Source organism: Calditrichia bacterium, from assembly GCA_020634975.1.
In the GTDB taxonomy this organism is placed as follows: domain Bacteria; phylum Calditrichota; class Calditrichia; order RBG-13-44-9; family J075; genus JACKAQ01.
In genome coordinates this window covers 3,367,202-3,424,872 of sequence record JACKAQ010000001.1, presented here as the reverse complement: position 1 = coordinate 3,424,872, position 57,671 = coordinate 3,367,202, and the positions used below count along the sequence as shown (strand labels likewise).

The following is a 57,671-nucleotide window of genomic DNA, read 5'->3' as shown; positions in this document are numbered from 1 at the left end:
TGACGCTGGTGATCATTTTTATGGTGTCCTATCCGCTGGTGATGCAATCAGGAATCAACGTTGCCACGCCGTCGCTGGGCAAAGCGCAAACACAAATTGAGGAAACGCCGTTGAAAGCGCAGATCAGCATCCGGGAAAATGACATCGTGGAATTGAACGGCACCGCTATCGATCCGGCAACGTTGCCCGATTCGCTAAAATCAATTCTCGATGCCAGCGCGGAAAAAATGGTGCTCATCAGCGCGGACAGCAGCGTGCTGCACGATCGCGTGGTTGCAGTGCTCGATATCGCCAAACAAAGCGGCGCGGTGCAACTATCCATTATCAAACAAAAATAACTCCCCGGGAGATGCCATGGAAGAGCCAATCAGCAAAGTAGATATAACCCCGTTGGTGGGCGTAGCCCTCATTTTGGTGATCGTTTTTATGGTCACATCGCCGTTGATGATGACGCCTGTCGATATGGAAATCAACCTTCCGCGCGCCAAAACCGTGGAAGCAAAATCCGAATCGAACATCACAATTTCGTATTCGAATGACGGAAAACTGGCGTTGAACGAAGACGCCATTGCCTCGTTTCCGGCGCTCGCCGCTCAACTGAAAAAGCGAGTGGCGGAACATCCGGACCGGTTGGTGGTCATCCGTGCAGACAAAAATGTGACCCATAACATCGTGCTGGAATTGCTCGGCACCGCAAAAAAAGCCGGCGCAACCCGGATTGCCATCGCAACGCTGCAACGCAACCGGGATCAGGTTTGAGGGGGAATTTATGAAAAACAACAACCTTAAAACCATCATTTACAGACAGTTGGTGACCCGGTTTTCCGCGATTTTTTTTCGGAATGACACCTTCCGCTCTGCCGGTGCGATGGGTTTTTCTGTGACGATTCACATCATCATGTTCGCGCTGTATTTCGGTTTGGCAGATATGAACGTGGCTGAAACGCCGCCGATCCGGGAAATCACATTTATCGATATGACCGAAGAATTGCCGGCAGAAACCCCGGAAATCCAACCGAAACCGGTAAAGAAAATCGTGCAGGCTGCAGCCGTTTTGCCGGAAACCAACGAGCTGCCGCAGCCGGAAACCGGCGCATCTATTGCGGCTGCCGGTTCGGATAAAATTTTTCTTGACCGGAAGCGGAAGCAGGCGCCAATCAATATCGAAAAAGTGCAAGCGGTGGCAAACAACATCGTAAAACCGGCGGATCTGATCAAGATTTCCCCGGCAAAAGGCATCCGCGATGACGAAAAAATTGCCCGTCCCACGCCGATCAGTCTGGGAGACAGCCAGAACTTGCTCGCCTCAACTGCTCCGGTAACAGCGGGCATCGCGGTTGACGGGCCCAAAACTCCGCAAATTCAACTTGGCGCGGGCACCGGAAAATCGAACGCCACAAACAGCGGAAGCATTAAAATCGATAGTAAGCCGAAACAAAAAGATTTGAATCCCGATGCGTTGAAACCGGATCAGCCGGGCACGGTTATCACGGGTGCGCTGGCCAACCGGAAAATCATCCGTAAAATTATCCCGCCGTTCCCGGAATGGGCAAAACGTCAGGGCGTTAGCGCAACTGTCGCGCTCCGCTTTACGGTGATGGAAAATGGTGTCGTGCGGGAAAATGTGGTGGTGGTTCGCACCAGCGGATCGGGTGAGTGGGATCGTCTGGTGATCGAAGCGCTAAAACAGTGGCAATTTGCCGCGCTCGAAAACAGCGGCATTCGCCTCGATCAATCCGGTGTAATAACGTTCCAATTCGTCATTTGACGATAAAAGAAAAGGAAAACCAATGAAATTATTAATGATTGTTTCCGTCATCTTGTTCGCAACATCGGGCGTGTTCGGACAGAATTCTGAAGAAAAATCCGGTTCGCTAGACGAAGTTGTGGTAAAAGCCACTTATTCCGCAGAAATGAAAGAAGAAAAATTGCCGGTTATGATGCCAATGGATTTTTCAGATCTCATCCAGATTCCCGAAAAAATTTCCTGGGCGGCGGTGGGTGTGTCCGGGCAATCGGTCGGTGAAAATAAATGGGATTCGTTCACTTTCAAACTGATTTCGCCCGCTTTCGCGAACATCCAACCGCAGCCGGTAAAGGTGTTTCATGCCAATTTCAGCGATCTGAAGTATTGGGAAATGCACATTTTCCGGAGCAACGGCGATGTATTTTATACCGTTAGCGGCGATGGCAATCCACCTGCTGATATACCGTGGGATGGCATTGGCAACAGCGGCGAGATGCTGGTTCCGGGACACAACTATTCATTCAGCTTTACGGCGGTAGATCGCGCCGGAAATAAAAAAACATTTCCAGGGCAAACCTTCACCATTGTTGCAGCGTTTTTTGCGGACAGCAGCGGCACACAAATTCGCATTGCCAACAGCGAGCTGTTCGATAGCCGGGGCAGCAGCTTATCGCGCAACGTCGAAAAATATATCCAGGAAATTGCACTATTGCGTAATTTGTATTCGACATCCGGTCGAGTTTCGATGCAATCACAGCATCCGTTGGCAGCAAATTTTTTTGATCGACTACGGGCACTGTTTTCCGAAAAAGATGTATCACCTGTGTCATTGCCGGCAGCAGCCGGAAATGAGGGTTGCGTGGCAATTTTCATCGAATAATCTGGAAATCAGAGCCGGGAAATCATTGATATAAAACAACCTGAGATCGATGTCCACTTCAAGAAAATCGCGGGGAATCCGATAATAAATGGGAACCATTGAACTTGAATGAACAGAAATCAGGTTAACAAAAAATGAGCATTTCCCCCGGCGATCAGATCATCAATTTTTACAACCTCATTGGCAAAAGTCCCCAAATGAAAAAGTTGTATGAGGACATCAAAAGAGTTGTGCACAGCTCCACCGTTACCGTGCTGATCTTGGGTGAAAGCGGAACCGGCAAGGAGCTGATCGCCAGGGCAATCCACAATGCCAGCCAGCAGGCTACAAAGCCTTTTGTGGAAATTAACTGCACGGCGCTGCCGGAATCGCTGCTGGAAACAGAATTGTTCGGCTACGAAGCCGGCGCATTTACTGATGCACGAAAAACTAAAAAAGGGTTGCTGGAACTGGCAGACGGCGGAACGTTTTTTCTCGATGAAATTGGGGATATGAATATCGGGTTGCAATCGAAATTGCTCAAAGTGTTGGATGAAAAAGCCTTCCGGCGGGTGGGCGGCATCCGCAATATTGACCTCAAAATGCGGATAATTGCCGCAACCAACCGCGATCTGGTAAATTTGGTTCAGAAAGGCAAATTTCGGGAGGACTTGTATTATCGGTTAAACGTGATTTCCATCCGGGTGCCGCCTTTGCGGGAACGCAGTCAGGATATTTTGTTGCTGGCAGAATATTATTTATTCCAGTTTGCGGCAGAGCATCACCGGAAAATTCGCGGATTTTCAAACGCAGCAAAAGATTTGCTGCTCAGTTACCCATGGCCGGGCAATGTTCGCGAATTGAAAAACACTATTGAGCGCGTTGTGTTACTCAGTTCATCTGAGCTTATTTCTTATGATGATTTAAAACTGGGTGAGGGGCACATCGTTAAAAATTATCCGGTCAATATTCGCGGTAGCCAAAAAATCGAGATCAACTTTCCGCCACAGGGCATTCCCCTGGACGAATTGGAAAAAGCAGTGCTCGAAAAAGCACTGGAAACAGCCGAAGGCAACAAAGCAAAAGCAGCAAAATTACTCCACATCACCAGAGAAAAATTTCGGTATAAGCTAAAAAAACATGGCATAGACAGTTAATTTTTAGAAACTATCAGCATTTGTTTTATCACTTCTCATTCCCAAAAAACAACATTTGCAATCAATAAAAAAGGCTGTTTGAATTTTAAATTTCAAACAGCCTGCATTTTGTACCCCCGGTAAGAATCGAACTTACGCACCTGGCTCCGGAGGCCAGTGCTCTATCCACTGAGCTACGGGGGCGTGGTTATTTTTAGCTTATAAATTTAGTTTTCGCTGAACTGTAAATCAAATGTTTATTTAATATTTCTTTCCGCAGGTGATTTATTATCGACAATCTGCCTAATCCGTTAAATATTGCGTTTAGAACAGAAGTGTGAAATTTTTTTACACACTGCCGATTTTTTCTTTGACAAGTGCAAATACGTGTATTATATTTCTTCCCACCGCTTGATCTATGATATTGCTTTTTCTAAGTTTAACCCAAAACGTGGAGAGGCCTTGCATGAGTCTGGAGCTACGTGGCATTCGTTCCAACCCCCGTTTTTCCCTGGAAAAATATTTAGATGAGATCAGTCAGATACCACTGCTCGTCCCCGCTGAAGAGATCGAACTCACTCAGCGTATTAAACAAGGCGATCAGGAAGCACTGCATCATCTCATCCGCGCAAACCTCCGGTTTGTCGTGAAAGTTGCTAAAGAGTATCAAAACCAGGGTTTACCGCTAACTGATCTGATCAATGAGGGCAACCTCGGATTGATCAAAGCTGCAAAACGGTTTGATGAAACACGCGGATTCAAATTTATTTCGTACGCAGTCTGGTGGATTCGACAATCCATTTTGAAAGCGTTAGCTGAGCATTCCAGAGTCGTTCGACTCCCCCTTAACCGGGTTGGTTTGATCAGCAAAGTGAATCAACTGGTTCGAACCCTTGAACAGGAGTTCAACCGGGATCCCTCCTACGAAGAAATCTCCCAGGAATTAGACATATCAGTCCCCGATATCTCCGAAGCGATGACCAGCAGCGCGTTTCACGTATCGCTGGATCAGCCGATCAATCGTTCAGAGGAAGGAACGATGAAGGAGATTATCCGGAACCCGGATAGCAAAACGCCGGATGGCGATTTGATTACCGATTCGCTGCGACAGGAAATTCGCAGAGTGCTGAAGTCACTCACATCCAGGGAAGAGAAAATCATCAAAATGTATTTTGGTGTCGATTATGAGCGTCCGTACACGCTCGAAGAAATTGGCGAACGCCTCAAATTAACCCGTGAACGGGTTCGCCAAATTAAGGAACGTGCATTGATTCGGTTGCGGCATCAGTCCCGCTCCCAAAATTTGCGGCTGTTCCTCTAATACGGAAATTTGATAACCGCTTTCTCAAAAGGGGACGCAAACGCGTTCCCTTTTTTTATCCACTCCCCTGCCCTCGCCAATCGTTTACAACCGTAAAATCCGAATTTGTGAATTAAGTCCATGCTTTGTTGCCGATAATATGCATATTATATTTTTATGATAATAAAATGATAACCCTTTTAGCCCCGGAGGTATTTTAGGTTGAAAAGTTTGATGACCAGTGTTTCCGGCGTTCGTGGCATTGTGGGAGACAGCCTGACGCCAGAAATTATTACCAAATATGTGCATGCGTTCGCCCAAATGTTGAGCGATAAAAAAGTAGTCGTGGGTGGAGACCCGCGCGTTAGCCAGGCATTTGTTCGCCCGATCGTAAAATCTGTTTTGATGGCCAGCGGTTGCCAGGTGATCGATATCGGTATTACACCAACGCCCACCGTACAAATTGCAGTTGAGCACCTCAAAGCTGCCGGCGGCATTGCCATCACCGCAAGCCACAACCCTATTCAATGGAACGGGTTGAAATTCATCGGTGAAGACGGGCTGTTTCTCCCCGAAAACCAGATCAAGGAATTGTTCGAACGGGCAGACAGGGGCGTAACAGAATACGTTAGCTGGAACGTGCTGGGTCACGAAGAAAGCTATCCCGATGCCATCAACGACCACCTGCGTAAAATTTACAACCTGCCATATATTGACATCGATTTGATCCGCAGTCGCAAATTCAAAGTGGCGCTGGATTGCGTCAACGGTGCGGGCGGTGCGATTATTCCAAAATTGCTGGAAGATCTCGGTTGCGAAATCGTTGGGCTAAATCTGGAACCAACCGGCGTTTTTGCCCACACACCGGAACCCGTTCCCCAAAATTTGGGCGATTTATGCCAGGCCGTAAAAGACAGCGGCGCAGATTTGGGTGTTGCCGTCGATCCGGATGTGGATCGTTGCGCACTCATCGGCAACGACGGTCACCCGATGGGCGAAGAATACACCCTGGCGATGGCAGTGAAATTTATTTTGAGCAAAAAACTCGGACATGTGGTCATCAACCTTTCCACCTCCCGCGCAGTGGATGACATTGCCCAATATTACAATTGCCAGCTCACCAAAACCAAAGTTGGCGAAATTAACGTTGCCGATAAAATGCGCGATGTGGACGCCGTCATCGGCGGCGAAGGTAACGGCGGCATCATTTTGCCGGATATCCATTTGGGCAGAGACGCACCGGTTGCCGTTGCACTAACCCTGCAGCACCTTGCCGAATGGGGGAAATCCGTCACGGATCTGAAGCAAACGCTGCCCCAATATTACATTCTGAAAGACAAAACACCGCTGGGTGATGTCAATCCCGATCATGTGATCGAACATTTCAGCAGCAAATACAGTTCGGACACGCTCAATTTTATGGACGGATTGCGCATCGACCGCCCGGATTGCTGGATTCACCTGCGGAAATCGAACACCGAACCGATTATGCGCGCTATTGTTGAAGCCCGCACACCGGACATCGCATGGAGCATTTTGCAGGAAATAAAGGAAGAAATCAGCGCACTGAAACCGCACTGATCAACATTTCAAAATCAGATGTTCGCAAAAGGGAACGGTCAACGTTCCCTTTTTTATTTCTACCAAAATTTTTGAAAGATTACAGAAAATACCGTGTCTAATATTCGAAGCACCTGAAAAGAGGACAGCTTGTGGATGATTCAATTTGTAAAACAACCCATTTTTCGGAGAAAAAATTATGCGGTATTTTTTAGTTATGGTGGCAGCAATTCTGCTGCTTACGGTATCACAAATTTCAGCGCAATCGCCATCGGGCAGAATCGAAATGTTGAAAAAACAGCTCAATTTGAGTGAGACGCAGACCGAATCCATTCAAAAAATTTTGGAAAACAGCCGGCAGCAAATGAATCAATTACGGGAAGAAAATAAAAATAATCCAGATGCGCTGCAAAAAGCCGAGGCAGATTTGCGGGTTCAGGAACAGCAGCAAATCCAAAATATTCTTTCGGACGAGCAAAAAAAAATATTCGCAGAAGTGATGGAAAAACAGCAACTTGGGCGAAGTGCACCGCGCGGCGGATTTGGCGAACAACGGCTGGAGATGCTCAAAAAAGAGCTGGCATTGACCGAGGAGCAAGTCGCCAAAATTCAACCGGTTATGGCAGAATATGGTGAGAAAATACGCTCGATGCGTCAGCCGGGACAACGCCCGAGCCGGGATGACCGGGAAAAAATGAGAGCACTGATGATCGAGCAAGATGCCGCCATCGCCAAACATCTCACAGCTGACCAGCAGGCAACATTCAAAAAGCTGAATGAGGCGCAACGAAACGAACGTCGCGCCCAACGCCCGTTTCGTGATCAAAAGTGATTATTTTGTAGCCAGCCAATCGCAAATCAGGTCCACAGCGGTAACAACATTCGGGCAATATTCCCGCAAAAATTCTACATCGATAACTTTGGCAGGTGGCAATGTCGCAACACCTGCCAAGGCTTTTTCGCCATCAAAATCCACATAAGCCAACCGGGCGGTCAACGTTTCCGGCTGGCTGCCAAATACGCTGCCCGGCAAAATGGCAACGCCGGTATCGTTGAGCAATTGATGGCAAAGTTCATCGCTGGTATAAATTCCCCGGCGATTCAGTGCTTCGCGAAATGAGTTAAAATTGGCGTATAAATAAAATCCGCCTTTTGGCTCCGGTAACGCAACGCCGGCTTTTTGAAGCCGCCGGGCGAGATAGCGTCCTAACGCACTGAGCAATTTCCGGGATCGCGCCAGATACTTCTCAATTTTTTCGCTGCCATTGAACGCCTGCACGGCGGCATATTGAATCGGCGCAGATGTTGCCGTAAAGGTTTCGCTGGCGACCACAGACATGGCATCGCGCAACCAATTCAAGGATTCCGGGAACGTAAAAGTGCCCAATCGCCAGCCGCCGGCACCACACCATTTGCTCAATCCACTGCTGATAATTGTGCCTTCCGGATAAAATCGCGCGATGGAAACATGCTGCCCTTTGTGGTGCATCTCGCCATAAATCTCATCGGAAATTAAAATGATACGATATTTGCGGGCAACTTTGGCAATTGCTTTCAGTTCATCCGTCGTGTAAGTGCTGCCACTGGGATTATTGGGGTAATTGAGGATAACAATTCTCGGGCGATCGGGATCGGGTTCGCACAATTTTTCCAAATCTTCCGGCATGAGGTTCAGGCTATTGGTCAACCGGGTGGGCACCCAACGAATGTGCCGCCCGATAATCTGCGCCTGCGGTGCGTACGATACCCAACTGGGCGTCGGTATCACCAAATCACCGTAATACACGAGCTGAACAATAAACATCAATTCTTTGGAACCCGGGCCAATCAGTACATTTTCAGCTTTAAAATTGATACCTTCTTTGCGGCGATGGAACCCGGCAACTGCGGCCCGGAGCTCCGGCAATCCCTTCACCGGCAAATAATCTTTTTCGTGAGCGTGCGTTTGCAGCGCAGCAACGACTTCCTCCGGTACCGGAAAAGGCGATTGTCCCAATCCCAATTTATATACTTTTTTACCGTTTTTGATCAGCGAAGCGCTCAATTCATTGATGGTCAGCGTGGCGGATTGCGGCAATCCCCGAACATTCAGGTTCAGGTAAATTTGCGGAGATTGATTGCGTTTCCCGTTACTTTTATCCGATGAATAGCTTGGCGCTTTATTAACCTGGGGCTGATCCTTATTTTTATCTGTCATTATTCCAACTCCTTTTAAAAAAATCACAACTTGCTGTTTTGTTTGGGTTTATACCCCCTTGCTTTCGTTCGGCGGCTCATGCAGTTGGCCTTCGGTTGCGGCAACAATTACCGATGCAGTTGCATCGCTGGTGATGTTCACAACTGTCCGGAGCATATCGAGTAATCGATCAACCGCCAAAATCAGCGCAATGCCTTCCAGCGGAACACCAACTTGCTGCAACACTATCACCAGCATCAAAATGCCGACTCCCGGCGCAGCAGCAGTGCCGATGGATGCCAGCGTAGCGGTGAGCACCACCATCAATTGTGCGCCTAAATCCAGCGGAATGCCATAAACCTGTGCAATAAAAATGGTTGCCACACCCTGGTACAACGCCGTTCCGTCCATGTTTACAGTTGCGCCGAGCGGCAAAATAAAGCTGGCAACCTCTTTGGAAACACCAAGATTATCTTCCGAACATTCCATCGTAACGGGCAGCGTTGCGCCGCTGGAACTGGTGCTGAATGCCACCAGCTGCGCCGGACGAATACCGCGCATAAACATCCTGGGGCTCATTCCGGAGAACAGTTTGACAACAAACGGATAAATCATCAGCACTGCAAACAATGCGACTGCGGTAACCAGCGTATATTTTAACAGCGATGCCAGAATTTCCAGCCCGAAGCTACCGACAGCATCCGCGATGAGCGCGAACACGCCGTACGGCGCAATTTCAATCACGATCACCACAATTTTGATCATCGCTTCGAACAAACCGTCAAAAAAATTGATCACCGGCTGAGCTTTGTCTTTCGGCAAAATGGTCAGTGCGATACCGGTCATTATCGAAAAAAAGATCACCTGCAACATGCTGGCAGAAGCTAACGCTTCCACCGGATTTTTGGGTATCATATTCAAAAATGTATCGACAATCGATACGCTGCCCTGTGCCGCAGCCACTTTTTCGCCGGCGGCACCGCCGTAACTTTCCAGCAATTTTGCCTGCACATCAGGAGACATGCCACTGCCCGGCTGAAAAATATTGGCGAATATCAACCCGATCGAGATCGCCACTGCCGTTGAGCAGAGGTAATACACCAGCGTTTTGCTGCCGATGCGCTTCATTTTTTTGATATCGCCGAGACTGGCGGTTCCGCTGATCAGCGATGCCAGCACCAACGGCACAACAATCATTTGGATCAACCGAATAAACGCCGTTCCAACCGGCTTTACTTCCACAATTTCGTTACCGTAAATAAATCCCGCAAATCCACCGAGAATCATCCCCAAAATTATTTTTGTGTGTAGCTCCATCTCAAATAATTTTTGGAACATCAGATACAATGCAAACATCAACAGTGCAGAGCGCACAAACTGCACAACGCCGGGCCAATCCGCCATCACATTTGTCGCAGGCTGGCTGAACAGATACAAGCTGATTACAGTTGAGAGTAAAAAATACACCCAATGCAGCACATTGAATGGCTTAAGTTTGATCATACGATTCTCCGTTCGGATGCGGTTAGTTGAAGCAGTTGCACATTTTTTTTCGATAAGTCGCTAAAAAATATAGCAAAAATCCCTTTTTCTACAAAGGATTACTTCGGGAAAAGCCCTATGCAATTGCTGCGAAAGGTTTGAGCGGAGTGTTTCAACAGAATAAAAATGGTGCAACTTCAGCCAAGTTTCGGATAATCCACGGGAGGTGAGCCATTTTTGTTACATTTTTCCGATTACAAATCGGTGCTTTTCAGGCGATGTCGAATAACAAAAAATGCGATCCAGCAACAAATTCCAACAGCAAAATATCCCAGCGCCAAAAGCGGCGAATTTTCAAACACCCAATGAAAACCTGTAGCCTCGGTTGAATAACATGAAAGCGGGGCAACTGAAAAGAATATTGCAAAACCCATCCAAATGCCTTTCCAGCGCAACAGCGATCGGGTTTGCGTTAGTGCGGTCATTTCGTTCTCCTTTATAAATTGATGTTTTTGGGCAATTTCTTCAACCGGAATTTCCGGCAAAGCTTTTGCGATTTTTTTGGCAAAATCCGGATGTTCGGCTAAATATGTTTCCACCAATTTCACGGTGTCTTCGCTGGCGTCGCCGGATTGATAAACCGGCAGTAAATCCAGAATCACCTGTTCCGTTATGTTCATTTTTTTATCTCCAAATTATTGAAAACATTGTCTTTATCCTCACTCACTATTTAGCGCTAATTCCAGCAATTTACGGCGGGAGCGAAAAATTTTCACCTTCACAGCCGACAGGCTGAGGTTTAAAATTGTCGCGATTTCCTGTTGCGGCAATCCTTCCATCGCATGCAAAATGAGCACAGCACGATCGATTTCCGGCAGTTGCCGGAGGTGTCGCAATGTGCGCAGAAGCGATTCGGTTTGGGCAAATTGTTCATCCGCAATCAGCGCGGCATCCAGCAATGCTTCCGGTATTTCGCTGCGCCGTTTGTTGCTGCGCAGGCTTTTCAAAAATTCATTCCGTGCGATGGTAAACAAAAAAGCTTTCACAGTTTGCAATTGCACATCTTTTTTCGATAGCCAAACTTTCACAAATGTTTCCGAAACAATGTCGTTTGCCACATCGCCATCGCCGCTCAGCCAAAATGCGAACCGGTACACATCCGCCGCATATCGGCGATATAATTCCGAAAAGCCAACCATTCGATCGTTCATACACAGATAATATCCCTCAAATTTAGAATAGTTACAATTTTTTTGGCTGGACAATGAGTTCGCACCAATTTGAGGATTATTTTCACAAAGTCGTTGATAGCGGCTGCGGCAGCCATTAATTTGTTGCGTATCAGGATACATATCGCTGAAAATTGTAATTTCAACCGCTTTTTTCAGCGGATTTCCGGGTAATTTTGAAGCGCTTAATTTCCCAAAGTTAAACATCATTTCACGGATACATAAAATGGATGTAGAAATATTAGCCAGAATCCAGTTTGCATTTACTGTGGCATTTCATTATATCTACCCGCCGTTGAGCATCGGTTTGGGGTTGCTCATGGTTATTTTCGAAAGCCAGTACGTCCGGACGAAAGATAAAAAATACGAAATTCTCGCCCGTTTCTGGACGAAAATTTTCGCGTTAACTTTCGGCATTGGTGTAGTTACCGGAATTGTAATGGAATTTGAATTCGGCACCAACTGGGCAACCTATTCCAGATATGTGGGCGATGTGTTCGGCAGCGCGTTGGCGGCCGAAGGCATTTTTGCGTTCGCGCTGGAAAGCGGATTTCTCGGGGTGCTGCTGTTCGGCTGGAACCGCGTTTCACCGAAAGTTCACCTCATTTCGACCATCGGCGTATTTCTCGGCTCCATGTTTTCCGCCGTCTGGATTGTCGTGGCAAATAGCTGGCAGCAAACGCCGGCGGGATTTCACATCGTTGGTGAAGGCATTCGCGCCCGCGCGGAAATCACCGATTTTTGGGCAATGGTGTTCAACCCGTCCAGCGTGGACAGGCTGCTGCACGTTTGGTTGGGTGCATTTCTTGCCGGCGCATTTTTGGTGCTGAGCGTTCATGCCTACTATTTGCTGAAAGGGCGATATGTCGAAATTTCCAAAAAAGCGTTCAGCATTGCGCTGGTTGTTGCCACGATTTTTTCGCTGGGACAACTGTTCACCGGACACAAATCGGCGGAAGGCGTTGCGGTAAACCAACCCGCAAAACTGGCGGCGCTGGAGGGACATTTCGATGCCAGCGCCCCGGCTGACCTGTATATTTTTGGCTGGGTGGATGCTGAAAATCAGGAAGTTACCGGGTTGAAAATTCCCGGCGGTTTATCGTTTTTGCTGAATTTCGATGTCACCGCACCGGTGACCGGACTAAACGCGTTTCCCGAAACAGATCGCCCGTCGCAGGTGAATGCGGTGTTCCAATTTTATCATATTATGGTGGCAATCGGGATGGCGCTGATCGGGCTAACGTTGCTGGCCAGCTTTCTGCTGTGGCGCGGTAAGTTATTCGAAAACAAATGGTTACTCAAAATATTCGTATTCGCGGTGCTACTGCCGCAGATTGCCAATCAGGTCGGTTGGTTTACCGCGGAAATGGGTCGGCAACCGTGGGTCGTTTACGGATTACTGCGCACATCGGACGCACTTTCGGCATCGGTAACCGCCAACCAGGTTCTGTTTTCACTGATCATGTTTTTCCTGATTTACGCGTTATTGTTTGCGCTATTTTTATATCTGCTCGATAAAAAAATCAAACACGGCCCGTTCGATGAATCAGAAATTGAAGACAGACCTTTAACTAAAGGAATAACAACCATTTTAACTGGAAAATAAACGATGGAAACATTATTTGGTATAGATTATCCCACATGGTGGTTTTTGGTGGTCGGGGCGCTGTTTTCCGGATACGCCATTTTGGACGGTTTTGATTTTGGCGCCGGCGCATTTCATTTGTTTTTCAAAAAAGAGGAAAGCCGGCGGATTGCGCTGAACGCGGTCGGACCGGTTTGGGACGGCAACGAAGTGTGGCTGGTTATCGGCGGCGGCGCGTTGTTTGCGGGATTTCCGGTGGTGTACGCAACATTATTTTCCGCGATGTATGTGCCGTTTATGCTGTTCCTCCTGTTCATCATTTTTCGCGCAATTTCGATTGAATTTCGCAGCAAAGAACCGATGCGCTGGTGGCGGCAAATGTGGGACGTTTCGTATTCCATTTCCAGCATTATGCTCGCGTTTTTGCTCGGCGTTGTGTTGGGGAATGTGTTGCAGGGTATCGCCATCGGCCCGGATTATGTGTATCAGGGCGCCGGTTTTTTTGAATTTTTGAATTTGTATTCGATTCTGGTCGGGCTGACATCGCTGACGCTGTTTATGTCGCATGGCGCGATTTATTTGCTGCTGAAAACGGAGGGCAAACTCTACAAACAGTTGCTCGAACTGCAAAAATACGCGATGATATTTTTTATCGTAACTTTCAGTATTACAACGCTTTATACATTGCTTTACATACCGCATTTGTCCGACGATTTCCGCTCGAACCAGATCCTTTTTTTACTGCCGGTACTGGCGTTTTTGAGCATCGCCAATTTGCCGCGACTGGCATCGCAGCGCAAATTTTTGCAGGCATTCATTTTTTCATCGCTGACCATCAGTTTTTTGCTGATCCTTTCCGCCATCGAGTTGTATCCGAATATCCTGCTGTCCACGGTCGATCCGGCGTACAATATTGATGTGTACAATGCGGCGTCTTCCCAAAAAACGCTGGAAATTATGATGACCATTGTGGCCATCGGTGCGCCGCTGGTTGCGGGCTACACCATTTTCGTTTACAAAACGTTCAGCGGAAAAGTGAAGTTGGATGAGGCGAGTTATTGAAAGCCGCCCCGTCGAAGCATAAAACTTGCGGCGTATTCTCTCCTCCGCGATGCATTAGTTGCTGAAACCCGACGGAACAGCTACCGGTGGCGCAAATGTTTTGGCTTCGCCGCCAAAACGGATACCCATTTCCTGCAACATTTTGAACGGCGGAATTCCGCCGGCAAAAATAAAAACATAATTGTTGGGGATCTCAAACATTTCCACATCTTGCTGCAAAATCACGCGATCCGGCTCTATTTCCAATACCGTTGATTCGAACAACGGCAGCACTTTTTTCTCTTTTATCAATCGCATAATGCGATCTTCGTTTTTCTTTTTGATGCGGAAAAATTTATTTTTGCGATAGGAAATGGAAACGATATTTCCTTTTTGGCGAGCCAGGGCAATGGCAGCTTCGACAGCGCTATCGCCGCCGCCAACCACCAAAATATGGGCATTTTGATACGATTGCGCATCGATCAACTGATAGGCGACTTTGGACATTTTCTCACCGGGCACGCCCAATTTTCGCGGTGTGCCGCGCCTGCCCAACGCCAACACTACTTTTCGGGCATAAAAAGAGTTGTTTTGGGTGACCAATTCAAATTCATCACCAACCGGATTTATCCCGGTCAGCCGCTCACCGGTTTGGATATTCAATTGATGTTTGTTGATAATTCGCTGCCAGATTTCCAGCAAATCTTCTTTGGTGTATTCTGTTTTGTCGAGCCGCCCGTGAAGCGGTATATTGATCGGCTGGGTCATCACCAATTTGCGTCGGGGATATTGCAAAATGGTGCCGCCCGGTTCCTGCTGATCAATCAACAGATAATTCAACCCCTGCTCTTTGGCGGTGAGTGCTGCGGTCAATCCTGCCGGGCCTGCACCTACAATCAGCAAATCCCGAATGGTACGATCACGATTGGCCGGCAACGTTTTGGCCAATTCCCGAACGGCATTTTGCCCCTGGGCAATGGCGTTCCGGATGAGCGATAACCCACCCAATTCTCCAACAACATATAATCCGGGTACATTGCTTTGGTGACCGCTGTCCAGAACCGGAATATCATCGCGGGTGGTGATGTCGCCAAGCCCGACTTTGATGGCACCAACAGGACAAGCTGTTTCGCAATGCCCGTGACCAACACAGCGTAAACCGTTGATAATCATGGCTTTGCCGTGCACTACACCCAAAACATCACCTTCCGGACAGGCCAGTACACAGGAACCGCAACCGATGCACAGTGACTGGTCAATTAGTGGAAATTGCGACTGCGGTCGAATTACACCCAGCGTTTCAGCCTCTTTCCGGCGCTCATAATTTTCATGTTGTTTTTTACGAAATTTGACAAAATAAGGTATAAAAATGATAACAGCCAAAGCCGCTGTTGCTAAATAAATAATCATAGATTCCATCGTTTGAAATTTAAACTCCTTTTATCCTCAATTGAACTATTGCCTGATGCGCTCCAGTCGCATTCGCTCGCGACCATCCGGGTGACAGGCATAACAGGCACCGCTTTCGTAAACATAACCGGTTACACCATCGTGTTCATCATCCATCTTTGATTGACGGTGTTCGTGGCAGAAAATGCACTCGAAAACCGCAAAATTATTCTGGTCCACATGGCAGTCGGCGCAAGTATTCCACTCATTTCGATGCTCCCCGGAGTAAATCGGAAAATACAACTGATCATGATTCCAGTTTGTCTGATCCCACCTTGTGGTATTGTGGCACGTTTCGCACTCTGTGGGAAATCCGGCTGCCGCATGATCCGGATCGGTTGTGCCCTGATAATCATCCAAATGGCAACCCACACAAACCGTCGGTGTGCCGGAATAACCGCCCGAATGACAGTCATTACAGGTTAGCAAATTATGTGCCCCGGTTAGCGGATAGCCTGTTTGGTCGTGATCATATGTTGCAGATTGCCACTCTGTTGTAGTGTGGCACACCTCGCATTCCAGCGGAAACCCCGCAGCAACGTGGTTTGGATTGGTTGTGTTTTGAAAATCGGTTTCATGGCAGGCGAAACATGCTGTCGGCGTACCGGTGTAACCAGCGCTGTGGCAATCGATGCAGTTCACCGAAACATGCGCACCGGTCAGCGGGAAATCTGTCGCGTTGTGATCAAACGTCGCCGGTTCCCACGCGAGATCTGTGTGGCAATCCGTGCACACAACACTGAAGTTATTTGCCACATGATCAGGTTCGTTAGCGTTTTCAAAATCAATCTGATGGCAGGCGTAACAGTCGGTTTGCAGCGCGATGAATTCGCCATTTTCGTGGCAATCCGCGCACTGGATTGTCGCATGCGCCCCGGAAAGCGGGAAATCCGTCAAATCGTGATCAAATGTGGCGGGCTGCCAGGCAACTTCCACATGGCAATTTTGGCATTCCATCGGAAAATTATTGGCAACGTGATTTGGTTCCAGCGCTTCCTGAAATTCCGTTTCGTGGCAGCCGAAACAGTCGCGCGGCAATCCTGCCAATTGGTTATCGGCGTGGCAATCGACACATTGGGCAATCGCATGTGCGCCGTTCAACTCAAATCCGCTGGCCTGAACGTGATCGAATGCGGCACCCTGCCAACCGTTTTCCGAGTGGCAAACTGCGCATTCAGTCGGGAAACCCATCGCCGCGTGGTCAGGCATTTCTACGCTGCGGAACGCTTCTGAATGGCAATCGAAACACATATCCGGCGTTCCGGCAAAGGTTTCGCTGTGGCATTCGGCGCAGTCCAGCGAGCGGTGCGCACCGTTGATAGCAAATTGCGGCGGATGTTCGTATCGCACGCTCTGCTGCCAATTGATGGCAGCGGGAAGATGGCAGGTTTCGCACTGCATCGAAAATGCGGCGCTTTGGTGATCTGGATTTTCGGTTTGGGTAAAATCGTCCATGTGGCAGGTGAAACAGCTGTTCGCGGTGCCGGAAAACTCGTTGAACAGCTCGGTTGTGTGGCAGGACTGACAATCGGAAATCGCATGTGCACCGGACAACGGAAATCCCCGTTCAGCGTGAATTTGCAACATATTTTGGGGATCGTTCCAGCTTTGCGGTGTATGGCAATTCTGGCAATACATGCCCAAATTGCCTTCGTGTGCATCTGTGTGACAATCGAGGCAAGCGCGGGTTGCATCGGCAAATTTGAGGGTGTGGCAGCTCATACAATCGGTGGTTTGATGCACTCCTTCCAGCGAAAACCGGGTGTCATCGTGATCAAAATCCATTTGCTTTTTCAACGTTGTCCACGAATCCGTTGTGTGGCAATTGATGCAATCCCATTTGATTTTCCCGTGGGGATTGTTTGAATTATTTTGCGAAAAACCATTGCTAACCCAAACGACAACAATCAGAATAACCGCTGCCCAACGCATGTTTATCTTCCCATCACGCCTTTGCACAAAATTTATGAGCCGTCATTTTGCGCGATTAGTATCAAATCTATAATAAATATCCCCTCATGCGGTTCTTCGTAGAGAAGATGCTGTTTCCATAATTTTCAGCAATTTACGTAAATTCGGGTTAAAAACGATACCCGAATTCCAGATACATTCGGAAACCTTCGATATCATCGCCCAGATCGTATTGATACAGCCCGCTGAAAAACAGCCGTGCCGGCAGCATCAAATAGGCTTGCGCGCTGTACGTATCGGTCACGCGATTGATGCCGTCCCAATCGAACGAATAGGCGTAGCGCGAATAACCGATATCGATCCGGTGACCGGCGGAGAAGCTTTTGCCGATATCGCCGCCGATATTCGTGCCGTTGGTATTCTTGTTCGAAAAACCGGAGCCGTTCAGCCGCAGCGATGTGTTGCCGGGCAATCCGCTGCGATTCAAGCCGATAGCGTACGAGGTTGTGGTAACATTATCCCGTTCAATTTTGCGCAAACCGCCGTTGGCGAAAACGTAAATCCTGCCGGGCAATTTAACGGAAAGATTGCCGCGAAATCCGGTTCGGAGCGCATCGTCGAACAGACTGTCTGCCAATGTGCGAATTTCGTAAGTCCAGTAATTTTGCCGGTTATCGAAAGTAACGCCGGCAGTAACCGCATCGGAAATACGCTGCCGCGCGGACAGATAAAGATTGGAGAGCACCGCGCTTTTGCCGGTTTTTTCTTTTCGCCAATTGCGATTCATGTCCATTTCCAGCATGTGGAAAAAGCTGAATCCGCCCGGCGAACGAAAATTGCTACGCCAGTACAAAAACTCCCGGCTGACCACGCCATCCGCATACGCGCCGGCGGCGGCAACGGTCGTTTCGAAAAAGCGACCGCGCATCTCGCCGTTTTGAAAATGAAGAAATGCACCAGCTTTTTGAACATTCGTTTGCGGTGCAGAATCGCGCCAGTTCGGCTGCGTGCCGCCCAAAATTCCCACATCAACCGATGGCGAAAGGTTGAATTGCAACTGCAATCCGTCGATGTAGCCAACGCCGCTCAGCCGGTTGGTGGTGATGCGCCCGAGCCGGAAATTTACCCGGGCATCGCGGTTTTCGTAACCGAGTGCAAACTGGTAAATCCGGTTGCGCCATTCGCTTTTGGGCACGTCTTCGCGATAGGCACGGGTGCGCTCATCGTGGCGGGTGCGGGTGTGGATGCGCAGTGTGTAATCTTTTCCCCACAACCGTTTTGCCCGCAAATTGATCCGAAATGTGGGCTGTTTAAAATCGAGATTGCGTTCGGTGAGATCGTTCAGCGTGTAATAGCGCAGCGAAATGCTGCCGCTGAGATCGGTGGATTTTTGGGATTTTTGTTTTGTCCGGACAGTGACGGTGCGCTTTTTTGTTTCGTTCGATACGTCGCCGGATTCCGTTTCACCGGGTAAACCGGGTTCGGTTTGCGGCGCTGCGCCAGTCAAAACCGCGCCCATTCCCGGACGGATTTCGCCTGTGGCGGTCAAAATCTGACAGCTCGACGATTGTTCCGCAACGTAAGTGACCAGCACCCGGGCAATCATTTTACCGCGATCGCGGATTTCCAGCGTATCGCCAATCGCCAGCCCAACCTGGCTGCCCGCCGCAAGATATACATTTTCCGCAGAAACATAGCGAACCTCGTACCGGGTGGTTTTTTCCTGCGCCGACACGCCAAACAACGTGAATGCGAGCCATAGCGCAATTGCGATTTTCAACATCTGTTTCATTTTGCAAACCTTGCTTTGGGTAAAAATTTTATTTCTGAGTAAACGTTAAAAAATTTTGCGAAACCACAGACACAGAGAAAACAGAGGGCTTTTTAAGTTATTTATTTTCAATGCTCTGTGCACTCTGTGTCTCCGTGGCGTTATTTCTTGAATATCTTTCAACTTGTTTTTTGCTTTGAAAACTAATTACGCATCCGATCCAATTGCATCAATTCCCGGCCGTCCGGGTGGCAATTGTAGCAAGCGGTGCTTTCGTAAACGTAGTTGTTCACGTCGTTGTGCTCGTCATCCATTTCCGATTGGCGGTGCTCGTGACAGAAAATGCATTCGAAAGTGGCAAAATTGGTCTGGTCGAGGTGACAATCCGCGCAGGTATCCCACTCGTTGCGGTGCTCGCCGGAGTAAATCGGGAAATACAGCTGATCGTGATTCCAGTTTGCCGGCTCCCATGCGGTGGTGCTATGGCAAACTTCGCACTGAACCGGAAAGTTTGCCGCAATGTGGTTGGGATCGGTTGTGTTGTCAAAATCGGATTGATGGCAACTGACACATGCTGTCGGCGTGCCGGTGTATCCGCTGGCGTGACAACTGTTGCAATCCACACCGGTGTGCGCACCGGTCAACGGAAAATCTGTGTTATCGTGATCAAATATTGCGGGCTCCCACGCTACCGTGCTGTGGCAAACTTCGCATTCCAGCGGAAATGCAGCAGCGATGTGGTTGGGATCCGTCGTCGCCTGAAAATCATCTTCGTGACAGGAAACGCAGGCGGTTGGGGTTCCGGCATACCCGGAACTGTGGCAGCTCAAACAATCCAGCCCGATGTGCGCACCGGTCAGCGGGAAATCGGTGGCGTTATGGTCAAACGTCGCCGGTTCCCATGCGGAAGTGCTGTGACAAAGCGTACAATCGAAACTGAAGTTATTTTGCACATGCCCCGGATCGGTTGTGCCCTCAAAATCCGGTTGATGGCAAGAATAGCACTCCGTTGGCAACGCGGTGAAATCGCCGGTTTCGTGGCAGCTTTCGCACTGAAGCGTCGCATGTGCGCCGGTAAGCGGAAACTGGGTCAAATTGTGATCGAAATCTGCCGGAACAAAGGTTAATTCGTTATGGCAAACCAAACAATCCTGCGGGAAATTTCCGAGAACGTGGTTGGGATCGGTGGTTTCCTGATAATCATCGTTGTGGCAACCGAAGCAATCACGCGGCAATCCGGTCATCTGATTGTCCACATGGCATTCGGCGCAGAAAATCGTGCTGTGCGCACCGTTCAGAGGAAATCCACTGGCGGAAATATGATCGAATGCAGCGCCTTGCCAACGCGTTTCGTTGTGGCATTCAGCGCATTCGGTTGGGAAACCGAGCGAAATGTGATCGGGCAATTGTGCTGTCTGGAAATCCGCTTCGTGACAGGCGAAACATTCGCGTGGCGTTCCGGTAAATTGTTCGGTGTGACATGCCGCGCATTCGGTGGTTTTGTGGGCGCCGCGTAATTCAAAAATCGAGTGATCAAATCGCACATTCTGATTCCAGGCGATTGCCGCGGGTTGGTGGCAATTTTCGCAGTTCAGCGAAAATCCAGCTTGCTGGTGATCTGGATCGACCGTTTCGTTAAATTCCGCGATGTGGCAGGAAAAACAGGCGCTTGCGGTACCGGCAAATTCGTTGCGCTGTTCGCTGATGTGGCAGCTTTGGCAATCCGCAACTGCATGTCCACCGGATAGCGGAAAACCGCGAGCCGCGTGCAATTGCCGAACGTCGATCCGGTTTTCCCAGGTTTGCGCAGTGTGGCAGCTCTGGCAATTGATGCCAAATTCACCCTGGTGCACATCGGTGTGGCAATCGGCGCAGGCAGCACCGACTTCGGCAAATTTCGGGCTTTCGTGGCAACTCATGCATTGGGTAATTTTGTGTGCGCCAACCAGCGCAAAACCGGTTGCTTCGTGGCGGAAAACCATCGGGTCTTTCATTTCCGTCCACGATTCGGTAGTGTGGCAATCCACACATTCCCATTTTATTTTGCCGTGCGGATTCTGCACATTGCTCTGCGGATTCTGCACATTTTCTTGCCCAAAAACCATTTGCGCCAACCCCAAAACCACAGCGATGATGTTAATCCATTTGTTCATTCGGCACTTCTGTTTTATGTGCTATTTTGTTTATTTACAGTAGTTTATTAAAACTTATGAAAAAAAATAAAATGATACCCGAAGAAATAACCGGGAGATTCCTGCATTCGCAGGAATGACAAAAAAGCTTTACTGCTGCCTCTGCGAATGCGGGTGTCCCCGGCGTCCACAACTCTCACCCGCCGTGGCAATCCGAACACTCGCTGCCGAGTGGTTTAAATTGCCGGAAAGTGACGTCCGCTTCCGCAACAGTCATGTGACATGCTTCGCAGGCAACTTTTTCGTGTGCGCCTTCGAGCGAAAATTTGGAATCGCGATTATGATCAAATTTCACCGGTTGCCAATTTTCTTCGCCGTGACACCGGGCGCAATCAGTACCTCGAATTTCTTTTCCGGCGGAAACAAATGTGGTAACAAACTGACCGTTGTGTTTGTCCGCGTGACAGTGTTGGCAATTCTGCGCCATATTCTGGAACGGAATCCTTTTGCCGCCGGATGTTTCCGCAGCCGGAACGTGGCATTGAATGCAGCCAGTGCTGTTATGTTTGCCGAGCAGTGCAAAATCGGTTTGGCTGTGATCGAATTCGATGCTCCGCCAGCTATCCACGCGATGGCAGCTTTCGCAGCCGTTGATATCCACAAAGCGTTTGGTTTCGCCGAAATGCGGGTCTTTGTGGCAATCGATGCATTTGGTGGACACAAAGGTAAACCGGTTGATCCGCAACATTGATCGCGAACTGCCACGCCCGTTTGGCGTGCCCGCGTGACAGGCGATGCAGGGAATGGCAAGGTGCGCGCCTTCCAACGGATAATCCGTTTTGGCGTGATCGTCGAACGTAAAGTTCGCGGGAGAAAACCCTTTGACAGTGTGACAATTTTCGCAGGCGATGCCGCCGGGACGTGCCGCAAATTGCCCGAGGTGAAAATCTGTGTGACAATCGGTGCATTTGGCAAATGCCAATCCGCGACGCGGAATGCCGGGTTTGTGGCAGCTTTCGCAGGCAACTGTGGCGTGTTTGCCGCGCAATGGATATCGCGTTAAATTATGATTGAAATCCGCATTGGCAAGCAGCTTTTTCCAGCCGGCAGTGCTGTGGCATTTTTGGCAATTTTGTCCGAATTGTCCCCGGTGCACATCTTCGTGGCAGTTTGTGCAATTCTGAAATGCGATGCCCGTAAACCGGGCAAATGTCGGGTCGTCCGCTGTGCGATTATCACGCTCTTCTTTGTGGCAATCGACACATTTTACATCCCGGTGCAATCCGGTCAGCCGGAATTTGGCTTTGTCGTGATCAAAACGGTTGGCAGGTTTCCAACCGCTGTAGGTGTGACATTTCAGACAATCTTCCGCCAATTGCCCGCGATGCTCATCCGCATGGCAGGTTAAACAGGCTTGCTGCAATCCCAAGAATGTGCGTTCGAGATTTTTATCCTGATTGAGCAACGGCTGCGGATCGGCGATATTGGCGGGTTTATGGCAGTCCCGGCATTTCAGTTCGGCATGTTTTTCTTCCAGCCGGTAACCGGTCAAATCATGGTCAAAATTATCCTGTCCCTCTTTCCAGAATACCATTTCGAAATCTCTGCCGTGATGGTCGTTGTGGCAGTGGACACAATCACTGTAATCCGGTCGGGCATGCAACCCTTTGTTCGAATCGATGCGCTGTTTTAGCAATTTATGACAATCGAGACATTTTCCCAGATCGATTTGTGCGCCGCTGGAATGGCATTTGGTGCAATTGCTCAACCCCTCTAATTTGGCGTGAGACTGGTGCAGATCGCCCGGCGAAAGCTGCGCAATTGCGAAGGTTGCTGCAAAAACATTCCACAAAAAAACGATTCGCCAAAACCGAAAAAATATGTGCTGCCAGATGCATGCTGATTGAATGGTCAAACTCCCTTTTTACGTAACGTTGATAAAGAAAATGAAAATTAGCATCTGCCCTTCGAGTTCGCTCCGAGTCCACTGCTGTCGGAAGTGCGTCAAAAAATCCATGTGTAACCCAACCAAACTGCCACGCCGATATGTAAAATCATGATCAGAAACATTAAAATCGCGAATGGCTTGTGAAACACATGCCAATAATGGAACAGCCGCTGAACATGATTGAGCAGTAAAATCCGGCGTTCCAGCAATTGTTTGCGATGCAAAATTTCGATTGCGGCTTTCAATTGCTGGCTGTCCAGCTGGAATTCTTTCCGCAACATCCGCTGCTGCCGGTATTTACGAAAAAAGCTGAACAGGTCGAACCGGAGCATGCCCATCAGCAAACTGAACAACCCGGCATCTTTGTTTACATTTTGCACACCGGCAATTTCCTGAAGCCGGGCAAGCTTACCGTTTTTCAGCCCCAGTTCGCGGGAAAGTTCTTCCGAAAATTCCTGATCGAGCGATTCAATTTCTTTCAGGCTGAGTTCGTCTCCGCGCCGGTTCCGGGGAATTTGCAAATACAAATATCTCCCCAAAATTCCGCTGCCGGAAACCGCGATCATCGACCAGAAGCTAACCGCAACAATGCCGTTCAACTTAAAGGTAGTATGCAAAATGACCAGTAGTGGTCCCATGATCCCGAGATAAATATGCACATCCAACCAACGGCTGATCGCGCCCCATTTGCCAAACCAGTTGGTTCGTTTCCGAACAGAATACAGGAGCATCAACGTCATCATCAGCGAACCGATAATGCCAAAACCGTGCCCGCGCAATCCGGCGGACCGCAAATTCCGGTATGCCTCGTGATGCGGACGTTCCTGAAACGGTAGTTGGTAAAATCCCAATCCGTCTATCAAATAGTATGCGTAAATTGATAACGAAATTACATAAACTATTTTCAAACCAATTTTAAACCAGTCGCGTTGGGTTTTCGTGTGCGTATTCTTCACAGGCTGCATCATTGTTGTTAATCGTTATTAAAACCGTTAATCCGGTATACAAAGTGTCACCGGATTACGTTACCATGTTTGGATTTGCAAATATTGTTCCATAAATAATCGACCGGTTTATTTCACCAGCATCATTTTTTTAATTTCGTTAAAACTGCCGGCACGAAGTTCGTAAAAATAAACCCCGGAAGGCAAGTTTTCCCCGGAAAAGGTAACCGAATGCGCGCCCGCAATCAACGGTTGATTGATCAATTCCGCCACCTGTTGACCGGCAATGTTGTAAACGGTTAATTGCACCTTTTGATAACTGGCCAAATTAAATGCAATTGTTGTCGCGGGATTGAACGGATTCGGGTAATTTTGAGCCAGTTTATTTTCGCGAACGGCGGTTTCCGGCTCATCATCAATTCCGGTGAGTGGCGCATGTTTCAAAATGACGCCGTTATCGCCAACCGCCCAACCAGCGCCGTTGGCTGCAACAAACACATCATTTAATATACCGGAAGTGCCGGTTGTTTCTGTTGCCCAGGTTACGCCGCCGTTGGTTGTGTGGAAAATTTGCCCCATTTCATTCACAACCCAGCCGTTGGATTCGTCCGTAAAATACAATCCGTTGGTTTCGCCGCTGACGCCACTGCCACGAACTGCCCAGGTTGCGCCGCCGTTATCGGTAAACAGCACTGTGCCGCTGCCGGAAACAAATCCCACGTTGGTGTTGATAAATTGAACATCTTCGAGATTGTCCGAAACCGGGCTGTTTTGGGCTGCCCAACTGTTGCCATTTGCTGTGCTGCGAATCAATCCATCGTTGCCGACTGCCCATGCGTGAGTGCTGCCGTATCCCACGATCGAGCGAATCCGGTTGGTTGTGCCGCTTTGCTGAAGGGTCCAGGTTGCTCCAAAATCTGTCGATTTTAGCAACACGCCATCACGACCTGCTGCCCAGGCAATGCCATCCGCACCCCAACCGCAGCCACGCAATTGCGAACTGGTGCCGCTATTAACAATGCTCCAGTTTGCGCCGCCATCGGTTGTGCGCAAAATTGCCCCGTCATCACCGGAAACGATGCCGGTTTGCGCATCCAAAAACGCAACTTCGTGCAGATCACTGCTGAAAACCGCAACGCGGGACCATGTTTCACCGGCGTTTACCGTGTGCAACAATGCCCCGTTATCGCCGCAAACCCAGCCTTCAGAATTGCTGACAAAGTGAACGCTTTTGAGCTGATCGGATACGCCACTGTTTTGAATTGTCCAAACCTGGGCAACCATCGGCAAAGAAATGCAGCAGAAAATACTGAACATCCGGAAAATGTTTCCTGTCAAAGATTGTTTCAAAAGAGCCTCCGAAAATTTAGCAATAGTTTTACCGTTAAAAAAATTAGTATGCTCTAATTAAAACAATTGACATGCCACAACATTCCGGCACAAAAAAGCATGCCGCTAATTGCTTTATAAATAAATGTTTATGAGAATAAAATTGATTCGAAATTTTGTTGCGGAAAATGATGTAAAAATTACCTTTTTGCGCCAAAGTGCAAAATATGCATTACATTGTTTGCTCAATTTGCTGCCGATACAGCTCGAAAGCCAGCCACCAATCCAAAGCTTTGGCATGGCGCTGATCGCCGCTGTAAAACCCATCAACAATCTGTTGCAACATCTGATAATCATAAAAATTACTCTGTCGCACCGTTGCGGAATCCAGCAAACCGCGAATTTGTGGCTCAATCGCAGTTAGCAAATGAATTGTATTTTGCTCGACATACACTTTCCCAAATTTGCGTTTTCCTTTCATCCACAGCGATGCAGAAATGGTTTTAAACGGATACGGATAAACGATGCCATCTTTCACGAGTGAAAAACGGGTCAGCGATGGATAATTTTCGCGGATAATTTTGCGGAACATTCGCCCGTTATCCCGTTCGCGAACCGGTGTCTCGAACATTTTTGGAGAAATGCCGGTTGCACAAACGGCATGAAATTCACCAGTTCACTATCTGACCGGCTTTGCTCCAGGCTGCAAAATTGGGAAATCGGGTGCGGATGGCGAACAAATCCAGCCAGTTTTCCACACCAAAATGCCGGATATCTGGCATCTGGGACCACACATTTTCCAGTTCGCCAGCAAGGCTGTTTTCCAGTTGTAACTGAACTTCGCAGTAAAATATTGGCGCGATGCACATGCAAAAACGGCAAAATTTGCGAAACATTGCCATTCAGCAGCGCTGTTTTACCCCGCAGCAGCAGCATGTTCAGATAGCGTCGCCGGGCAATTTCGCCCGAACCGCCATCGATAACGATTTTTCCGAGGTGGTGTAAATAGCTGTAAATTGAACATTAACAAACCCAGATGCCGGCGATGACAATCGAGTTTGCCCAACATAGTTTTTTAGTATTTCAAAAATCTTTTCGGTATCGGGGAAAAAGCGGGGATTACCGTTTGCGGGATGCCAATGCTGAAGCGATGTTACCGGCAATCTTTCGATCCGGGTGCTCCGGAACATTAAAGGTGTACAGCCCAATCATTTTTCGGTTGGTTGAGCAACTGTGCCAGCAGCACCCGCGAATCCAGCCCGCCGGACAACCCCAGCGACAGCGTTTTTCCCCGCCGAGCGTAAACAGTAAAATCGCGCAATAAATCCGGCATCGATTTTTCGGAAAAATTTTGCGATTTATCCGGCAACCATTCGTGGTTTGTCAGCGTGAACTTTCCCGGTTCAGCCGTTGCGATACCGCCCTGGCAAAGCCGCCGAACACCGGTTACACCGCTTTCCTGCGACAATTGATTAATCAACAGCCAGTGCGCACTGAATGTTTCCAATTCGATTTTGCAACCGCTTTTATACCTGCCAACCAGTCGATGCGACTTGCAAACCACATGACGCCATCAATTTCCCGGAAAAAATGTTGCGCAACCCCAGCGGATCAGTGAAAAAACGGATGCGTCGGTTTTGCCAGCCAATTGCGGCAAAATGCCCGTTGAGCGATGACAAATCCGTCTCAGCTCCGGCAAAAACAGTTGACCAATCTGCGCCGGTCATCAATGTTGGCAATCCATCGACAAAATGAATGCCAACACCTGCCGCAACCAGCCGGATGTTTCATCCGCAGCAACAGAAAACTGGCAAGTTTCTGCGATGCCACCGGCAATCAGGCAAAGTTGTTTGGTGCAAATTTTCAATCGGTGTTCGGGCAAAAACGCTGTTTTTTGCAAAAAGAATTCTTTGGAAATTATCCCGTTTCCGTTTGGAAATGCGCCAATAAACCAACTCATCCGGTCGGTATCCTTTTGTTGAGTTTTTGGTGAATCTGTAAATCTACAAAATTCGCATAAACTCTCAAAAACAAAAAAGGCAGGGTTTTGCCCTGCCTTTTCTGAACGTAAAAAAATTGTAACTTCTGGAATTAAACGAACGAATTCACCGGTCCGTAGAGATGGAAAAATCCGTTCATCAGAACGCTGTTCACATCATCCGCGCTGTCGGCAACGCCACAGCTTACGAGATGTTCACCAATCGATTTGGAATGTTTCAAATAATTGATCGCCAGTTTGGCACCCAGCGTCCGGCTTTCGGAAAGATCGCTAAAATAACGCTGTAATTTCCCATCGCGATCTACATCTTTGAGCAAAGTTTTCCACGGTTCGTGGCTTTCCGGCAGTTCGCCAATCTGCGAATCGATAACTTCCTGCCAGCGCCCCTCATGTATCGACAAATATTTTTGTTGAGCATTGTCGTAAACACCCACAACTTTGCCGCCTTCGTATTTCAGAAAACCATCTTTTTGGCTGCCATCGGAAAATTGCCCGCCTTTTACACCGGCTGCCACAAGCCCGTCGATCAACCGGCTGTGGAGCGTTTCTTTGGGAAAATGCGGGTTCATAATTTTCAAAATGCTCTGGAAAATATCCAGACCCACATAATCAATCAGTTGAAAAATGCCCATCGGGCGCAGCAAAAAATCCTGGCTGATGCGGTTGACGGTATAAATTGCCTGCGGGAAACTCATGCCTTCTTTCATTAGATGCTCGGCTTCATGAATGCCATGCAACCCGTCGCGCATGAAATGCCCATTCCCGATAAATCCGGCAATATCATTGGATGGCACAATGATTTTGCGCAGTTTTTTACCGATCGCTTTGGAAAGCTCCGGCAGTTTGGGATCCACTTTTTCCGGGATAATCAGCTCCACCAGCTTCTGGATTGCCGGTGGGTTGTAAAAATGGAAACCGATGATCCGCCCACCCATTCCGACAATCGCATCCAGCTCGTGAATGGGAATGGAGGAGGTGTTGCTCATGAAATACGCATCCGGATTGGATTGCTTTAACTGATTGAAAATATTGACTTTCAGATCCAGTTTTTCCAATACGGCTTCAAAAATTATTTGCTGATTGCTGATTTCCGATAAATCGGTTACCGGGCGCAGCAGCGATTGCATTTTTGCAACAAATTTTTCTGCAATTGATGTCGCATCATCACCGGGAAAGTATTCCGTCAGCAATTCGCTATTTTTCTGTGCAAATTTGTTCGTCTGTTTGGCGAGATATTGTTGCAATCCATCTAACGCATCTGCGCTGATATCCATTAATGCTAATTGAAAATTTGTGCCAACATGCTCCGATTGCAGCGATTGCAGGGTCATTTCCTGCGCCAAAAGCAACGAAATACCGCTGCCCATTTTTCCGCCAGCACCGACAACCGCTACCCGTTGCATCTGTTTTGTCAAGTCCATAATTACCTCCTGTTTAACGTATATGTCGCGTCATATGTGGCCAATATAAGATTTCGCAGGTGGTGAATCAATGGAAATGGAACAATGCAAAAACCTGAATTCTAATCTTAATTTTCAATTGAAAGACACGATTATGTATTGGTACAAATGTTTGAAAAATTTATAAAGTACCGGTTGAGTCATGATAAAATTACGAATTTCACAACTTTTACTCGCTCTTTTGCTTTGTAATCCGCTGTATAGCCAGTCCAAACTCCGGGTTTTCGGACACATGACTCAGGGATTCGCAATCAGCGATCACCACCAGATTTATGGTATTCCATCGAAAGGCACATCTGATTATCAGAATATCGCACTGCAATTTCGCTTTGATGTCAACGAATCTAACAATTTTATCGTTCAGCTCACCCACAAACGGCTCGGTTTAAACCCGCTGATGGAGATCACGAGGGATATCGAGCTGGATTGGGGATTTTTTGAACACCGCCCCACGCCTTCGAGCTACATCAAATTCGGGAAAGTATCACTGCCGCTGGGTATTTTCAACGAGGTTCGCGATGTAGGTGTACTCATCCCTTTTTACCGCGTGCCTTCCTCGGTTTATACCGAATCCCGTATTTCCAGCGAAGCCATTGAAGGGGTGGTTTTCGGAATACAATTTCCCATCGGAAAAGGCTGGAGCATTCGCAGCGACTTTTTTGCGGGGCAATTCCGGTGGGGAGAATGGGCAAATATAGAAAATCCGTTGGGAAACGGTTTTAAAACCAACGTACAACGGGTTGATATTGAATCCGTTTTGGGCACCCAATTATGGTTAAACACCCCACTTGAAGGCTTGCGAACCGGCATTAGCGGCTATTACGGCGTCACAAAAAATGGTTTTGGGCTGAATGTGCTCTCCGGGGTGGAAAATCCGACTGTGGGAAATTATCTGGCATCTTTTGAATATGATTTCGATGCTGCGGTTTTTCGTGCGGAAGGAAATATTATTGCGGTATCCGGCTCACCATTCTACCTACAAAATTATTATTTGCAAAGCAGCTTTAATCTTTGGAACAACTTTGTGTTGAATGCTCAATTTGAATCGATCGATTCAAAAAACATAATCGTACCGTTTTACCTGCGGGAAATTCTACCCAAACGACATGTGGATAGCGAACTGCACAGGGATTACAGCATCGGACTGAATTACATTTTTTCGGCTGGTTTTGTGATGAAACTGGAAGCGCACACAACCCGCGGATTGTTGTACGAAGACGTTTTCGTTAACCCGTATCTGGATAAACCGTTAAAAACTAATTTTGTGATTTTAAGCCTGGCAACCGGATTTTAACCAAATAAACCCGGTAAACCAATAATTTACACCGATACTTTTATAACAAAAAACGGTCGATTTTTTTGATCATGAAAACCATTTAAGTCTCGATAATAGATGAGAAGCGGTTTAAAATAACGGAATGGGGTTTATGCGGAATGAAATATTTGTTAACCATCTCAACGCTTTTGATTGCACTTTCGGCGAACATATCCGGTCAATCCAAGCTGCGCGTTTTTGGACATCTGACGCAAGGATTTGCCATTAGCGACGAGCACCAGATTTTCGGAATTCCGACATCCGGTTCCAGCGATTACCGCAATCTGGCTTTACAATTTCGATACGACATCGATCCAAAAAACAACCTGATCGTGCAAATCGCCCACAAACGTCTCGGTAAACACCCAGCACAATCGGAAGCAGATGATGTGGAACTGGATTGGGGATTTTTCGAACATCATTTTTCACCGGAAATTTTTCTCAAATTTGGCAAAGTTCAAATGCCGTTGGGCATTTATAACGAGTTGCGTGATGTTAGCGTTTTGCTGCCGTTTTACCGGGCGCCATCGTCGGTTTACTCAGAATCGCGTGCTTCCGGAGAATATGTAAACGGCATTGTTTTTGGCTACTCTACAAAACTTGGTAAAGGCTGGAGATTCCGCAGCGATGTATTTGCAGGGCAATGGAGTTGGCTGGAGTGGCTTTTGATTGCACCCATTTTATCGAACGAGCTTTCAGTAAAGCTCGAAACAGTTGATATTGAAAAAGCTTTCGGCTGTCAGGCGTGGCTAATGACACCCATTGATGGGTTGCGTTTTGGCTTCAGCGGCTATTTCGGCGATACGGAAAATGGGCTTAGCGAGTTGCTATCCGGCATCAAAGCGCCATCACTGACAAGTTATTTGTTTTCTGTGGAGGGTGATTTTGATCGATTTCTGGTTCGGGCGGAAGATAATATCATATCCGTCGTCAACTCCCCGTTTTACATGAACAGTTATTATGTGCAATCCGGCGTAAATATCTGGAGCAATTTTGTTCTGAATGCCCAATACGAAGTTGTTGATTTTAAAGATTTTATTGTCACTTATGATCTGGGAATTGTGCCACTTGGTAAAAAAATTAGCCGCAAAATACATGAAGATTTTGGTGTCGGGTTGAACTACACATTTTCATCGAATATTGTGATAAAGTTAGAAGTTCATTCAACCAACGGTTTTTTTGTCGAGGACCAATTTACCACGCCCTATCTGCCGGATGCCTTACGAACCAGATATGCAATTTTAAGCCTGGCAACGAGTTTTTAAAAACAGTTGAGAGCATTGTGATCGAACCGATAAAAAAACTGACCCAGTGGGTTATGAAATATTAATAAATCACGATAATAGATGAGTAACAAGTCGTGAATTTTTTAACGGGGCTATGATAGTATGAAACGCATTACAACTATTTTTATTGCATTTATAGCACTGTCTTTGAGTGTTTCCGGACAGTCTAAATTGCGGGTTTTCGGACATCTGACGCAGGGATTTGCCATCAGCGATGATCACCAGATTTTTGGTATCCCAACGGATGGCACCAGTGATTATCGCAATCTGGCACTCCAATTCCGGTTTGACGTTAACGAAACCAATAACTTTGTGGTACAACTGGCGCACAAACGGCTCGGCAAAAACCCAACCATGTTGGTTAATCAAGATCTCGAATTGGACTGGGGATTTTTCGAGCACCATTTTTCGCCAGCATTTTCCATCAAATTCGGGAAAGTGCAAATGCCATTAGGCATCATGAACGAATTGCGGGACGTAAGTGTACTGCTCCCGTTTTACCGGGCGCCAACTTCTGTTTATTCAGAATCCCGTGCTTCCAGCGAAGCGGTGAACGGGATTGTGCTAAGCTACACCCATCAACTGGGGAAAAACTGGAGCGTTCGTAGTGATGTTTTTGCCGGGCAATGGAGCTGGCTGGAATGGTATAAGTTGCAATCACTCTTAACCAACGAAGTTACGTTGGTTGTAGACGAAGCAGACATTGAACGTGCATTTGGCTATCAGGGCTGGTTATTCACACCCATCGACGGATTGCGATTCGGATTTAGCGGCTATTACGGAATTCTGACGCGGGGATTAAGTTTTGTTCAATTAGCGAACCTGCAAGAGCCGTCAATTACCAGCTATCTAGCTTCCATCGAAGGCGATTTCGAGCGATTTACCATCCGTGCGGAAGACAACATCATTTCCGTTGTCAACTCTCCGTTTTACATGAACAGCTATTACATACAGGGTGGTTTGAGTTTGGTTGGCGATTTGTCGATGAACCTGCAATACGAAACCATAAAATTTCATCAATTCTACGTACCATTCGATATGGGCAATCTGATCGGCGGCACTTATATAGATAAAAAATTCCATCAGGATTTTGGCGTTGCCCTAAATTATGCATTTTCCGCAAATTTGGTAATAAAGGTGGAAGCACATACTACCGAAGGATTTTTGGTCGAAGATCAATACATAAACCCCTATATCCAATCCCAACTTAAAACCAGATATGCAATTTTAAGCTTGGCCAGCAGTTTCTAAGCAGAGCTTAAACAGACGATGAAAAAACGGATTAACGAAATGCACTATAAAAAAATGAACATCTGGGTTGGTATTTTTGGCCTTTGCATGCTGTTTAATTTAAATGCAGGGGAACCGTCAGATTTTGTTGTAATTGTCCATAAGTCCAACCCTATCAAAGTATTAGACAAAAACAAGTTATCTGAAATATTTCTGAAGAAGGTTCAAGTCTGGGAAAATAACGAGATGATTTTGCCCATCGAACTTAAAGAAGACGCACCGGTTCGCATAACTTTTTCAACCAAAATTCATGAAAAAAAGGTTTCCAAAATTAAAGCCTACTGGCAAAAACAGATTTTTTCCGGCCGGGGGATTCCGCCACCGGAAAAAGCAAACGATTTGGAAATTTTGAAATATATCGAAGAAAACCCGAATGCTATCGGCTATGTATCGACAAAAACCAACATCGCGGATTTCCCGGTAGTCGCCATTTCGATCGAGTAAAATTTCCGATCGCGAACAACGTCATAGTTCCCTGTTAATATTATATATAAACCTGATTCGATAACCGGAAAAAGTTTTGTCTGATCAATGAAGAACCTATTGGATAATTTTCAAAGTCAAACTGTAAATATTTTAATTGTCGATGATCGCCAGGAAAATTTGACTGCGATGGAGAGCGTACTGGCTGCACCCGATCGCCAATTATTTTTGGCTGACTCCGGTTACAAAGCGCTGGAATTGCTGCTGGAAAACGACTTTGCATTGGTGTTGCTCGATGTTCAAATGCCGGAAATGGATGGATTTGAAACCGCAAAGCTGATGCGCGGAGCAGAGCGCACCCGCCATATTCCCATTATTTTTGTTACGGCAATCAGCAAAGATGAGCGCCATATTTTTGAAGGCTATACCGCCGGCGCGGTCGATTACATTTTTAAACCCGTTGATCCGCAAATCCTGATCAGCAAAGTTGATATTTTTGTTGATTTGTTTCGCCAAAAAGAGCTGCTGAAAATCAAAAACGTCCAGCTTAAAATGCAAATGGATATGCTCCAGCAGGCAAAAGACGATGCTATCCGGGCGAATCGCGCAAAAAGCGTTTTTTTGGCGAATATGAGCCACGAAATTCGCACACCGATGAACGGCATCATCGGGATGAGCAACCTGCTTCTGGAAACCCATCTTTCGAAGGAACAGCTCGAATACAGCGAAATGATCCTCCACTCCGCAGATTCGCTGCTCAAAATAATCAACGATATTCTCGATTTTTCCAAAATAGAAGCCCAAAAACTGGAGCTAACCACGTTTCCTTTCGAAATCCGCAAATTGATTCACGAAACATTGCGTGCACTCAGTTTCAGGGCTTTAGAGAAAAACATTGCGCTTTTATACCACATTTCTGATGAGATTCCTCAAGTGGTAATCGGTGATCCGGACCGGCTGCGCCAAATACTTATCAATCTGATTGGCAATTCCATCAAGTTCACGGAAAACGGTTTTGTTTATGTTAGCATTACACCGGAATGGCAAAATGACGACCAAATTTGTTTGAAATTAAACATCACCGATACGGGAATCGGCATACCGCCGGAAAAGCAGGAAAACATTTTCGATGCGTTTACCCAGGTTGACAATTCCATTTCCCGCAAATTTGGCGGAACAGGTTTGGGGCTGGCAATTTCTTCGCAACTGGTCGTGTTGATGAACGGAAAAATTTGGGTTGAGAGTCCGGCAAATCATAACACTGAAAATACATATACTATCGTTCAGGAAGGCAAATTAAGCGAAAAACCGACCGATTTTTTGAAACAGAATCCAGAGACACCCGGCAGCAGTTTCATTTTCACAATTGTGCTGAAACAAGCGATTGACGAAACAGAATCTGCGGATGATCATTTGCCAGATTTAACGACCATGGATCACCCGGAAAATACCCAATCGCTGCATATTTTGCTGGCGGAAGATAATCACGTCAATCAAAAACTCGCGTATCGTGTGCTGGAAAAAATGGGGCATTCCATAGAAATTGCCGAAAACGGCCAAATAGCACTCGATTTGTTCAAAAATGATGCCTTCGATTTGATTTTGATGGATGTGATGATGCCGGAAATGGATGGGCTGACCGCAACCCGCAACATCCGCGAAATGGAAAAAAATCAAAACAAGCATATTCCCATTATTGCCCTAACCGCAAACGCGATCAAAGGCGACAAAGAAGAATGTTTGTTGGCCGGAATGGACGGATATGTGGCGAAACCGTTGCGGATAGACGAATTGAAGCATGTGATTTCGCAAGTTGTAGCAGGAAAAACCGTTAGATAGTACCGTTTATTTCTCAAAAAGTATATCGATTTCAACATTTTCTCTACCACATAAACTATTATTTTAAATTGGTTTACCATGTTTAGTCAACTTAAAATCCGCGACAAAATATCATTAATGGTAATTATCTCCATTTTGATTTTTGTGATTATTGTAATGAGCAATTATTTTTTCCGCTATAACAATGAGCAACTGATATCGGAAATTGAAACCGGTTATGTGTCGGCGTTGGAGCTTAGCCGCGATCTGGAAGAAACGCTGCTTTCGCTGCAATATGCCATGCAAAATGCCGTTGCCGCCGCCGATGAAGATGAGTTGGTTATTGCAGATTCTCTGTATAAAGTTTTTCTACTGCAATTGAATACCGGCAGAATGAATCCCACCATTTCCGAAGAAATTTTGAACCGGATGGAAAAAGATCTGGCAATTTATTATCGATTGGCAGACAAAAACGTCCGACGCATGATTTTGGGTGAATTTAATGAGGAAACCATTGCCGCGCTGGAAGTGATGAAAGAGCAGTATAACAGCATCAAAACCACCCTGGCAGACAAAACCCGCGAAAATAAAGTTAAAATGACCGAGGCATTCCGGTCTACCAAAACCAATTATGAAGCATCGACGCTGCTCACCAATTCGGTTATTTTTATCGTGATGGTGCTGTTCAGCATCCTCGGTTATTACATCATCCGGTCAATCGACAAACCGTTGAATGAAATTGTAAATGCAGCAAACAATTTGGCGCAGGGCAAAGTTGATGTGGCTTTGCAGGTTACAACGAGGGATGAATTCGGGTTTTTGGCAAAAGCGTTTGTATCGCTGATCGACGCGACAAAAGACCTAACCCGCGCCGCCAATGCCATCGGGCAGGGCGATTATTCATATTCCGTTCGCGTTCGCAGCAAAGCGGATGTTTTGGGCAATGCGCTGGAACAAATGAAGCGCAATCTCATCGAAATATCGCAGGAAAACACCCAGCAAAACTGGTTGAAAACGGGACAAACCGAACTGCACACGCACATGAGCGGCGAGCTGGGCATTGAAAAAATGGCTCAAAACGTGATCCAGTTTTTGTGCGGATATTTGGATGCGCAGGTTGGCGCCATTTATTTATTGCCGGATCAGCACCGGCTGAAGATGGTGGGGAGCTACTCGCTGGCTATCCGGCAGGATGACCAAAAAACATTTGAAATCGGCGAAGGTTTGGTCGGCCAAACTGCGCTCACGAAAAAAACCATACTCCTGAAAAATGTGCCGGATGGCTATTTGAGTATCCGTTCAGGATTAGGTGAATCAACACCTGCCAATGTGCTGGTTACGCCATTTATTTACGAAGGCAACATTATCGGCGCTATCGAACTTGGCAAATTTGGGGAATTTACGGAAAATGAATTGCAATTTTTGGAGCAGGTAAATCCCAATATCGCCATAAATTTTCAAACGGCGGAATCGCGCACAAAACTGAAAGATTTGCTGGAAGCCACTCAAAAACAGGCTGAAGAATTACGCACTCAGCAGGAAGAATTGCGTCAAGCAAATGAACGGCTGGAAATACAAACCGCAGCGCTGCGACAATCTGAAAAACAACTGCAACTGCAACAACAGGCGCTCCAAACCTCCAATACAGAGCTGGAAGCGCAAACCCACGAGCTGGAAAAACAGCAAACGTTGTTAAAACGCAAAAATGAAGAATTGAAAATCGCCCAAAAACTGGTTGAAGAAAAAGCACGCGATCTGGAGCTTGCCAATAAATACAAATCCGAGTTTTTGGCGAATATGTCGCATGAGTTGCGCACGCCGCTGAACAGTTTGCTCATTTTATCCAAAATGCTATCGGAAAACAAAACCGGAAATCTTACCGAGGGGCAGATTCGCTATGCCCAAATTATCAACTCCGCCGGTACGGATTTGCTCACGCTGATTAACGATATTCTGGATCTCTCGAAAGTTGAATCCGGTAAATTACAAATTGATATCCGTGCGACTGATTTACGTAACCTGTTGTCCGATATCGAGTTACAGTTCCAACATATCGCAGAGCAAAAGGGTGTGGATTTCGCCATCAATTATGAAAAAGATGCACCGGGCATGATCGATACGGATTCGCTCCGGCTGAGCCAGGTGCTGAAAAACTTGCTTTCCAACGCATTCAAATTTACCGAATCCGGTGGCGTGACAATCGATGTTCGCAGCTTCAACGGGAAGCGAAAATTGCAGCGTGCGTCGCTGGCAGAAAATCCGGCGCTGATTATCAGCGTTCGCGATTCCGGCGTTGGCATTGCCCCCGAAAAACATCAGCTGATATTCGAAGCATTTCAGCAGGCAGATGGCACAACCAGCCGCAAATATGGCGGCACCGGTTTGGGGCTATCCATTTCCCGCGAGTTGGTAAATATTTTGGGCGGCGAAATGTATCTCGAAAGCGAGCCGGGCATCGGCAGCACTTTTGGCATTATTTTACCTGCCCAATCGTCCGGGATTATTCCCGCCGAACACGATGCAATATTGACGCCTCCCCAAAACGTCGATTTTTTGGTGGAAAACATGTCTGTTCCCGAGCCCAAACCCGAGCCAATTGCGATAAAGGATGATCGTGCGAATCTGGAAAGCGGTGACCGCGTAATTCTGATTATCGAAGATGACCCGGAATTTGCCAATATTTTGCTAACATTTGTCCACGATCGGAATTTCAAAGGCATTATTGCCGGCGATGGCGATACCGGTTTGCAATTTGCCCAACAGTTAATGCCGCACGGTATCATTCTCGATCTCGGTTTACCCGGGCGAAACGGCTGGAATGTGCTGGATACACTAAAAAATGACTCAGTCACCCGCCATATTCCCGTGCACGTTATTTCCGGGCAATCGGCGCTGGACGATGCCTTAAAACTCGGCGCAATCGGCGTGATGCACAAACCGGTTTCGGTTGAGCAATTGCAATCGGCATTTCTGAAAATCGAACGGATCGCGGAACGCTATCCCAAAAAGCTGCTGATTGTTGAGGACGACGACAACCTGCGCGAAAATTTAGCCGATTTTTTTGCCAGCGAAGATTTGCAAATCACCACTTTTGCCAACGGTACGGAAGCTATCGATGTTTTGAACAAAGATGAATTTGACTGTATTCTTCTGGATTTGGGGTTGAAGGATATGTCCGGAATTGATTTGCTGGAATCGTTGCAGTCTCAGCCGAATGTCACCTTGCCAGCCGTAATTATTTACACCGGAAAAGAATTATCCCCGGATGAGCAGGGACAATTGCAATTACTGGCGCAGCGAGTGCTCAAAAAAGGCCATTGTCCGCCGGAAAAACTGTTGGATGAAACGAATTTATTTTTGCATCGCCTGACCGAAAGAATGCCGGAAAATCAACAACAGATGGTTGAATCGCTGCCGGCAAAAGCAGAAATCATCGAAGGCAAGAAAATTCTGCTGGTTGATGATGACATGCGCAATCTGTTTGCGCTGACACAAGTTCTGGAATCCCGAGGGATGAAGGTTAGCACAGGCAAAAACGGCGTGCAGGCGTTAAAAATGCTGGCATCCGATCCGCATCAGGATTTGATTTTAATGGATATCATGATGCCGGAAATGGACGGTTTTGAAGCGATGCGCCAAATTCGCAGCCAGGAAATTTTTAAAAATACGCCGATTATCGCGCTGACAGCCAAAGTGATGCAAAGCGACCGCGATAGCTGTTTCTCCGCAGGCGCAAACGATTTTCTCCCGAAACCGGTGGACGAGGAACACCTCATTTCGCTGATCCGGGTTTGGCTGTCGCAATAATTTTGGGGATTTATTTCGAATTCGAAACGGCTATTTGGGCTCAAGAATCGTCAATTTGCCACCATTCCGCAAAAACGGCAAAAACCGGAAACTTTCATCATATGCCCGAAAAGTGGTTCCTAATTTTCGGATTAACGCATCCGGCGGGCGATGCCCGTCAACCCAGAGATGGGGTAAAACACGGTATTCGCCGATATCAATTAATTGCGGCGCGATAACAAACTGTCCATGCCAGGTTACCGGCGTTTCCCCGATAATTCGCAATTGCTCCGTAGCGTCGAGGTTGCGTAAAAATGTGGCGTCATTCGATGTGGAATCAACCTGCCAAAGCAACACGCTGGAGATATCATCCGTTGTTGCTGCCATCGTCCAAATCGCCTGAGAATCTGCAAAAGCGCTGAGAGTCACGGAAACATCGAGGGTGTCTTCAAAACCCGAAGTAAAAAATGCAGGTTCTGCAGAAATATCCACCGAAAACAGCTGATTCAAAACAATATCTTCTTCCACCTGCCCCACATTATTCAGCGAACCGCGTTCGAAAATAAGCTCGCCTTTATGCATAACCACCCGAATCGAGTCCAGCGAAAAATTAGCCAGATAAAAATACACATTTGAACTACCCGTAAAACCGCCGCCCGGCTGGTTAGATGGCGATGGCAACGACAGTTTAAATGCGCCACCAATTTCGGAAAACGTGCCGAAATCCAACGCTTCCATCCAAATATATGCCCGGGGCATTTGGGTCGTATCTGATTGATTAAATTGAATTTGGCCGCTGAATGAGCTGTGGGATTGGAATGTTTCGGTGTTGGTAAACGGATTTTCTGTGCAGCCGACAATCAGCCAGCTGACGATACAACATATTGCCCGGCGGACAACCGGATTTAGTGCAGCAGACAGTATCATTTTACCCCGGAATTAATATTGAATACCGAGTGTAAAATAATACCGGCGATCCCGCAAAGTCAACCCTTCCAACTGATAATCATCATTTAATACATTGCGAAAACTCGCGTTAAAAAACCATTTGATGCGGTTAATTTCGAAAGATTTGCTGAAAAATACATCAATATTCCCGACGGAACCGATATTGACTTCCGAAAAAGTGCCGTCGGTTTTGCGGATCTGGGCAATCTGTTCGCCCTCTTTAAACGCGTTCACACGGAAGGAATAGCCGCCTTCGTCGATGCGGATATCAAATGTATATTTGCGATCATATTTGAATGGAAAAGTTGCCAGATCAGACAGCGAATAACGGGACGCACCCAATTCCATCGTCACTTTTTTATTAAACAGAAACAGCCGCTGCTGCGCTTCCACACCGGTAATGCTGGCGAAAGGCACGTTGTCAAAAAACGCAATCGGCGTTCCCGGCAGGGAATAACTGCGGAATTTATTTTGATATTCATTGTGGAATAAATTGACACCCAACTGCCAACCGAAAAGTTGCGGCCGCCGGACTTCCCGGCTGATTTCCGCACCAAATTCGATACTGTGATTCTTTTCCGGTCGCAGCAATACCGTATTATCGCCGCTCGCCAAAATTTCCCGCGAGCTAATTTGCTGCATCAGCGTTGGAAATTTTACGTTGGAACCGAGATTAATAAATCCGTTCAGCGCAAATTTGCCGTTACTGCCGTTGGTATGCGCCGAAATTTTGATGGTTTGCTCCCGCCACAGCGCATCATCCGCCGGGGTATCGTTTTGAATATGCGATTCCGCTTCCCGGTCTTTTACAATATCGTATCGGAAACTCGCATCAAAATTGATGCTGGGAAAAAATGTGGAGCGTGTCGGCACGCGATATTTGGCGATAGAAACAAAGCCATGTTGCGCCCGTTTCAGCGATGCTAACGCCAGTTCGTTATCTTCATCGTTGATCACAAAGCGGTTGTCGCGGAAATCGAGCAAGGTTTGTTTATATTGATAACCAATCAGTAATCGCAAGTTACGGTAGCGCATGGTGCGGTCGGCATTAAAATGCCACGACCGGTTTTCGATTTCGCGGGTGAGAAAACCGGATGAATTTTCGGCATCTGCGAACAGCAGAAACTGGTTTTCATCCAGCCATTGGTATGCGCCGGAAAGCGATAATCCGGTAACATTACCGATATCGCCATCAAATCGCGCCGAGATCATCTGATTGAAATTTTGCAGATTTTCGCTATCGCGCTGGTTGGCAAAATCCAGCTCGGAGCGCACATACATCAAACTCAGCGAAGAAATGGGTCTGCCACCGGGCGTTTCTTTAAAATGATACGCCAAATTTGCAGTGTGGTGTTCCGAACGGTTTTCCAGCAACTGGTTGCCCTCTGCCTCGTTGGCAAAAGCCCGTTGCGCGTTACCGCGCTTAATACTGTAACCGCCGTACAATTTGCCGATTTTATTGTTGAGATACAGCCCCCAATCGCCGGAATTGTATGAGCCGATCCGTTGTTGAAAGCGGATTTTATAATCCTGGCGGGCACGCGGCACCACGTTCACCACCCCGGAAAACGCCTCGGAACCATACAATGCCGTGTTGCTGCCTTTGATCACTTCCAATCGCTCCACATCGGTGAGGTCTATCAGCGATACATCGAAAATATTGTCCAGAGCGTTGTTCATGCGAATGCCGTTGAACAAGACAATCACCTCATCCGGGTTGCCTCCGCGAATGGAAACGGTTTTTTTGCCGCTCAATTCCTCATCTACCTGAATGCTTTGTTCGGATTGCAGCAAATCGCCGGCGTCTACATAGCCGTGCAAATCCAGCACCCGGGCATCGAGAACGGAAACCGCTTGCGGGAGGTCATGCTCGATATCGAGCACATCTTCGTAAGATTCCGTCACAACTACCGGCACGGGAATTAATCGTTCCTGAAGCTCGATGGTTTTTTGCGAAAGCACATCTTCCACTTCCAGGCTAAGTGTATCAAAACCAATATGTTGGAAGAAGACGCGCATATCCGGTTCGGGACGGGTAATTTCCAATTCAAACCGTCCGGAAAGGTCGGAAACTGTGCCAATTCCCAATTCGGGAATAAAAATATTTACGCCGGAGATTTCGCGGTGGGTGTTAATATCGCGCACTTTGCCGGACATCACCAATGATTGCGCAGCCATGCCAGCCGATATCATCAGCCAAATGATCGCAATCGCAATAAATCTGTGATTTTTCCCGGAAATGCGGTTCATAATGCTTTCGTTATTGTTGATATACCCTAATCATCGACAACGTATTGATTTTTATTACCGTTAGCAGCCGCAATGCCGGCTCCGGCAGGGTTATGTGATATATTCAAAATAAAGGAACAAAAACAATACCAACCCAAATCATCAACTGTGTTTAAATCAATAATAACAACTACTTAACTCAAAACACAGTGATTGAAAACAAGTGCTCAAGTTGCGCAATTTTTACACAATTATGGAATTTTTTTTCCTATTTTTGCCGGGAAGTTATGCAGTATAAAAAATGGCGGAGGTGCGTGGGAGTCGAACCCACCTGCCCCGGTCTACCGGGACACACGCGGCTTTGAAGGCCGGGGAAGACACCGGTCCCCATCCACCTCCTAAAAAAATTCCCCGAATTTGCGTTCGGGGAATTTGATGCCACAAATTTAGAAATAACAACAATTTCAGAATCGCAAATCAGACGGTTGCTTCGCTCAGCTTTTGCTTCAGATAATCGATGCTTTTGATATCGATTGGGTCTTTCCCGTTGAGCATTGCCAGATAGTAACTTGCCCAGTCGCAGGTGTAAATTAGTGAAAACATCCGCGCCAACCGCGATTCGCCTTCGGCGAAAACTTCTCCGAATAAAATTTTATTTTTACGCAATATTTCTTTGGTGATGCGAATCCGTTCTTTAATCCGCACATGCTCATCCGGGCAACGCAGGAAAATCACCCGGAAATGTTTGTTCACTTCCGGCAACCCTTCCCAACCCATAATTTCGTTGTGATTCAGTTCGGGAAAAACATTGCTGAATGCCATCACTTTGGAATTTTCGTTAAACTGGTTCCGCCAACGCACCGGAATGCCGGACAAATACGACGTACCGGAGTAACATACCGGAATAGCGTGATATATGCTTTGGGCAATGTGATTTGCAAGGTTATTTCCAAAACTGCGTTTGGGATCGTAACGGGTATCCAGTTCTCCAATCAATTGAATGGTTTCTTCAATTGCCGCTTTCTGGCTTTTCAGAAATCCGGCTGCTTCCATCAGCAGCAGCAACGGGAAAAAGATGTATCCCAACGCTTGTCGTGGCGGTAATCCGCCTTCTATTTTGATGTGTTGACAACCGTTTTCTTCACACAATGTCTGCAGTTCGCCACCAGAAGAGATGCCAATCACCGTTGCCTTACGCGCCAGAGCGCTGCGGGTGGCGGTTAGTGTCTCTTCCGTGGTGCCGGAGTAACTAAGCGCGACAAACAGCGTATTTTCTCCGACAAAATTGGGTATTTCATAATCCCGGTTTACAACGGCAGGAATTTTCAGGTCGGAAGACATGTATCCGATCAGCAGATCTCCGGAAATGGCGGAGCCACCCATTCCGGCAATTACCAAATCCCGGACATTTTTAGCTTTCACATCCGTTTTGAAATTTTTCATCAAAGCGACGCTACTGGTAATTTGTCCGGGAAATTGCTGAAGCAATTTTAAAAAATTTGATCGATCGTGTTCAAGCATGTTGTTGTTCTCCCAATTTTTTCTAGATAAAAAATATACTCATAATTTTCAACTACCGGAATTTTCCGATCATTCGGTGAATATCAATTGTAACCTTCATCATCTTTTCCGGAGAGAATCAATTCCGGAAAGTGTGTTTCATAAAATTCATTAACTTGACGCACCACATCAGTGGTTTTGGAAAGCATCGCAACTTTCTCATCGAGCGATGCGCATTCGGTCAGGCTTAATTCCCGGATAACCCGTTTCAACTGCGGAATGCTATTGGGTGAGGCGCTCAATTGCTCAAATCCCATTGCCAGCAGCAGCGGAATTGCCCGCGGATCGCTGGCCATTTCTCCGCACATACCAACGGGAATATTGGCGCGTTTGCCGGCATCGATCGTCATCCGGATCATCCGCAATACCGCCGGGTGAAAATGGGAATACAACCGGGCAACTTTATCGTTTCCGCGATCAACAGCCAGGGTATATTGCACCAGATCATTGGTTCCAATGCTGAAAAAATCGACCTCCTGCGCAAAAACGTCTGCCAAAATAACCGCAGACGGAATTTCGATCATGATACCGATATCAATTTTTTCGTTGAAGGGTTTGCCCTCTTTGCGCAGGCTGTCTGCTGCTTCCGCCATTAATTCTTTTACTTCTCGGATTTCGCTCAACCCACTGACCATCGGGATCATCATTTGCACATTGCCTTTGAGATTGGCGCGTAAAATGGCTTTCAACTGCCGCAAAAATCCGGTTTTGTGATCCAGCCAGAAACGTATCGCCCGCCATCCCAAAAATGGATTTTCTTCATTTGTGTTCATCAGGTTCGGCGCCACTTTGTCGCCACCCAAATCCAGCGTGCGGATGATCACCTTGTGAGGAAACATATTTTCTGCAATCCGGGAATAAATGGCAGCCTGTTCATCTTCCAGCGGTAGTGTGTTTTGATGCAGAAACAAGCCTTCCGTCCGGAACAAACCGATGCCCTGAGCGCCAACGCGGTGCAGGGTTGGCAATTCATCCTCAAATTCCATATTGGCTAAAATTTCAATTTTTTTACCTTCTTTTGTTGCTGTTTCCTGCATGCTTTCCAGCAACAACTGGCTTTCCAGATCGCAATAATTTTTTTGGCTTTCCTGATATTTTGTTATCGTTTCAGGAGACGGGTTAAGAATTACTTTTCCTGTATTTCCATCTAAAATCATCATGCTTTCCTTGCTGGCAATTTCTGTAACCAATTTTAATCCAACAACTGCCGGAACACCCAGCGAGCGGGCAACAATTGCAGTGTGAGACATTTTTCCACCGGTGTTGGTGGCGAATCCCAATACTTTGTAGCGATGCAGCCGGACCGTATCGTGCGGTGTCAAATTATCGGCAACGACAATTTTGGCACTTTGTTTGAACAGTTCGATGCCGGATTTGTCTTTACCGGTAATTTTGGAGAGGAGCATTTTTTTGAGCTGATAAATATCCAGTGCCCGATCCCGGAAATATTCGTTCGAGAGGTTGGAAAAATATTCCCGCTTTTCGCTGAGAATATGGTAAGTGGCATAAGCTGCGCTAAATTTATTTTCGCTGATCTGCTTTTCGATTTCGCTGAGGAACACATCGTCCTCCAAAAACGCAATTTGCGTTTCCAGAATCTCAGCCAGTTCGCTGCCAAATTGATCTTTTACTTGCTGGTAAGTTGCCCTTAGGCGATCGAGTGTTTTCTGCACGGAAGCACGAAATTTCCGGCATTCCTCGGCAATTTTCGGGTCGTCAATTATTTCCTTATCGGGATGCCAGATTTGCTCCCTGTAAACGGCGCAGTTTCCAATTACTATTCCCGGAGATGCTGGAATCCCTTCCAAAACAATCTCCTCCAAAACAGATTCCTTTTGCGCCTGTTGTTTCATAAATGCTCTTTTAAGGAAAAGTTTGAGTACTCCATAAAAATATCATAGCCTTCAATTGAGAACGAATTGAAATTAAAGCGGAGTCGGTTTGGCCGACGATGGGTCGTTTTTTGCTGAAAAATCAACGGGATCTACGGTCGCCAAATCGGAAAAATGGTATTAAAATCCTTTTGAAATATAGGATTTCCGGGGGGCAATTTCAATTTATTCTTCATAAAAATTATTTTCGATCAAGTCGCGGATCGCTTCCATTGCTGCATCCCTGTCATCCCCTTCAATCACCACTTCTATTTCGCTGCCGGGTTCCGCGGCAAGTGTCATCAACCCCATAATACTTTTGCCGTTTGCCACCAGGCCATCTTTAATAATTTGGATATGCGATTGAAATTTACTCGTTGCCTTTACGAAACGTGCAGCCGGACGTGCATGTAAACCGTATTTGTTTTTGATGGTAAATATTTTACGAATCATTTTTTTGTTCTCCATTATCATATCCCCGTTGTGAGGGATGGCGAAAAAAGGGCTTGTTTACAACAGTGCCCCTGCACCAACAGCCATCACAAATGATATGCAAACCGACAAATAAAAATTACGAGAGCTTTTAAACACCACCATTGCAACCGTTGCAGAAAGCAGAAACAACGCAAAAGCGGCTTCGTTTATTTGGATAAATTGTATGATTAAACCTGCAGTTACTAAAATTATCGATGCAACTGCCAGTCCGTAATAAAGACGATACAGCAAATCATATCGCTGTTCATTTAATAATTTGTAAACCTGAATCCCCTGACGGTAACCTTCCCAAATCCCGCGATACCGGAGGTAAAGATGTGGCGTATTGTAAACCAAAAAAGCCATTATCAGCCAGATAAACTTGACCAACGGGTCGTCAAACAACACCAGACCGGCAACCCCGAATGTGAGCGACGCAGGTTTAATTGTGGACCAGAACAGCCGGTCGCCCATCGCGCCCAAAATGCTGATCAGCCGTTGTTTGAACCGATCCAGTTTGTTGCAGGCGTCCGGATCACCGGTGGCAAACGCTTCTTCCAAATGGATCGAAACGCCCAGCGCGTAAGAAGCCATATACGGATGTGCATTAAAAAATTTGAAATGACGGGATAAAAAAGCACTGCGAGAAGGAGCGTCGTCATACAAACGACGCAATATGGGTATCAGGCACATGCCAAAACCAACCGAAATGAGACTGCGATAGTTCCATACCGATTGCATAAAAAAACTTCGCCAGAACACCCGCAAAATATCCCGGCGGCGGATGTTTGACGGCTTTTGCCTGTCCGACAGATCATTTGCAGACGTTGGCTGCATAACCTGATTGATTCCCCGATTTTGGTTTTCTTAAGTTTCGGATAATATAATCATTTTTTAGCACAAATGTTAAAAATGTGCGTTACAGATCTCAATTTTTGCCCGGTTTTTTACGGATAATCAACGCTGCTGTCAGCGCAATTCCAATTCCCCAAACCACCGGTTTTACAAATTGCAACCGTGTTTCCCAACTCGGCGGCAATGATGATAACAACGGAAAAATAACATCTGCAAGCCAAAGCATAATGAACGACAGAAACACCATGATTATTAAATAAAAAGCAATGCTGAGCATGTCCAATAAAGTCAATTTTCGCAGATCAGCCTGTTCTGCGGCTTGCTGCGCCCATTTCAGGATGCGCGTATTTAACCGGCGATCCAGCGTTGTCAGCTGCGCGCCAACATAGCTAACGATCATCCCGTAAACAAATGCGACTGCAAAAACGGTGTTCGGTATATCCAAATCGGCAAAGCGGATGACGATGACACAAACCAGCATCGATGCAATATTCCCCTCCGGGAAACTGGCTGCGCCAACCGGCAACATATTCAGCCAGATCATCTGCATAATTGCGCCAATTTCCATTCCGGTCATCGGATCGCCCATCAGCCAGCCGATGATAGAACAGGCAAAAACCGGTTGGGATATTAGCACCTGAAAAGCGATGGTAGTATCCAGCCCGAGCAGTGAAATGAGCAGTGCAAGCGAAAAATTGGACATTGGTAACCGAATAAGAAATATATACTTAAAGACAGTTGCTATCGAACGATTATCAATTTGCCACTATCTGATTTGGAATCGGATTGAACACGGTAAATATACACACCGCTGCCGACAGGATTACCTTCCAGATTGCGAAGGTTCCATGTTGCGGATCGTCCGGATTCGCTGACAACCGCTTCCGCAACGCGAATACCGTTGCTGTTGAAAATCATCACAACGGATTCTTCCGGCAGATTGATAAAATTAATTTGCGTCACCGGAACATCCGGTTTCACAATGTTGGGATACGCCAAAATCTCCGTTGTCGCCTGCTGAGCGGATGCCCGCATCCGGATGCGATACGATGCCAGATCCGTTTTATCATCGGACCAGTTGCCGCTGACAACTGCCAAAACCACGTCGGTTTCCGGGGAGTTGAGCGGTACATTAACAAATTCATTTTCCCCGAAATTTTGGACATACGGCGCAGTCTGTATCAGCGAAGCGCCCAGCCATTCCGACTGTGCGTCATCCGGGCTGAGCAAAGTTTTCACCGTATCAATTGTAGAAAAAACAGGTATTTGCAGCAATTGAAAAGAGAGGGGCGGCAAATCGTCGCTGGCGGCAATTTTTTCCGTCTGGTCCGGTTCAACGGTTGGTAATTCCACCAACGTTGCGCCCGGATATTCGTCCCCTTCTTCAAAAAATTCACCGGGAATCGCGTTGTCGCCGCTAAAATACATCCAGGTTGCCAGTCGGCGCAGTTCTTCCGGCAGGTTGCTGCCTTTGCGGAACAACACATTTCCCATCGACAAAAGGGATGGCAAATTGCGCATTTCTTCCCAAATTTCCCGGGTAATTTGTTTGCCGTACAATTGACCGAGCATGATGTAAAACGCGACATCGCCGTAAAGCAAACTGCCATTATCGTCGTCCCAATTTGTGCCGTTCACCCGCCGGAAAAACGATGGCAGATACAAATAATAATCATTCACTTCGTCGGCAACCACTTCTTCCATATAAGTTGCGGAGCCTTCGATCAACCGCAAATCCCGCAGATTACTGATGGTCGGTTGATTGTTTTCATACCAAAACCGGTAGCCAAGCTGCAAGGCATGATTGAATTCGTGCGCCGCGGTAACGGCGATTGCCATGCTGTCCCGCACAATCGGATCGCCATTTGCCGCCGGATAATCCACAAAACCGAAATAGGTATTCAGCTCAATTTCGCTGGTATAATTGAATCCCGGCAACGCAGGAATATCTTCATCAAAATAGGTGACGCCGTATAAATTGCTGCCCAAATTTGTGCAAGTGACCGGGTAAACGGACAACGGCTGCCCGTTTTGATCGGGCGGCGGCAGAAATCCGAGGCTGTCGATTTCCACAAACCATGCGCGATCGAAGCCTTTTGCGACAAATTCCAGATAATCAGGCGTGCCGTTACTGTCCCGGTCGTAAGCGGGAATTTCTGCAGGGTTGTATGAGATTTCGAAATGCCCGGACGGGCTGATGTAGGTATCCTGTGTTTGCGAACTTTTGGCGAGGCGGTAACGGGAAACCAGCGCAGCAGCTTTTTCCGCATCTTTCCGATAAGCTTGAACCAGCACCGGCAAACCGCATTTCTGCGGCAACGGCTGTCCGTCGCTTGCCAGGTTCAGCTCTGCCCGCAGTTGCGATATCAAATGTTCATCGGCGATCGCCTGTCCGCCAAAAATTCCGGCGAACAGCAGCAACAGGATTATTTTTCGACAGATTTTCATGCATTTCCCAAAAATTGTTGTGCCGTTTACGGATAAATTTTATCCTTTACCCTTTTTTCACTGGTGCCGGTCTTTATTTTTCGGCTTGAACACAACCGTTACCGGAACGCCGGTAAACTGCCAGTGTTCGCGAATTTGCCGTTCCAGAAACCGTCGGTAATTCACAGGAATCAACTTTGGCTGATTGGTGAAAAATCCAAATACCGGCGGCGCCGTTTTGAGCTGGGTAATATAGTTGATTTTGATTTCTTTTCCGCGAACAGCCGGCGGGCTGTTTTCTTGAATGATGGGCAGCAGCACTTTGTTCAAATCACTGGTGCGAATGCTTTTTTGGTATTCGTCGTAAACTTCGGTGGCGACATCCAGCAATTTATAGAGCCGCTGCTTTTCGATAACGGATGTAAAAACCACCGGAATATAGCGATATTCGCCAAGCTTGTCCGCCAGATCCACTTCCCATTCGCGCATGGTTTTGTGATCTTTTTCGATGAGATCCCATTTGTTGATGACGATAACCACCGCTTTTCTGGCGGATGCCGCTTCGGAAATCACCCGCAAATCCTGCCGGGTGATGCTTTCATCCGCATCGATAAAATATAGCGCGATATCCGCACGCTGTAAACTGCGCATCGTGCGCAACTGGCTGTAAAACAGCACATTTTCTTTCACCCGGGCACGGCGTTTCAACCCGGCAGTGTCGATGAGCAGGTAATCGCGTTTCTGATATTTCAATTCGGAATCGATGGGATCGCGCGTCGTGCCGGGAATGGGCGTAACAATCACCCGCTGTTTGCCGACCAGCGTGTTCACAAATGACGATTTTCCGGCGTTTTCCCGCCCGATAACGGCCAGTTTGATGACATCTTTTTCCGGTGTATCGTAATCCACTTTTTTATCGAACGCTTTCACCAAACGGTCCAGCAAATCGCCCACGCCGCGCCCCTGCATCGCAGAAATGATGGACGGATCGCCCAATCCGAGGTTGTAAAATTCGTAACCTTCGAACTCCCGGGCGTCGTTGTCGGCTTTGTTCACCACCAAAATGACAGGGCGATTGGCGCGTTGCAGCTTATCGGCAATTTGCTCGTCGATATCCGTAACGCCGGTAATCACATCAACAATAAATAAAATAACATCAGATTCTTCAATGGCGATATCCACCTGCTCGCGAACGGCGATATCCATCATGTCGTCCGAGTCGGGCATATAACCGCCGGTATCGACCATCATAAAACTTTTGCCGTTCCAGTCGCTGTCTGCGTAATGGCGATCCCGGGTAACGCCCGGTTGGTCATCCACAATCGCTTCGCGCTTTTTGAGAATCCGGTTGAAAAATGTGGACTTCCCGACATTCGGGCGTCCAACAATCGTAACGATCGGTTGTTTCATTGCTAATTTTCTAATAAATGTCTAATTGATATTTCTGCCAATTCTATAGAAACAAAAATGATAATGTTTCGTTTGATGCGAAATATAAGCTTTTAATTGAGGATGCCCAAGGCATTTAATCTTCACGATATTTGCGATTTGGGTAAAAATATTTACGCCATAATCGCTGCAATCGTTTCGGAATTCATGGTAAAATGGGTTGTAAAACAAATGGTTTTGACTGAAAAAAAATCACTAAAAGTCCACTGACTTCTGGTTTTCGGAAATTTTAAACCTTAAATTAAGCGGCTTTTCCGTAGAAAAACGGTCCCTTTCAACTACCCAAACAGGAGGATAATATGAGTATTGCAGCAAGTATGTTGCCGGAATTTGATCACGAAACAGCCAACACCCGCAAAATGCTGGAAAGAGTTCCGGAAGCAAAATTTGGCTGGAAACCGCACGAAAAATCGTTTACACTCGGTCAACTGGCTTCGCACCTCGCCAACGTACCGACATGGATGGCACCAACAATTTTGCAATCCGAGCTCGATTTTGCACCGGTGGGCGGAGAGCCGTTTACAACACCGCAAGCCAGCAGCACTGCCGAACTCGTCAAATTTTTTGACGACAACACCGCAGCAGCCCGGAAAGTGTTTGCAGACGCAGCAGATGCCACATTTATGGAAAATTGGTCGCTGCTCGGTGGCGGACAGGTCTATTTCACGATGCCGAAAATTGCGGTGGTGCGCAGCTTTATTATGAACCACATGATTCACCATCGGGCGCAGTTGAGTGTGTATTTGCGAATGCTGGATGTACCGGTTCCCGGGATGTACGGGCCATCAGCCGACGAAGGAATGTAAGCTATTGTATTTTCTTAATATAAAAACCCATCGCACAGCTGCCATCGCGATGGGTTTTTTATTTTTTTCAATTTTCAGCGAAATTTTTCAGCGGAATTCATACCGCAACCCACCCTGCCAAACCGTATTGAGGGATGATTTTTCAACGCCGTTTATTTCGCTTTTCACGATACCGATTTTACTGTAACCGAATAAAATGTTAAACTTTTTGGTGATGGGCGTTAATAGCTGGAAGCCCAAAAGCGCCCCGCCAAGCGAGTAGTTGAAATGGGCTGAAACATCTTCAAAAATATCAACGGTTCGCAATATTTTAATGCGATAATCCAGATCCATTGACAGCGAGCTGCCCCAAAATCCGCCAATGTTTAACAACCATTCCTGATTCAGAATGCGCAAAAACCGGTAGTTCATCGAAATACTCGTGAAAACAAAATCATAATCAATCTCTGTTTCTGCTAAATTGAGCACCTCGTTTGAACCGTATTTGACCGTATCCGTTACAGACAGTTTGGCCGTTATCGGTTTATAGGCGAACATTGCCGTGATGGATAAATCGTCCGATAAATGCTTTTCAAAGCCCAGCGAAAACGTGCCAAAATCCGGTGCAACGCCGCGAATGTCGGTTCGGCGATGCCGGAACTGTGTTGAACCAACAATCCGGGTGAGTCTTATAACCTTGTATTCGGATATCTGCATATTATTGAAATCGAAAACACTATATGCGGCAAAAAGCCCGATGCCCGAACCTGTTGTATAACCCGGATGCGGAATTTTTCCATGTTCATAAAAATTGTAATACAATTTTGCAACTGAAAATAATTGGAGTGCCAAACCGCCAACAAAAACCGGAAATTGAGTTCTGCCCGCGTAATCATCCTGCTTTAGCCCAAAAACGAGGGCAGTTCCAACCCCAAAAACATTTGCCAAACCCCAATTTTTTGCAAACTTCATGGTCATCATGTCTGAATCGTTCAAAAAGGAATAGGTTACAAATGATGGATTTTGCACACCATTTTCCCCGAAAGAGGCGTTTTCGTCGGCTGTAAATTTGAGATCAACTGTTGCAAATCGGGTGTTTACAAATGCAACATCCTTTTCGATCGGCTTTGCGCCATGAAGAATCGCTTTTACGTGATAGGTCCCGCTTTCCGGCACCCGGTAGCGCATATTTTGGGTGACATTTTGCACCGGTTTGCCATCGATAAACAGGCTGTCCGGTGGATAGTTGTAACTGATAACCAGATAATGATTGGTATCCAACACAGTTTGTGAATAAACAAATACAGGTACGAGCAACAGCAACAATATCCATTGTTTCAGTTTGTACATTTCATCGTCCTTTTCCAATTTGCGAATTATTTTCGGGGCTGTTTTGCTGAACGGACGTGAAAAAATACACAAAAAATAGATTTTTGGCAATAAAAAAAGACCTTCAGCAGGGGGAATGCCTGAAGGTCTTTTTGGGTCAAACAATGAAGATTTTAGCGGGGCGAATGGAAAGCAACCTGATTGCCCTCTGTATCAACGAATATCGCAAAGTAGCCGATTTCATCGGAAATTTTGGTTTTGGGCATTACCACTTTTCCACCGGCAGATTCGACGCGGGAGAGCGGATGGTTCAAATCTTCGCCACCGTTGAGATACAGTTTGGCACCGTCCATCGACGGTTTGTAGCCTTCGCCGCTGCAAACTGCGCCGCCAACGCTTTTGTTATCCGCCGGTAAAAATGCCATTTTTACACCCATCAAGTCCTCAACGTGCAAATCGGCATCAAAAACCGCGCTGTAAAATTTTTTGGCGCGGTCAAAGTTTACTGCCGGAATCTCGAACCAGTTAATTGCGTTTGCCATGGCAAACCTCCTTTAGTTTGGTAAAATGAAACGATAATTTTCTATTTCCACATGCTCAACGGCAAAATAATGGCGAAAGTTGCATCTGTCAAACGCACAAAATTACCGAACTGTACAGTTCCGACTTGCTAAAATTAGTGACCTTTTGTATATTCTTTTGGTTGATTTTGGTGATTTAAGCCTGTTTTTAGCCAAATAATTTCGCCTGTTGGGCGATTCGCAGTTTCTCAACCGGCACCAACAAACCCAAAAGTGTACACTTCCGATGGCAAAAAAAAACTCGCTTTTTTTGTTGATACAGTCAATGAGTCCGGCGGAGAAACGCTATTTCAAGCTGTTTGCCAAAATGAACCAGCGCAACCAGAACTATCTGCTGCTGTTCGACGCTATCGATTCACAAAGTGAATACGACGAAACCGCGCTCAAAAAAAAGCTGAAACGCCACGCGTTTGTGAAACAATTGCATGTCACCAAAAATTATCTGATCAAATTGATCCTCAAAAGCCTGCGCAATTTTCATTCGCAATCCGGCAAAACCGCCGAGGTAAAAGATTTGCTGCGGGATGTGGAAATTCTGTTTCAAAAAGAACAGTTCGAATTGTGCGATGAGTTGCTCCAAAAAGCAGAAAAAATTGCCGGAGAAATTGAACTGTTTCCCGATTTGCTGGAAATTTTCAACTGGCAGCGACGTCTGGCGCTGGTTTCCGGAGATGCCGCAAACAGCACGGAACGAGTGAATTCGCTCATCCAAAAAGAGCAGGATTTGCTCAAATTGCTGTCCAAAAACAATCGCCAGTGGTGGCTCGCCAACAATATTTATGATGAAATTTTATCTGCGCAGCAGCTTGCAAATGGTACATCCGTTACCCCGCCGGCAGATTTGTTGCCCGAAAAAACATCCGAAAGCATTCGCGTTAACATCCTGTTTTATTACAACTTGAAAACGTTCCATTTTTTCACCGGCGATTTACCGGCAGCACACCGTGCGGCAGACAGCTTGATCGAAATGCTCACTAAACATCCGGCATTTGTGCAAAACGATCCCGCCGCGCTCTTCACCGCGATGAACAACAAAGTGGGGCTTTGTTTGCAAAGCCGCGATTATCCGGCGGCAGAAAAATTGCTGGCAACCATCCGCGAAATTCCCAAAATATATGGGCTAAAACACACGCTGCGGCTTTCACCGAAAATCTGGCTGCAAACCTGGAATATGGAATTGGAAATGCATCGCGATACCCAAAATGTGCCGGGCGGATTGGCACGGGCTGCAGAAATTCGCGAATTTCTGGATCAATTGCCGAACGATGCCTATCCCGATTACCGGGTGGTGTTGTCTTATCAAATCGCCTATTTTTATTTTTTGAACCAGGAATGCGAAACCGCGCTGAAATGGCTGAACGGCGCTTTTGAACTGGATCGCCAAACAGCACGCGAAGATTTGTTGAGCTACGCCCATTTTCTCCGGTTGATTATTCATTTCGAATTGGAAAATTTTACAGTGCTCAAATATTCGGTAGAATCGACACGCCGGTTTTTGAAGAAAAAACGGGATCTGCACGAATTTGAGCGACAACTCCTCCGCTTTTTTTCGAAAGCGAGTTTGGCGGAACCGGCATCGCTGCCGGATTTGATTCGCCAGTTGCAAACCTCACTTTTCGACGGTACCGATCCCGCACGGCAACAATCTGTGTTGGATTATCTGGATTTTGAGCAATGGCTCAACCGGCATCTCTCCGATAATTGATTCCCAAATCTGATTTTCCTTTTGCTCAACGGAAGTTTGTTTTGCTGTCGTTACAATTTTGTCGATTTTGCAATTTTAGCACCCGATGTGTTGAAATTGTATCATCCAACCTTAACCTGCTGCATCAGAATTTTAGCCATCTCGTGCTGTTACCGTAACCCAACCTACACTGCACGCAACATAAATTATTTCCCGATTACAGTTGAACAACCGTTTTGGCGCTTTCCTTTTGGGAAAGCAATTTGCCGGACGCAACCCCAATTGAAACATGAGGGAAATATGAAAACGGAAATTTCACACGCCACCACCCGTTCACACAAAACCGGAAAACAAGTCGTGCATTTACTACCGGATTTAACAGTGCGTCACACCCGTTTTTCGCCGGTGCTGATGATCGGGCAGCCACGTTCCGGAACAACCATTTTGGCGCGAATGCTGCGGAAATATCTGAAAATCAACTCCGGGCCGGAAAGCCAGTTTTTCATACGAATGCAAAAAAAAGTGCCGCAATACGGCGATTTAAACATCGACAAAAACGCCATTTCACTCATTCGGGATATTGCCAAAGAGCGCTGTATTCGCCGCAATCAATTCAATTACAAAGTGGATGTTTCCGCAGTTTTGCAAGATTTGACCGAACGGCATTATCCGGCCATCATCGATGCAATTTACCGGCAATTTGCCCGGCACAACGGCATGATGCGCTGGGGCGATAAAACACCGGATTACATTGAAAACCTCAATTTGTTATACCGGATGTTTCCCCACGCACAATTTATTCACATTGTTCGGGATGGGCGTGATGTGGCATTGTCCAACAAATACGTCCATTTTGGGGCGCAAAATCCGGTTGTTGCGGCAATGGAATGGGACCGGCGGATAAAACTGGTCAACCAATTTGCGATGAAGCTGCCGACAGAGCAGTTTTTCGAATTGCGATACGAAGATTTTTTGGCCGATCCGGGCAGTGTTTTTCGGGATCTGATCGATTTTCTGGGTATTTCCGATCCCGACAAAACGTTGATCCGTTACATCGACAACCACATCCGCGAAGATTTAAAGCCCAACAATTTCAACAAATGGAAACAGCAATTCAGTGGTTCGGAAAAATTCAATTTCGAACGGGTTGCCGGATATTCGCTGCAACATTATGATTACGAAACCACGCTGACTTATCCGAACCCGCTTTCGGCTGCCGAAAAAAGCTACTGGCAACTCAAACACATCTGGCGAAAATACACCCGCAGCGATTCCTGGATGGATAATTTTTACAAATTAAAAATCCGCTTTCGCCAGAACACCATCTCAATCCGGAAACAAATGAAACTGACGAATTGAATTTGATGCGCCTGACCGATGACCAAAAAGGAGTTTTTCAGCAATGAGTTTAACTGCCATTATTTTCGCGCTGATCTATTTTTCAGGGATGATGTTGACATTTTACAATCCTGTTTTTGGTGTGCTCACCTATATTTTTGAATGGCACAATCACCCGCCCTATTTTTGGTGGGGTAACGATTTGCCGGATTTGCGCTGGTCTTACTCCATCGCGATTGTCACGGTAATCAGCCTGTTTATCAACAGCGGATCGTTGAAAAAAAGGGTACTCAAAGCGGATTACAAACCGCTGATCTGGATGGTTTTGATGGTTACGAATATGGCGTTGGTTTCCACATATGCGGCAATTATTCCGGAAATCAGTTTCGAACGAACGATAGATGTTGTCAAAAAAATTGCTCTTTTTGTGCTGTTGGTTAGCCTTGTCCGAACGCATGACGATTACCGTAAGTTGATGTGGATTATCATCTTATGCGTCGGATATATGGGCATTGTGGCGTTGGGAGGTTCCAACCGCGATATCGGCGTCATCGCCCCGAACGCAACGGAAGAAAACGCGTTGTCCGCACATGTGATGGCGATGTTGCCCATTTTCGGTGTGTATTTGCTGACCGCTGTAAAAAAATGGCAAAAAGCAATTATCGCGCTGCTCATTCCGTTTTGCCTCAACCTGATCATACTTTCGAACAGCCGCGCAACGATGGTGGCGCTGCTAGCAATTGGTTTGCTCTCGGTATTTTTGGTGAAAGGAAAATTCAAATTTGCGGTGTTGATTGGATTGGTGGTTGGCGGAGCAACATTTTTGCACCTGACGAACGACGATTTTCACGAACGCCAGCACGCCGAAACTTACAGCGATAACTCCGCCAGCAGTCGTTTGTGGCTGTGGCGCGGCGCATTCGAAATGTGGAAAGATCACCCGATGGGCGTTGGCGGCGGCGGTTTTGTCGATCTTTCGATGAGCTACATTCCCGAAATTGATAAACCGAAATCGCAACACAACACGTTTGTTGCGGCGTTCAGCGATTGGGGATTTATCGGCATTTTCCTTTATTTGGCGCTGCTCACCCATTGTTTGCGAATAACCATGACCGTGAAACGCTGGTCAAAATGGTATCCCGAACTGCACAAATATCATCTGGAA

Annotated in this window: 49 protein-coding genes and 2 tRNA genes (2 of these 51 running past the window's edge); 21 read left to right on the top strand and 30 right to left on the bottom strand. The window is 46.9% G+C overall.

Annotated elements, in window-relative coordinates; genetic code table 11:
• The 5 genes from H6629_13795 to H6629_13775 all read left to right on the top strand — a co-directional run.
• Positions 1-338, top strand: partial view of a biopolymer transporter ExbD gene (locus H6629_13795; protein ID MCB9068868.1) — the 3' portion only. Its footprint begins 76 nt before the window's first position; 338 of the gene's 414 nt are visible here — the last part of the coding sequence; its start codon lies beyond the left edge, outside the window; it ends in the stop codon at positions 336-338.
• Between the two features lie 16 nt (positions 339-354).
• A complete protein-coding gene (locus tag H6629_13790; protein ID MCB9068867.1) occupies positions 355-759 on the top strand; it encodes a biopolymer transporter ExbD in 405 nt (134 codons plus the stop codon).
• A gap of 10 nt (positions 760-769) precedes the next feature.
• Positions 770-1,768, top strand: a complete 999-nt coding sequence (locus tag H6629_13785) for a TonB family protein (GenBank protein ID MCB9068866.1) — start codon at positions 770-772, stop codon at positions 1,766-1,768.
• A 22-nt stretch (positions 1,769-1,790) separates the two neighbouring features.
• Positions 1,791-2,627, top strand: a complete 837-nt coding sequence (locus H6629_13780) for a hypothetical protein (protein ID MCB9068865.1) — start codon at positions 1,791-1,793, stop codon at positions 2,625-2,627.
• 134 nt (positions 2,628-2,761) lie between these two features.
• Positions 2,762-3,763 (top strand): sigma-54-dependent Fis family transcriptional regulator, encoded by a 1,002-nt coding sequence (locus H6629_13775; protein ID MCB9068864.1) that lies wholly within the window; start codon positions 2,762-2,764, stop codon positions 3,761-3,763.
• 111 nt (positions 3,764-3,874) lie between these two features.
• Here H6629_13775 and H6629_13770 read toward each other — a convergent pair.
• Positions 3,875-3,946, bottom strand: a tRNA-Arg gene (locus H6629_13770).
• A gap of 262 nt (positions 3,947-4,208) precedes the next feature.
• On the opposite strand from H6629_13770, the gene H6629_13765 reads away from it, so the two are divergent.
• The 3 genes from H6629_13765 (at position 4,209) to H6629_13755 (ending at position 7,434) form a co-directional block, all read left to right on the top strand.
• Positions 4,209-5,063 carry an RNA polymerase sigma factor RpoD/SigA gene (locus H6629_13765; GenBank protein MCB9068863.1) on the top strand — a complete coding sequence of 285 codons (855 nt, stop codon included), beginning with the start codon at positions 4,209-4,211 and terminating at the stop codon, positions 5,061-5,063.
• Between the two features lie 201 nt (positions 5,064-5,264).
• On the top strand, positions 5,265-6,623 hold the full coding sequence (gene glmM / locus H6629_13760) for a phosphoglucosamine mutase (protein ID MCB9068862.1): 1,359 nt from the start codon (positions 5,265-5,267) through the stop codon (positions 6,621-6,623).
• A 178-nt stretch (positions 6,624-6,801) separates the two neighbouring features.
• A complete protein-coding gene (locus tag H6629_13755; GenBank protein ID MCB9068861.1) occupies positions 6,802-7,434 on the top strand; it encodes a hypothetical protein in 633 nt (210 codons plus the stop codon).
• Here H6629_13755 and H6629_13750 read toward each other — a convergent pair whose 3' ends face one another.
• The 4 genes from H6629_13750 to H6629_13735 form a co-directional block, all read right to left on the bottom strand.
• Positions 7,435-8,799 (bottom strand): aminotransferase class I/II-fold pyridoxal phosphate-dependent enzyme, encoded by a 1,365-nt coding sequence (locus H6629_13750; protein ID MCB9068860.1) that lies wholly within the window; start codon positions 8,797-8,799, stop codon positions 7,435-7,437. It lies immediately after the preceding gene.
• A gap of 48 nt (positions 8,800-8,847) precedes the next feature.
• Positions 8,848-10,116, bottom strand: coding sequence for a dicarboxylate/amino acid:cation symporter (locus H6629_13745; GenBank protein ID MCB9068859.1), 1,269 nt, complete (start codon positions 10,114-10,116; stop codon positions 8,848-8,850).
• A gap of 398 nt (positions 10,117-10,514) precedes the next feature.
• Positions 10,515-10,940 carry a hypothetical protein gene (locus H6629_13740; protein MCB9068858.1) on the bottom strand — a complete coding sequence of 142 codons (426 nt, stop codon included), beginning with the start codon at positions 10,938-10,940 and terminating at the stop codon, positions 10,515-10,517.
• A gap of 39 nt (positions 10,941-10,979) precedes the next feature.
• On the bottom strand, positions 10,980-11,471 hold the full coding sequence (locus H6629_13735) for an RNA polymerase sigma factor (protein MCB9068857.1): 492 nt from the start codon (positions 11,469-11,471) through the stop codon (positions 10,980-10,982).
• Positions 11,472-11,715: 244 nt separating this feature from the next.
• Between H6629_13735 and H6629_13730 the strand changes: the two genes are divergently transcribed.
• On the top strand, positions 11,716-13,095 hold the full coding sequence (locus H6629_13730) for a cytochrome ubiquinol oxidase subunit I (GenBank protein ID MCB9068856.1): 1,380 nt from the start codon (positions 11,716-11,718) through the stop codon (positions 13,093-13,095).
• Positions 13,096-13,098: 3 nt separating this feature from the next.
• Positions 13,099-14,136, top strand: a complete 1,038-nt coding sequence (gene cydB, locus H6629_13725) for a cytochrome d ubiquinol oxidase subunit II (GenBank protein MCB9068855.1) — start codon at positions 13,099-13,101, stop codon at positions 14,134-14,136.
• A 54-nt stretch (positions 14,137-14,190) separates the two neighbouring features.
• On the opposite strand, the gene H6629_13720 is transcribed toward cydB, so the two are convergent.
• The 9 genes from H6629_13720 to H6629_13680 form a co-directional block, all read right to left on the bottom strand.
• Complete coding sequence (locus H6629_13720) at positions 14,191-15,525, bottom strand: NAD(P)-binding domain-containing protein (GenBank protein MCB9068854.1); 1,335 nt, start codon at positions 15,523-15,525, stop codon at positions 14,191-14,193.
• A 45-nt stretch (positions 15,526-15,570) separates the two neighbouring features.
• Positions 15,571-17,496, bottom strand: coding sequence for a cytochrome c3 family protein (locus H6629_13715; GenBank protein MCB9068853.1), 1,926 nt, complete (start codon positions 17,494-17,496; stop codon positions 15,571-15,573).
• Positions 17,497-17,644: 148 nt separating this feature from the next.
• A complete protein-coding gene (locus tag H6629_13710) occupies positions 17,645-19,267 on the bottom strand; it encodes a hypothetical protein (protein ID MCB9068852.1) in 1,623 nt (540 codons plus the stop codon).
• A gap of 182 nt (positions 19,268-19,449) precedes the next feature.
• The gene (locus H6629_13705; protein ID MCB9068851.1) at positions 19,450-21,399 is read right to left on the bottom strand and encodes a hypothetical protein; all 1,950 of its coding nucleotides are present in this window, start codon (positions 21,397-21,399) and stop codon (positions 19,450-19,452) included.
• Positions 21,400-21,574: 175 nt separating this feature from the next.
• Positions 21,575-23,230: a cytochrome C gene (locus tag H6629_13700; protein MCB9068850.1), complete on the bottom strand. Its 1,656-nt coding sequence runs from the start codon at positions 23,228-23,230 to the stop codon at positions 21,575-21,577.
• Between the two features lie 152 nt (positions 23,231-23,382).
• Complete coding sequence (locus H6629_13695) at positions 23,383-24,294, bottom strand: hypothetical protein (GenBank protein MCB9068849.1); 912 nt, start codon at positions 24,292-24,294, stop codon at positions 23,383-23,385.
• Positions 24,295-24,399: 105 nt separating this feature from the next.
• The gene (locus H6629_13690; protein MCB9068848.1) at positions 24,400-25,620 is read right to left on the bottom strand and encodes a T9SS type A sorting domain-containing protein; all 1,221 of its coding nucleotides are present in this window, start codon (positions 25,618-25,620) and stop codon (positions 24,400-24,402) included.
• A 211-nt stretch (positions 25,621-25,831) separates the two neighbouring features.
• Entirely contained in the window at positions 25,832-26,230 is a 399-nt protein-coding gene (locus H6629_13685) for a hypothetical protein (protein ID MCB9068847.1), read from the bottom strand.
• Positions 26,231-26,267: 37 nt separating this feature from the next.
• The gene (locus H6629_13680; GenBank protein ID MCB9068846.1) at positions 26,268-26,468 is read right to left on the bottom strand and encodes a hypothetical protein; all 201 of its coding nucleotides are present in this window, start codon (positions 26,466-26,468) and stop codon (positions 26,268-26,270) included.
• Here H6629_13680 and H6629_13675 point away from each other — a divergent pair.
• Entirely contained in the window at positions 26,467-26,604 is a 138-nt protein-coding gene (locus tag H6629_13675) for a hypothetical protein (protein ID MCB9068845.1), read from the top strand. The genes H6629_13680 and H6629_13675 overlap by 2 nt on opposite strands.
• Before the next feature lie 184 nt (positions 26,605-26,788).
• On the opposite strand, the gene H6629_13670 is transcribed toward H6629_13675, so the two are convergent.
• From H6629_13670 to H6629_13655, 4 genes are all read right to left on the bottom strand, one after another.
• Positions 26,789-27,106: a hypothetical protein gene (locus tag H6629_13670; GenBank protein ID MCB9068844.1), complete on the bottom strand. Its 318-nt coding sequence runs from the start codon at positions 27,104-27,106 to the stop codon at positions 26,789-26,791.
• Positions 27,107-27,125: 19 nt separating this feature from the next.
• Entirely contained in the window at positions 27,126-27,326 is a 201-nt protein-coding gene (locus tag H6629_13665) for a hypothetical protein (GenBank protein MCB9068843.1), read from the bottom strand.
• Positions 27,326-27,559 (bottom strand): hypothetical protein, encoded by a 234-nt coding sequence (locus H6629_13660; GenBank protein ID MCB9068842.1) that lies wholly within the window; start codon positions 27,557-27,559, stop codon positions 27,326-27,328. The genes H6629_13665 and H6629_13660 overlap by 1 nt, the downstream gene beginning before the upstream one ends.
• 131 nt (positions 27,560-27,690) lie before the next feature.
• Positions 27,691-29,019 (bottom strand): 3-hydroxyacyl-CoA dehydrogenase family protein, encoded by a 1,329-nt coding sequence (locus tag H6629_13655; protein MCB9068841.1) that lies wholly within the window; start codon positions 29,017-29,019, stop codon positions 27,691-27,693.
• Positions 29,020-29,290: 271 nt separating this feature from the next.
• Here H6629_13655 and H6629_13650 point away from each other — a divergent pair, with 271 nt between their 5' ends.
• From H6629_13650 to H6629_13625, 6 genes are all read left to right on the top strand, one after another.
• On the top strand, positions 29,291-30,352 hold the full coding sequence (locus H6629_13650; GenBank protein MCB9068840.1) for a hypothetical protein: 1,062 nt from the start codon (positions 29,291-29,293) through the stop codon (positions 30,350-30,352).
• A gap of 140 nt (positions 30,353-30,492) precedes the next feature.
• Positions 30,493-31,638, top strand: a complete 1,146-nt coding sequence (locus H6629_13645) for a hypothetical protein (GenBank protein ID MCB9068839.1) — start codon at positions 30,493-30,495, stop codon at positions 31,636-31,638.
• 123 nt (positions 31,639-31,761) lie between these two features.
• Positions 31,762-32,910, top strand: a complete 1,149-nt coding sequence (locus tag H6629_13640; protein MCB9068838.1) for a hypothetical protein — start codon at positions 31,762-31,764, stop codon at positions 32,908-32,910.
• A gap of 39 nt (positions 32,911-32,949) precedes the next feature.
• On the top strand, positions 32,950-33,393 hold the full coding sequence (locus H6629_13635) for a substrate-binding domain-containing protein (protein ID MCB9068837.1): 444 nt from the start codon (positions 32,950-32,952) through the stop codon (positions 33,391-33,393).
• A gap of 87 nt (positions 33,394-33,480) precedes the next feature.
• Positions 33,481-35,211 (top strand): response regulator, encoded by a 1,731-nt coding sequence (locus H6629_13630; protein MCB9068836.1) that lies wholly within the window; start codon positions 33,481-33,483, stop codon positions 35,209-35,211.
• 78 nt (positions 35,212-35,289) lie between these two features.
• Positions 35,290-38,997 (top strand): response regulator, encoded by a 3,708-nt coding sequence (locus H6629_13625; GenBank protein MCB9068835.1) that lies wholly within the window; start codon positions 35,290-35,292, stop codon positions 38,995-38,997.
• A gap of 30 nt (positions 38,998-39,027) precedes the next feature.
• Here the strand turns inward: H6629_13625 and H6629_13620 are convergent, their stop codons facing one another.
• From H6629_13620 to der, 10 genes are all read right to left on the bottom strand, one after another.
• The gene (locus H6629_13620) at positions 39,028-39,903 is read right to left on the bottom strand and encodes a hypothetical protein (protein ID MCB9068834.1); all 876 of its coding nucleotides are present in this window, start codon (positions 39,901-39,903) and stop codon (positions 39,028-39,030) included.
• Positions 39,904-39,915: 12 nt separating this feature from the next.
• Positions 39,916-42,174, bottom strand: a complete 2,259-nt coding sequence (locus tag H6629_13615) for a TonB-dependent receptor plug domain-containing protein (protein ID MCB9068833.1) — start codon at positions 42,172-42,174, stop codon at positions 39,916-39,918.
• A gap of 281 nt (positions 42,175-42,455) precedes the next feature.
• A tRNA-Sec gene (locus H6629_13610) sits at positions 42,456-42,552 on the bottom strand.
• A 78-nt stretch (positions 42,553-42,630) separates the two neighbouring features.
• Positions 42,631-43,674, bottom strand: coding sequence for a bifunctional phosphoglucose/phosphomannose isomerase (locus H6629_13605; protein ID MCB9068832.1), 1,044 nt, complete (start codon positions 43,672-43,674; stop codon positions 42,631-42,633).
• An 83-nt stretch (positions 43,675-43,757) separates the two neighbouring features.
• On the bottom strand, positions 43,758-45,521 hold the full coding sequence (gene ptsP / locus H6629_13600) for a phosphoenolpyruvate--protein phosphotransferase (GenBank protein MCB9068831.1): 1,764 nt from the start codon (positions 45,519-45,521) through the stop codon (positions 43,758-43,760).
• A gap of 249 nt (positions 45,522-45,770) precedes the next feature.
• Entirely contained in the window at positions 45,771-46,037 is a 267-nt protein-coding gene (locus H6629_13595; protein ID MCB9068830.1) for an HPr family phosphocarrier protein, read from the bottom strand.
• A 57-nt stretch (positions 46,038-46,094) separates the two neighbouring features.
• Positions 46,095-46,895, bottom strand: a complete 801-nt coding sequence (locus H6629_13590; protein MCB9068829.1) for a PTS mannose/fructose/sorbose transporter family subunit IID — start codon at positions 46,893-46,895, stop codon at positions 46,095-46,097.
• 91 nt (positions 46,896-46,986) lie between these two features.
• Entirely contained in the window at positions 46,987-47,616 is a 630-nt protein-coding gene (locus H6629_13585; GenBank protein ID MCB9068828.1) for a PTS sugar transporter subunit IIC, read from the bottom strand.
• Positions 47,617-47,654: 38 nt separating this feature from the next.
• Positions 47,655-49,361 (bottom strand): T9SS type A sorting domain-containing protein, encoded by a 1,707-nt coding sequence (locus tag H6629_13580; protein ID MCB9068827.1) that lies wholly within the window; start codon positions 49,359-49,361, stop codon positions 47,655-47,657.
• Between the two features lie 57 nt (positions 49,362-49,418).
• Positions 49,419-50,750: a ribosome biogenesis GTPase Der gene (gene der, locus H6629_13575; protein MCB9068826.1), complete on the bottom strand. Its 1,332-nt coding sequence runs from the start codon at positions 50,748-50,750 to the stop codon at positions 49,419-49,421.
• 338 nt (positions 50,751-51,088) lie between these two features.
• Here der and H6629_13570 point away from each other — a divergent pair, with 338 nt between their 5' ends.
• Positions 51,089-51,595, top strand: a complete 507-nt coding sequence (locus H6629_13570) for a DinB family protein (GenBank protein MCB9068825.1) — start codon at positions 51,089-51,091, stop codon at positions 51,593-51,595.
• 87 nt (positions 51,596-51,682) lie between these two features.
• On the opposite strand, the gene H6629_13565 is transcribed toward H6629_13570, so the two are convergent.
• The gene (locus H6629_13565; GenBank protein ID MCB9068824.1) at positions 51,683-52,924 is read right to left on the bottom strand and encodes a hypothetical protein; all 1,242 of its coding nucleotides are present in this window, start codon (positions 52,922-52,924) and stop codon (positions 51,683-51,685) included.
• Positions 52,925-53,076: 152 nt separating this feature from the next.
• Positions 53,077-53,445 carry a VOC family protein gene (locus H6629_13560; GenBank protein MCB9068823.1) on the bottom strand — a complete coding sequence of 123 codons (369 nt, stop codon included), beginning with the start codon at positions 53,443-53,445 and terminating at the stop codon, positions 53,077-53,079.
• A gap of 265 nt (positions 53,446-53,710) precedes the next feature.
• Here H6629_13560 and H6629_13555 point away from each other — a divergent pair, with 265 nt between their 5' ends.
• From H6629_13555 to H6629_13545, 3 genes are all read left to right on the top strand, one after another.
• Entirely contained in the window at positions 53,711-55,189 is a 1,479-nt protein-coding gene (locus tag H6629_13555; protein ID MCB9068822.1) for a hypothetical protein, read from the top strand.
• A gap of 279 nt (positions 55,190-55,468) precedes the next feature.
• Positions 55,469-56,527, top strand: coding sequence for a sulfotransferase (locus H6629_13550; GenBank protein ID MCB9068821.1), 1,059 nt, complete (start codon positions 55,469-55,471; stop codon positions 56,525-56,527).
• A 43-nt stretch (positions 56,528-56,570) separates the two neighbouring features.
• Positions 56,571-57,671: the 5' portion of an O-antigen ligase family protein gene (locus H6629_13545; protein ID MCB9068820.1), read on the top strand. 222 nt of this gene lie beyond the right edge of the window; only the first 1,101 of its 1,323 coding nucleotides appear in the window; its start codon is at positions 56,571-56,573; its stop codon lies beyond the right edge, outside the window.

Bases quoted from the DNA above. Each gene is read 5' to 3' on its own strand.
- H6629_13740 (MCB9068858.1), bottom strand. From the start codon at position 10,940: ATGAACATAACGGAACAGGTGATTCTGGATTTACTGCCGGTTTATCAA.
- H6629_13550 (MCB9068821.1), top strand. From the start codon at position 55,469: ATGAAAACGGAAATTTCACACGCCACCACCCGTTCACACAAAACCGGA.
- H6629_13675 (MCB9068845.1), top strand. From the start codon at position 26,467: ATGCAAAAACGGCAAAATTTGCGAAACATTGCCATTCAGCAGCGCTGT.
- cydB (MCB9068855.1), top strand. From the start codon at position 13,099: ATGGAAACATTATTTGGTATAGATTATCCCACATGGTGGTTTTTGGTG.
- H6629_13555 (MCB9068822.1), top strand. From the start codon at position 53,711: ATGGCAAAAAAAAACTCGCTTTTTTTGTTGATACAGTCAATGAGTCCG.
- H6629_13755 (MCB9068861.1), top strand. From the start codon at position 6,802: ATGCGGTATTTTTTAGTTATGGTGGCAGCAATTCTGCTGCTTACGGTA.
- H6629_13790 (MCB9068867.1), top strand. From the start codon at position 355: ATGGAAGAGCCAATCAGCAAAGTAGATATAACCCCGTTGGTGGGCGTA.
- H6629_13605 (MCB9068832.1), bottom strand. From the start codon at position 43,674: ATGCTTGAACACGATCGATCAAATTTTTTAAAATTGCTTCAGCAATTT.
- H6629_13630 (MCB9068836.1), top strand. From the start codon at position 33,481: ATGAAGAACCTATTGGATAATTTTCAAAGTCAAACTGTAAATATTTTA.
- H6629_13580 (MCB9068827.1), bottom strand. From the start codon at position 49,361: ATGAAAATCTGTCGAAAAATAATCCTGTTGCTGCTGTTCGCCGGAATT.
- H6629_13655 (MCB9068841.1), bottom strand. From the start codon at position 29,019: ATGGACTTGACAAAACAGATGCAACGGGTAGCGGTTGTCGGTGCTGGC.
- H6629_13565 (MCB9068824.1), bottom strand. From the start codon at position 52,924: ATGTACAAACTGAAACAATGGATATTGTTGCTGTTGCTCGTACCTGTA.
- H6629_13745 (MCB9068859.1), bottom strand. From the start codon at position 10,116: ATGTTCCAAAAATTATTTGAGATGGAGCTACACACAAAAATAATTTTG.
- H6629_13730 (MCB9068856.1), top strand. From the start codon at position 11,716: ATGGATGTAGAAATATTAGCCAGAATCCAGTTTGCATTTACTGTGGCA.
- H6629_13570 (MCB9068825.1), top strand. From the start codon at position 51,089: ATGAGTATTGCAGCAAGTATGTTGCCGGAATTTGATCACGAAACAGCC.
- H6629_13695 (MCB9068849.1), bottom strand. From the start codon at position 24,294: ATGATGCAGCCTGTGAAGAATACGCACACGAAAACCCAACGCGACTGG.
- H6629_13735 (MCB9068857.1), bottom strand. From the start codon at position 11,471: ATGAACGATCGAATGGTTGGCTTTTCGGAATTATATCGCCGATATGCG.
- H6629_13590 (MCB9068829.1), bottom strand. From the start codon at position 46,895: ATGCAGCCAACGTCTGCAAATGATCTGTCGGACAGGCAAAAGCCGTCA.
- H6629_13765 (MCB9068863.1), top strand. From the start codon at position 4,209: ATGAGTCTGGAGCTACGTGGCATTCGTTCCAACCCCCGTTTTTCCCTG.
- H6629_13645 (MCB9068839.1), top strand. From the start codon at position 30,493: ATGAAATATTTGTTAACCATCTCAACGCTTTTGATTGCACTTTCGGCG.
- H6629_13560 (MCB9068823.1), bottom strand. From the start codon at position 53,445: ATGGCAAACGCAATTAACTGGTTCGAGATTCCGGCAGTAAACTTTGAC.
- H6629_13780 (MCB9068865.1), top strand. From the start codon at position 1,791: ATGAAATTATTAATGATTGTTTCCGTCATCTTGTTCGCAACATCGGGC.
- H6629_13650 (MCB9068840.1), top strand. From the start codon at position 29,291: ATGACTCAGGGATTCGCAATCAGCGATCACCACCAGATTTATGGTATT.
- H6629_13680 (MCB9068846.1), bottom strand. From the start codon at position 26,468: ATGTGCATCGCGCCAATATTTTACTGCGAAGTTCAGTTACAACTGGAA.
- H6629_13750 (MCB9068860.1), bottom strand. From the start codon at position 8,799: ATGACAGATAAAAATAAGGATCAGCCCCAGGTTAATAAAGCGCCAAGC.
- H6629_13720 (MCB9068854.1), bottom strand. From the start codon at position 15,525: ATGATTATTTATTTAGCAACAGCGGCTTTGGCTGTTATCATTTTTATA.
- H6629_13640 (MCB9068838.1), top strand. From the start codon at position 31,762: ATGAAACGCATTACAACTATTTTTATTGCATTTATAGCACTGTCTTTG.
- H6629_13615 (MCB9068833.1), bottom strand. From the start codon at position 42,174: ATGAACCGCATTTCCGGGAAAAATCACAGATTTATTGCGATTGCGATC.
- H6629_13665 (MCB9068843.1), bottom strand. From the start codon at position 27,326: ATGACCGGCGCAGATTGGTCAACTGTTTTTGCCGGAGCTGAGACGGAT.
- H6629_13660 (MCB9068842.1), bottom strand. From the start codon at position 27,559: ATGAGTTGGTTTATTGGCGCATTTCCAAACGGAAACGGGATAATTTCC.
- H6629_13595 (MCB9068830.1), bottom strand. From the start codon at position 46,037: ATGATTCGTAAAATATTTACCATCAAAAACAAATACGGTTTACATGCA.
- H6629_13620 (MCB9068834.1), bottom strand. From the start codon at position 39,903: ATGATACTGTCTGCTGCACTAAATCCGGTTGTCCGCCGGGCAATATGT.
- H6629_13715 (MCB9068853.1), bottom strand. From the start codon at position 17,496: ATGCGTTGGGCAGCGGTTATTCTGATTGTTGTCGTTTGGGTTAGCAAT.
- H6629_13705 (MCB9068851.1), bottom strand. From the start codon at position 21,399: ATGAACAAATGGATTAACATCATCGCTGTGGTTTTGGGGTTGGCGCAA.
- H6629_13710 (MCB9068852.1), bottom strand. From the start codon at position 19,267: ATGAAACAGATGTTGAAAATCGCAATTGCGCTATGGCTCGCATTCACG.
- der (MCB9068826.1), bottom strand. From the start codon at position 50,750: ATGAAACAACCGATCGTTACGATTGTTGGACGCCCGAATGTCGGGAAG.
- H6629_13785 (MCB9068866.1), top strand. From the start codon at position 770: ATGAAAAACAACAACCTTAAAACCATCATTTACAGACAGTTGGTGACC.
- H6629_13635 (MCB9068837.1), top strand. From the start codon at position 32,950: ATGCACTATAAAAAAATGAACATCTGGGTTGGTATTTTTGGCCTTTGC.
- H6629_13625 (MCB9068835.1), top strand. From the start codon at position 35,290: ATGTTTAGTCAACTTAAAATCCGCGACAAAATATCATTAATGGTAATT.
- H6629_13685 (MCB9068847.1), bottom strand. From the start codon at position 26,230: ATGTTCGAGACACCGGTTCGCGAACGGGATAACGGGCGAATGTTCCGC.
- H6629_13585 (MCB9068828.1), bottom strand. From the start codon at position 47,616: ATGTCCAATTTTTCGCTTGCACTGCTCATTTCACTGCTCGGGCTGGAT.
- H6629_13775 (MCB9068864.1), top strand. From the start codon at position 2,762: ATGAGCATTTCCCCCGGCGATCAGATCATCAATTTTTACAACCTCATT.